47 protein-coding genes and 2 pseudogenes (1 of these 49 only partly in view) are annotated in these 42,908 nt (G+C 68.5%); 24 read left to right on the top strand and 25 right to left on the bottom strand.

Features of this window, described 5'->3' with window-relative positions; all coding sequences use genetic code 11:
- Positions 1–159: 159 nt before the first annotated feature.
- Both ABZ345_RS24885 and ABZ345_RS24880 read left to right on the top strand, forming a co-directional pair.
- Positions 160–3,294: a glycoside hydrolase family 3 C-terminal domain-containing protein gene (locus ABZ345_RS24885; RefSeq protein WP_359853141.1), complete on the top strand. Its 3,135-nt coding sequence runs from the start codon at positions 160–162 to the stop codon at positions 3,292–3,294.
- Positions 3,295–3,323: 29 nt separating this feature from the next.
- Positions 3,324–4,343: a S66 peptidase family protein gene (locus tag ABZ345_RS24880; RefSeq protein WP_359853138.1), complete on the top strand. Its 1,020-nt coding sequence runs from the start codon at positions 3,324–3,326 to the stop codon at positions 4,341–4,343.
- A gap of 125 nt (positions 4,344–4,468) precedes the next feature.
- Here ABZ345_RS24880 and ABZ345_RS24875 read toward each other — a convergent pair whose 3' ends face one another.
- The 3 genes from ABZ345_RS24875 to ABZ345_RS24865 form a co-directional block, all read right to left on the bottom strand.
- On the bottom strand, positions 4,469–6,754 hold the full coding sequence (locus tag ABZ345_RS24875; RefSeq protein WP_359853136.1) for a bifunctional (p)ppGpp synthetase/guanosine-3',5'-bis(diphosphate) 3'-pyrophosphohydrolase: 2,286 nt from the start codon (positions 6,752–6,754) through the stop codon (positions 4,469–4,471).
- A 122-nt stretch (positions 6,755–6,876) separates the two neighbouring features.
- Complete coding sequence (locus ABZ345_RS24870) at positions 6,877–7,053, bottom strand: DUF397 domain-containing protein (RefSeq protein WP_359853133.1); 177 nt, start codon at positions 7,051–7,053, stop codon at positions 6,877–6,879.
- Positions 7,028–7,882 (bottom strand): helix-turn-helix transcriptional regulator, encoded by an 855-nt coding sequence (locus tag ABZ345_RS24865; protein ID WP_359853131.1) that lies wholly within the window; start codon positions 7,880–7,882, stop codon positions 7,028–7,030. The genes ABZ345_RS24870 and ABZ345_RS24865 overlap by 26 nt, the downstream gene beginning before the upstream one ends.
- 56 nt (positions 7,883–7,938) lie before the next feature.
- On the opposite strand from ABZ345_RS24865, the gene ABZ345_RS24860 reads away from it, so the two are divergent.
- From ABZ345_RS24860 to ABZ345_RS24845, 4 genes are all read left to right on the top strand, one after another.
- Complete coding sequence (locus tag ABZ345_RS24860) at positions 7,939–8,214, top strand: hypothetical protein (protein ID WP_359853129.1); 276 nt, start codon at positions 7,939–7,941, stop codon at positions 8,212–8,214.
- 38 nt (positions 8,215–8,252) lie between these two features.
- Entirely contained in the window at positions 8,253–8,534 is a 282-nt protein-coding gene (locus ABZ345_RS24855; RefSeq protein ID WP_359853127.1) for a hypothetical protein, read from the top strand.
- Complete coding sequence (locus ABZ345_RS24850; RefSeq protein ID WP_359853124.1) at positions 8,534–9,199, top strand: hypothetical protein; 666 nt, start codon at positions 8,534–8,536, stop codon at positions 9,197–9,199. The genes ABZ345_RS24855 and ABZ345_RS24850 overlap by 1 nt, the downstream gene beginning before the upstream one ends.
- A gap of 77 nt (positions 9,200–9,276) precedes the next feature.
- Positions 9,277–11,517 carry a DUF6185 family protein gene (locus ABZ345_RS24845; protein ID WP_359853121.1) on the top strand — a complete coding sequence of 747 codons (2,241 nt, stop codon included), beginning with the start codon at positions 9,277–9,279 and terminating at the stop codon, positions 11,515–11,517.
- Positions 11,518–11,520: 3 nt separating this feature from the next.
- On the opposite strand, the gene ABZ345_RS24840 is transcribed toward ABZ345_RS24845, so the two are convergent.
- The 8 genes from ABZ345_RS24840 to ruvC all read right to left on the bottom strand — a co-directional run bounded on the left by ABZ345_RS24840 (position 11,521) and on the right by ruvC (position 18,128).
- A complete protein-coding gene (locus tag ABZ345_RS24840; protein WP_359853118.1) occupies positions 11,521–12,012 on the bottom strand; it encodes an adenine phosphoribosyltransferase in 492 nt (163 codons plus the stop codon).
- A 23-nt stretch (positions 12,013–12,035) separates the two neighbouring features.
- A complete protein-coding gene (secF, locus tag ABZ345_RS24835) occupies positions 12,036–13,190 on the bottom strand; it encodes a protein translocase subunit SecF (RefSeq protein ID WP_359853115.1) in 1,155 nt (384 codons plus the stop codon).
- A 1-nt stretch (position 13,191) separates the two neighbouring features.
- Complete coding sequence (gene secD / locus ABZ345_RS24830) at positions 13,192–14,976, bottom strand: protein translocase subunit SecD (RefSeq protein ID WP_359853112.1); 1,785 nt, start codon at positions 14,974–14,976, stop codon at positions 13,192–13,194.
- A gap of 129 nt (positions 14,977–15,105) precedes the next feature.
- Positions 15,106–15,453 (bottom strand): preprotein translocase subunit YajC, encoded by a 348-nt coding sequence (yajC, locus tag ABZ345_RS24825; protein WP_359853161.1) that lies wholly within the window; start codon positions 15,451–15,453, stop codon positions 15,106–15,108.
- 93 nt (positions 15,454–15,546) lie between these two features.
- The gene (gene ruvB, locus ABZ345_RS24820) at positions 15,547–16,560 is read right to left on the bottom strand and encodes a Holliday junction branch migration DNA helicase RuvB (protein WP_359853110.1); all 1,014 of its coding nucleotides are present in this window, start codon (positions 16,558–16,560) and stop codon (positions 15,547–15,549) included.
- Positions 16,557–17,138 (bottom strand): Holliday junction branch migration protein RuvA, encoded by a 582-nt coding sequence (ruvA, locus tag ABZ345_RS24815; RefSeq protein ID WP_359853107.1) that lies wholly within the window; start codon positions 17,136–17,138, stop codon positions 16,557–16,559. Before ruvA ends, ruvB begins: the two co-directional genes overlap by 4 nt.
- 115 nt (positions 17,139–17,253) lie before the next feature.
- A complete protein-coding gene (locus tag ABZ345_RS24810) occupies positions 17,254–17,562 on the bottom strand; it encodes a hypothetical protein (RefSeq protein WP_359853104.1) in 309 nt (102 codons plus the stop codon).
- Positions 17,559–18,128, bottom strand: coding sequence for a crossover junction endodeoxyribonuclease RuvC (ruvC, locus tag ABZ345_RS24805; protein ID WP_359853101.1), 570 nt, complete (start codon positions 18,126–18,128; stop codon positions 17,559–17,561). Before ruvC ends, ABZ345_RS24810 begins: the two co-directional genes overlap by 4 nt.
- Before the next feature lie 136 nt (positions 18,129–18,264).
- On the opposite strand from ruvC, the gene ABZ345_RS24800 reads away from it, so the two are divergent.
- The 3 genes from ABZ345_RS24800 to ABZ345_RS24790 all read left to right on the top strand — a co-directional run bounded on the left by ABZ345_RS24800 (position 18,265) and on the right by ABZ345_RS24790 (position 20,715).
- Positions 18,265–19,749 carry a GGDEF domain-containing protein gene (locus ABZ345_RS24800; RefSeq protein ID WP_359853098.1) on the top strand — a complete coding sequence of 495 codons (1,485 nt, stop codon included), beginning with the start codon at positions 18,265–18,267 and terminating at the stop codon, positions 19,747–19,749.
- On the top strand, positions 19,746–20,177 hold the full coding sequence (locus tag ABZ345_RS24795; RefSeq protein WP_359853096.1) for a cupin domain-containing protein: 432 nt from the start codon (positions 19,746–19,748) through the stop codon (positions 20,175–20,177). Before ABZ345_RS24800 ends, ABZ345_RS24795 begins: the two co-directional genes overlap by 4 nt.
- 91 nt (positions 20,178–20,268) lie before the next feature.
- A complete protein-coding gene (locus ABZ345_RS24790; RefSeq protein ID WP_359853093.1) occupies positions 20,269–20,715 on the top strand; it encodes a hypothetical protein in 447 nt (148 codons plus the stop codon).
- A gap of 25 nt (positions 20,716–20,740) precedes the next feature.
- Here the strand turns inward: ABZ345_RS24790 and ABZ345_RS24785 are convergent, their stop codons facing one another.
- Positions 20,741–21,541 carry an SDR family oxidoreductase gene (locus tag ABZ345_RS24785; RefSeq protein ID WP_359853090.1) on the bottom strand — a complete coding sequence of 267 codons (801 nt, stop codon included), beginning with the start codon at positions 21,539–21,541 and terminating at the stop codon, positions 20,741–20,743.
- Positions 21,542–21,611: 70 nt separating this feature from the next.
- On the opposite strand from ABZ345_RS24785, the gene ABZ345_RS24780 reads away from it, so the two are divergent.
- Positions 21,612–22,415, top strand: a complete 804-nt coding sequence (locus tag ABZ345_RS24780) for an alpha/beta fold hydrolase (RefSeq protein ID WP_359853087.1) — start codon at positions 21,612–21,614, stop codon at positions 22,413–22,415.
- On the opposite strand, the gene ABZ345_RS24775 is transcribed toward ABZ345_RS24780, so the two are convergent.
- Positions 22,399–23,271 carry a hypothetical protein gene (locus ABZ345_RS24775; protein ID WP_359853085.1) on the bottom strand — a complete coding sequence of 291 codons (873 nt, stop codon included), beginning with the start codon at positions 23,269–23,271 and terminating at the stop codon, positions 22,399–22,401. The two genes, ABZ345_RS24780 and ABZ345_RS24775, sit on opposite strands and share 17 nt — an antisense overlap.
- 83 nt (positions 23,272–23,354) lie before the next feature.
- Between ABZ345_RS24775 and ABZ345_RS24770 the strand changes: the two genes are divergently transcribed.
- The 3 genes and pseudogenes from ABZ345_RS24770 to ABZ345_RS24760 all read left to right on the top strand — a co-directional run.
- A complete protein-coding gene (locus ABZ345_RS24770) occupies positions 23,355–23,795 on the top strand; it encodes a MarR family transcriptional regulator (protein ID WP_359853083.1) in 441 nt (146 codons plus the stop codon).
- Between the two features lie 51 nt (positions 23,796–23,846).
- A complete protein-coding gene (locus tag ABZ345_RS24765; protein ID WP_359853080.1) occupies positions 23,847–25,217 on the top strand; it encodes an FAD-binding oxidoreductase in 1,371 nt (456 codons plus the stop codon).
- A 75-nt stretch (positions 25,218–25,292) separates the two neighbouring features.
- Positions 25,293–25,385: pseudogene (locus ABZ345_RS24760) on the top strand (BBE domain-containing protein); the annotation flags it as partial.
- Here the strand turns inward: ABZ345_RS24760 and ABZ345_RS24755 are convergent.
- Together ABZ345_RS24755 and ABZ345_RS24750 are read right to left on the bottom strand one after the other, a co-directional pair.
- On the bottom strand, positions 25,375–25,974 hold the full coding sequence (locus ABZ345_RS24755; protein ID WP_359853078.1) for a hypothetical protein: 600 nt from the start codon (positions 25,972–25,974) through the stop codon (positions 25,375–25,377). The pseudogene ABZ345_RS24760 and the gene ABZ345_RS24755 overlap by 11 nt on opposite strands.
- A gap of 12 nt (positions 25,975–25,986) precedes the next feature.
- Positions 25,987–26,667 carry an SDR family NAD(P)-dependent oxidoreductase gene (locus ABZ345_RS24750; protein ID WP_359853075.1) on the bottom strand — a complete coding sequence of 227 codons (681 nt, stop codon included), beginning with the start codon at positions 26,665–26,667 and terminating at the stop codon, positions 25,987–25,989.
- Between the two features lie 53 nt (positions 26,668–26,720).
- On the opposite strand from ABZ345_RS24750, the gene ABZ345_RS24745 reads away from it, so the two are divergent.
- Positions 26,721–27,755 carry a serine hydrolase gene (locus ABZ345_RS24745; RefSeq protein ID WP_359853072.1) on the top strand — a complete coding sequence of 345 codons (1,035 nt, stop codon included), beginning with the start codon at positions 26,721–26,723 and terminating at the stop codon, positions 27,753–27,755.
- Positions 27,756–27,866: 111 nt separating this feature from the next.
- Here the strand turns inward: ABZ345_RS24745 and ABZ345_RS24740 are convergent, their stop codons facing one another.
- The 3 genes from ABZ345_RS24740 to ABZ345_RS24730 are packed head-to-tail and all read right to left on the bottom strand — an operon-like array spanning position 27,867 to position 30,809.
- The gene (locus ABZ345_RS24740) at positions 27,867–28,682 is read right to left on the bottom strand and encodes a sugar phosphate isomerase/epimerase (protein ID WP_359853070.1); all 816 of its coding nucleotides are present in this window, start codon (positions 28,680–28,682) and stop codon (positions 27,867–27,869) included.
- Positions 28,655–29,674, bottom strand: a complete 1,020-nt coding sequence (locus ABZ345_RS24735) for a dihydrodipicolinate synthase family protein (RefSeq protein WP_359853067.1) — start codon at positions 29,672–29,674, stop codon at positions 28,655–28,657. The genes ABZ345_RS24740 and ABZ345_RS24735 overlap by 28 nt, the downstream gene beginning before the upstream one ends.
- Positions 29,667–30,809, bottom strand: coding sequence for a Gfo/Idh/MocA family oxidoreductase (locus ABZ345_RS24730; protein ID WP_359853064.1), 1,143 nt, complete (start codon positions 30,807–30,809; stop codon positions 29,667–29,669). Before ABZ345_RS24730 ends, ABZ345_RS24735 begins: the two co-directional genes overlap by 8 nt.
- A gap of 122 nt (positions 30,810–30,931) precedes the next feature.
- On the opposite strand from ABZ345_RS24730, the gene ABZ345_RS24725 reads away from it, so the two are divergent.
- The 3 genes from ABZ345_RS24725 to ABZ345_RS24715 all read left to right on the top strand — a co-directional run bounded on the left by ABZ345_RS24725 (position 30,932) and on the right by ABZ345_RS24715 (position 34,383).
- On the top strand, positions 30,932–31,948 hold the full coding sequence (locus ABZ345_RS24725) for a LacI family DNA-binding transcriptional regulator (protein WP_359853061.1): 1,017 nt from the start codon (positions 30,932–30,934) through the stop codon (positions 31,946–31,948).
- 105 nt (positions 31,949–32,053) lie between these two features.
- The gene (locus tag ABZ345_RS24720; protein ID WP_359853058.1) at positions 32,054–33,361 is read left to right on the top strand and encodes a hemolysin family protein; all 1,308 of its coding nucleotides are present in this window, start codon (positions 32,054–32,056) and stop codon (positions 33,359–33,361) included.
- Positions 33,358–34,383 (top strand): hemolysin family protein, encoded by a 1,026-nt coding sequence (locus ABZ345_RS24715; RefSeq protein ID WP_359853055.1) that lies wholly within the window; start codon positions 33,358–33,360, stop codon positions 34,381–34,383. The genes ABZ345_RS24720 and ABZ345_RS24715 overlap by 4 nt, the downstream gene beginning before the upstream one ends.
- On the opposite strand, the gene ABZ345_RS24710 is transcribed toward ABZ345_RS24715, so the two are convergent.
- Together ABZ345_RS24710 and ABZ345_RS24705 are read right to left on the bottom strand one after the other, a co-directional pair.
- Positions 34,380–34,709, bottom strand: a complete 330-nt coding sequence (locus ABZ345_RS24710) for a cupin domain-containing protein (protein WP_359853053.1) — start codon at positions 34,707–34,709, stop codon at positions 34,380–34,382. The genes ABZ345_RS24715 and ABZ345_RS24710 overlap by 4 nt on opposite strands.
- Entirely contained in the window at positions 34,710–35,486 is a 777-nt protein-coding gene (locus ABZ345_RS24705) for a carbon-nitrogen hydrolase family protein (RefSeq protein ID WP_359853050.1), read from the bottom strand.
- 55 nt (positions 35,487–35,541) lie between these two features.
- Here ABZ345_RS24705 and ABZ345_RS24700 point away from each other — a divergent pair, with 55 nt between their 5' ends.
- Positions 35,542–36,159, top strand: coding sequence for a GntR family transcriptional regulator (locus ABZ345_RS24700; protein ID WP_359853047.1), 618 nt, complete (start codon positions 35,542–35,544; stop codon positions 36,157–36,159).
- On the opposite strand, the pseudogene ABZ345_RS24695 reads toward ABZ345_RS24700, so the two are convergent.
- Positions 36,120–37,318, bottom strand: a pseudogene (locus ABZ345_RS24695) (MFS transporter). The gene ABZ345_RS24700 and the pseudogene ABZ345_RS24695 sit on opposite strands and share 40 nt — an antisense overlap.
- Positions 37,319–37,364: 46 nt before the next feature.
- Between ABZ345_RS24695 and ABZ345_RS24690 the strand changes: the two are divergent.
- From ABZ345_RS24690 to ABZ345_RS24680, 3 genes are all read left to right on the top strand, one after another.
- Complete coding sequence (locus tag ABZ345_RS24690; protein ID WP_359853044.1) at positions 37,365–38,057, top strand: DUF2848 domain-containing protein; 693 nt, start codon at positions 37,365–37,367, stop codon at positions 38,055–38,057.
- Positions 38,058–38,142: 85 nt separating this feature from the next.
- Positions 38,143–38,739 carry a dihydrofolate reductase family protein gene (locus ABZ345_RS24685; protein ID WP_359853042.1) on the top strand — a complete coding sequence of 199 codons (597 nt, stop codon included), beginning with the start codon at positions 38,143–38,145 and terminating at the stop codon, positions 38,737–38,739.
- The gene (locus tag ABZ345_RS24680) at positions 38,717–39,211 is read left to right on the top strand and encodes a GNAT family N-acetyltransferase (RefSeq protein WP_359853039.1); all 495 of its coding nucleotides are present in this window, start codon (positions 38,717–38,719) and stop codon (positions 39,209–39,211) included. The genes ABZ345_RS24685 and ABZ345_RS24680 overlap by 23 nt, the downstream gene beginning before the upstream one ends.
- A gap of 4 nt (positions 39,212–39,215) precedes the next feature.
- On the opposite strand, the gene ABZ345_RS24675 is transcribed toward ABZ345_RS24680, so the two are convergent.
- On the bottom strand, positions 39,216–40,679 hold the full coding sequence (locus ABZ345_RS24675; protein WP_359853036.1) for a multicopper oxidase family protein: 1,464 nt from the start codon (positions 40,677–40,679) through the stop codon (positions 39,216–39,218).
- Between the two features lie 140 nt (positions 40,680–40,819).
- On the bottom strand, positions 40,820–41,476 hold the full coding sequence (locus ABZ345_RS24670; RefSeq protein ID WP_359853034.1) for an SDR family oxidoreductase: 657 nt from the start codon (positions 41,474–41,476) through the stop codon (positions 40,820–40,822).
- 79 nt (positions 41,477–41,555) lie between these two features.
- Between ABZ345_RS24670 and ABZ345_RS24665 the strand changes: the two genes are divergently transcribed.
- Together ABZ345_RS24665 and ABZ345_RS24660 are read left to right on the top strand one after the other, a co-directional pair.
- Positions 41,556–41,987, top strand: a complete 432-nt coding sequence (locus tag ABZ345_RS24665) for a helix-turn-helix domain-containing protein (RefSeq protein WP_359853032.1) — start codon at positions 41,556–41,558, stop codon at positions 41,985–41,987.
- Positions 41,984–42,346, top strand: a complete 363-nt coding sequence (locus ABZ345_RS24660; protein ID WP_359853029.1) for an Imm63 family immunity protein — start codon at positions 41,984–41,986, stop codon at positions 42,344–42,346. Before ABZ345_RS24665 ends, ABZ345_RS24660 begins: the two co-directional genes overlap by 4 nt.
- Positions 42,347–42,355: 9 nt before the next feature.
- Here the strand turns inward: ABZ345_RS24660 and ABZ345_RS24655 are convergent, their stop codons facing one another.
- Positions 42,356–42,589 (bottom strand): hypothetical protein, encoded by a 234-nt coding sequence (locus ABZ345_RS24655; protein WP_359853026.1) that lies wholly within the window; start codon positions 42,587–42,589, stop codon positions 42,356–42,358.
- On the opposite strand from ABZ345_RS24655, the gene ABZ345_RS24650 reads away from it, so the two are divergent.
- Positions 42,588–42,833 (top strand): hypothetical protein, encoded by a 246-nt coding sequence (locus ABZ345_RS24650; protein ID WP_359853023.1) that lies wholly within the window; start codon positions 42,588–42,590, stop codon positions 42,831–42,833. The two genes, ABZ345_RS24655 and ABZ345_RS24650, sit on opposite strands and share 2 nt — an antisense overlap.
- On the opposite strand, the gene ABZ345_RS24645 is transcribed toward ABZ345_RS24650, so the two are convergent.
- A protein-coding gene (locus ABZ345_RS24645) for a DUF1801 domain-containing protein (protein WP_359853020.1) crosses the window boundary here: on the bottom strand, positions 42,808–42,908 show its end. Its footprint extends 358 nt past the window's final position; the window shows 101 of its 459 coding nt (coding positions 359–459); the start codon falls outside the window, past its right edge; its stop codon occupies positions 42,808–42,810. The two genes, ABZ345_RS24650 and ABZ345_RS24645, sit on opposite strands and share 26 nt — an antisense overlap.

Here is a 42,908-nt window from a genome sequence, read left to right as displayed (position 1 = left end):
GACCCGCTACGCCAAGCGCGTCGCCTACTACCAGGCCGAACTCACCATCGCCGCCATCGTGCTCTGGCTCCGATGACTTACAGGACACGCACTAGGCACTCACGAACAGGGCCCCCGGATACGCTCCGGGGGCCTTTTTCGTGCCTGGGGGAACTTCACATGCGAGGAACGACCCGGATCGCGGCCGCCGCGGTCCTGCTGGCGAGTGCGCTCGTCACGGCACCTCCCGCCGCACAAGCGGAGCCGTTGTGGCTGCAGCCGAACCAGCCGCTCGAGCAACGGGTCAACGCGCTCCTGGAGCAGCTGACCGTCGACGAGGAGGCCACGCTCCTGCACGGCATCCTCGAACCGCCCGGCGAACGCGTGGTCGGCTACGTGGCCGGCATCCCGCGCCTCGACATCCCGCCGCTGCGCCTCACCGACGGCCCGGCGGGCGTGCGGGACGGCGCCGAGGCCACCGCCTTCCCGGCACCGGTCGCCCTCGCGGCGAGCTTCGACCGCGGCCTCAACGCCGAGGCGGGCGCCGTGATGGGCAGGGAGACCAAGGCGCGCGGTTACCAGGTCCTGTACGCGCCGATGATCAACATCGTGCGGGTGCCGCAGGCGGGCCGGAACTTCGAGAGCTACGGCGAGGACCCGCACCTCGCGGGCGTGCTCGGCGCGAGCTTCGTCGAGGGCGTGCAGAGCCAGAAAGTCGCCGCCCAGGTGAAGCACTTCGCGGCCAACAACCAGGAGAAGGACCGCCAGACCGGTAGCTCCAACGTGGACGAACGCACGCTGCGAGAGATCTACCTGCCCGCGTTCGCCGCCGCGACGAAGAACGCGTGGTCGGCGATGTGCGCCTACAACAAGGTGAACGGGCAGTTCGCGTGCGAGAACTTCCCTCTGCTCAACGATGTTCTCAAGGACCAGTGGGGTTTCGACGGCGCGGTCGGCTCCGACTACCCCGCCACGAAGTCCGGTGTGCGGTCCGCGCTCGCGGGCTTGGACCAGGAGTTCGGCGGCACGAACCACTTCGCCGAACTGGCACCCGCCGTCCGCGACGGCAGGCTGGCCCGCGCGGTCCTCGACGACCACGCGCGGCGCGTGCTGCGGATGATGTTCCGCGCCGGCTCGTTCGACGGTGAGCAACTGCCCGCAGTCGACCCCGCCGCCCACGCCGCCGTGGTCCGCAGGCAGGCCGCGGCGGGAACGGTGCTGCTGAAGAACGACCGGAACCTGTTGCCGCTCAACGCACCCCGCTCGATCGCCGTCTCGGGCGGGTACGCCGACACCGTGCACCAGGGCGGCGGCGGTAGTTCGAAGGTGACGGCGTACGAGGCGCACAAGGTGAAGCCCGTCGACGCGTTGCGCGCCAAGTACCCCGGCGTGAATTACTCGGTTGGCTCGCCGATCCCGCCCACCGCGTTGCCCGGCACCGCGATCACCGGCCTGCGCGCGGACTTCTACTCCGGCACAACGTTGTCCGGCACTCCATTGAGGACGGTCAGCTACCCGAACGGCAGCGCCGTCGACTTCAAGTGGGGCACCAACGCACCGGAGAGCGGCGTTCCGGCGGACGGCTGGTCCGCACGCTGGTCCGGCACCTTCACCGCGCCCGGCACCGGCCTCTACGAGCTCGCGACGACCAGCGACGACGGCAGCCGCCTCTACGTCGACGGCCAGCTGGTCGTCGACAACTGGGGCGACCACAGGCCCCAGACCCGCCGCCACCGCCTCACGCTGCAGGCAGGCGTGCCGCACCAGTTCCAGGTCGAGTACTACGAGGCAGCCGACGAGGCGGAACTGCGGCTCGGCTGGTCCACGCCCGTCGCGCACGACCCGCTCGTCCAGGAGGCCGCCGCGGCCGCGCGCAACGCCGAGGTGGCCGTGGTGATCGTCGGCGACGAGTCGACGGAGGGCGAGGACCGCGCGTCCCTCGACTTGCCCGGCAGCCAGGACGAGCTGATCGCCGCAGTGACCGCCGCGAACCCGAACACGATCGTCGTGCTGGAGACCGGCGGCCCGGTGACGATGCCGTGGATCTCCTCCGCGCACACCCTCCTGGAGGCCTGGTACCCCGGCGAGCAGGGCGGGAACGCGCTGGTGGACGTGCTGTCCGGCGCCGTCGAGCCGTCAGGGCGGCTGCCGATGACGTTCCCGGTGAACCTCGCGTCCTCGCCGATGCGCACGCCCGCGCAGTACCCCGGCACCGGCGGCAACTACGACTACAGCGAGCGCCTGCAGGTCGGTTACCGCTGGTACGACGCTTCCGGCACGGCGCCGCTGTTCCCGTTCGGGCACGGCCTCGGCTACACGACGTTCTCCTACAGCGGCCTGACCGTGACGCCCGCGGCCGTGTCGTTCGACGTGCGCAACACGAGCTCGCGGACGGGTTCGGCCGTGCCGCAGGTCTACGTCGGCTACCCGGAGGCCGCGGGTGAGCCGCCACGGCAGCTGCGCGGGTTCTCGAAGGTGTCACTGGCTCCGGGCGAGTCGCGGCGCGTCTCGGTCGAGCTGGACCGCGAGGCGTTCGCGATCTGGGACACCGAGGACCGAGCGTTCCGCGTGCCCGGCGGCGAGTACACGATCTCGGTCGGATCGTCCTCGAGGGACGTTCGCCTCACCGGAACAGTTGCACAGCAGGCGTCACGGATCCCGAACGGCGCCACCGGCGAGATCGTCAGCGACTCCCAGTGCCTCGACGTCGCGGACGCCAATGACGCCCCCGGCACCCCGGTCCACCTCTGGACCTGCAACGGCACCGGTGCCCAGCGCTGGACGGCCGCTCCGGACGGCACGATCCGCGCGCTGGGCAGGTGCCTCACCCTCGACGGCGCCGGCGCATCTGTTCTGGGCGCCTGCACGACCCGCTGGGACACCTCGGACGGCACGCTGAAGATCGGCGCCCGGACGTTCACGATGCCGCGCCCGGCGGACCGGATCACCGGCCTCGGCGGCCAGTGCGCCGACGTCTTCGGCGCCGACCCGGCCAACGGCACGCCCGTCGCGCTGTTCGGCTGCAACGGCTCGGGCGCGCAGGACGTCAAGGTGGCCGCGGACGGCACGCTGCGGGCGCTGGGCAAGTGCCTCGAGGCCAAGGACGGGCTCGTCGAGCCCGGGACGCCGATCCAGCTGTGGCAGTGCAACGGCACGCCCGCGCAGAAGTGGCGCGTGCAGGGCTCGACGTTCATCAACGTGAAGTCCGGCCGGTGCCTCGAGCCGAAGGACGGGAAGGCCACCGACCTCACGCCGTTGCAGCTCTGGGACTGCAACGGCACGGCCGCGCAGAACTGGCGCATCCCGGTCCGCTAGTGCTCTGACCATCACCCGACACTGACGCCATGACCGGTTCCGCACTGCCTCAACTGCTTCGACCGCGTGCCCTCAGGCCAGGAGACCTCGTTGTCATCGCATCGCTGTCCGGTCCGCTGCCGGCCGCTGGCGAGCCCAACGTCGAGCGGACGGTGGTCGTGCTCGAGCGGATGGGATTCCGCGTGCGCCGGGCTCCGCTGCTCGAAGCAGGCCGGCGCCATTGGTGGAGCGCGGCCACGCCGGCGGAGATCGCCGGGGAGCTCAACGGTCTTCTGCGTGATCCTGAGGTGCGCGCGATCATCGCGAGTGACGGTGGCCAGACGGCGCTCGGCTACCTCGACCTGATCGACGTCGAGGCGATCAGGGCCGACCCCAAGCCGATCCTGGGCTACAGCGACATCTCGCTGCTGCATCTGGTGCTCTACGCGCGCACGGGTCTGGTCGGTTTCCACGCCGACATGGCGGTCCCTGGCTTCGGCGGGCACTGGCAGTCTGCGCCCGTGGCGCGCCAAGCGGAACTCGAGAAGCTCTACTCCAGGTTGCTGACCGGTACCGCGGCGATCGGTGCGCTGCCGGTGAGCCCGTCGTGGGAGTGCTGGCGTCCTGGTCGTGCCGAAGGCCGGCTGATCGGCGGGGTGATCAATCGCATCGTGCTGGCGCAGGCGACGCGTTTCGCGCTGCCGCTCGAACGGTTCGATGGTGCGGTGCTGTTCTGGGAGGAGATGGGCGGCCTGGCATCGCACGTGTGGAGCTATCTGCAGGTGATGCGACACGGCGGCATCCTCGATCGGATCTCCGGGATGGTCGTCGGCGTACCGCGCGAGATCAGCGGACTCGAGCCCGGCGCCTCCCCGACCCTGTCCGAGATCGTCCTCGACGTCCTCGGCGACCGTGACATCCCGGTCCTGGGCAACGTCGAGTTCGGGCATGCCGGCCCGAATCTGCCGATGCCGGTCGGCATCCGCGTCGGTCTCGATGCGGGGCAGCGGACGTTGTCCCTGCTCGAACCGGCGGTAGGGCCGCAGGCGATGACGGGACTGGTCAGCTGAGCTCGGCTCCTGACTGACGCCGAGGATCACCGGCCCGGTGACCGCATGCGGACACGGCACTGGGCACGCGGAAGCCCCCAGCCGCTGTCGGCCGGGGGCTCCTTCTGCGCTTGCGAATTCCGGGCTTACGAGGCTGACGTCACGCGGTAGACGTCGTAGACGCCCTCCACGCTCCGCACGGCCTTGAGGACGTGCCCGAGGTGCTTCGGGTCGCCCATCTCGAACGAGAACCGGCTCACGGCCACGCGGTCCCGCGACGTCGTCACCGACGCCGACAGGATGTTCACGCGCTCGTCGGCCAGCACCTTCGTGACGTCCGACAGCAGGCGGTGCCGGTCGAGCGCCTCCACCTGGATGGCCACCAGGAACACGCTGGAGGACGACGGCGCCCACTCGACGTCGAGCAGGCGTTCCGGCGACTTCAGCAGCTCGTCGGCGTTCGTGCAGTCGGTGCGGTGCACGGAGACACCACCACCGCGCGTCACGAACCCGAGGATGTCGTCGCCCGGCACCGGGGTGCAGCAGCGGGCGAGCTTCACCCACACGTCGCCCGCGTCCTTGACGATCACGCCCGCGTCGCCGGTGGGGCGGCGCCGGGTGACCGTGGACGGGGTGGCGCGGTCGGCCAGCTCCTCCTCGGCGTGGTCCACACCGCCGAGCTGGGCCACGAGACGTTGCACGACGTGACGGGCCGAGGTGTGACCCTCGCCGACCGCCGCGTACAGCGCGCTCATGTCCGGGTAGTGCAGTTCCTTGGCGAGAGCCTGCATCGAGTCGACCGAGACGAGGCGCTGGATCGGAAGTCCGACGCGGCGGACCTCCTTCGTGATCGCGTCCTTGCCCTGCTCGATCGCCTCTTCCTTGCGCTCCTTGGCGAACCACTGCTTGATCTTCGCCTTGGCGCGCGGGGAGGCGACGAACGACAGCCAGTCGCGCGACGGGCCCGCCCCCTCCGCCTTGGAGGTGAAGATCTCGACGACCTCGCCGTTCTCGAGCTTGCGTTCGAGAGCGACCAGGCGACCGTTCACGCGGGCGCCGATGCAGCGGTGACCGACCTCGGTGTGCACCGAGTAGGCGAAGTCGACGGGCGTGGAGCCCGTCGGCAGCGTCTCGACGTCACCCTTGGGCGTGAACACGAAGATCTCGCGCGCGGCGAGGTCCCAGCGCAGGCCCTCGAGGAACTCACCGGGGTCCGCGGCTTCCCGCTGCCAGTCGAGGAGCTGGCGCATCCACGCCATCTCGTCGATCTCGACGGACTTGCCGTTGTGCGTGCCCTTGGTCTCCTTGTACCGCCAGTGCGCCGCGATGCCGTACTCGGCCCGCTGGTGCATCTCCGACGTGCGGATCTGCACCTCGAGAGGCTTGCCGTCGGGACCGATGACGGTCGTGTGCAGCGACTGGTAGACGCCGAACCGCGGCTGCGCGATGTAGTCCTTGAACCGTCCGGGCATCGGCTGCCAGGCCGCGTGCACCACACCCATCGCGGCGTAGCAGTCGCGCACCTCGTCGACCAGGATCCGCACACCCACCAGGTCGTGGATGTCGTCGAAGTCCCGGCCGCGGACGATCATCTTCTGGTTGATCGAGTAGTAGTGCTTCGGCCTGCCCTCGACCTTCGCCACGATCCGCGCCGCGTCGAGCTGACCGTTGAGCTCCTCGACGACGGTCCGCAGGTACGTGTCACGACTGGGCGCGCGCTTGGCGACCAGCCGCACGATCTCGTCGTACTTCTTGGGCTGCAGGATCGCGAACGCGAGGTCCTCGAGCTCCCACTTGACGGTCGCCATGCCCAGGCGGTGGGCCAGCGGCGCGAGCACTTCGAGCGTCTCGCGGGCCTTGCGGGCCTGCTTCTCCGGCGGCAGGAACCGCATGGTGCGCATGTTGTGCAGCCGGTCGGCGAGCTTGATGACCAGGACCCGCGGGTCCTTCGCCATCGCGATCACCATCTTGCGGATGGTCTCCGCCTCGGCCGCTGCCCCCAGCTTGACCTTGTCGAGCTTCGTGACGCCGTCGACCAGCCGGGCGACTTCCTCACCGAAGTCTTCCTTGAGCTGGTTGAGCGAGTAGTCGGTGTCTTCCACGGTGTCGTGCAGCAGCGCGGCCACCAGCGTCGTGGTGTCCATGCCCAGCTCGGCGAGGATCGTCGCCACGGCGAGCGGGTGGGTGATGTACGGGTCGCCGGACTTGCGGCGCTGCGGGCGGTGCTTCTCCTCGGCAACGTCGTACGCGTGCTGCAGAAGCGCCAGATCGGCCTTGGGATGGAGGTCACGGTGCACGGCGGCGAGAGGTTCGAGGACCTGCTTCACCGGGGCCGCACGTTGGGCGGTGATGCGCCGCGCAAGGCGGGCGCGCACACGCCGGGTAGCCGACGGTTGAACAGCCGTCGCAGCGGGTTCGGTGTCTTGACTCAACCCCACGCTCCTCGGGTCTCGCGAGTACCGAGGATAACGCGTTTACGCTGACGAAACTTCCGATGGGGCGCTGAGCGGCGCAGCTCACACGGTGAACGTCGGCCGAACTTTTGCTGGGCCGATCAGGCGACGCTCACCACGAACGCCCGCCACGCCTGAATCGAGAAGACCAGGGCGTCACGCCCAGTGGCCTTCGAGTCACGCACGAGAGCGTCCTGAGCGAGAGACACCTCGACGCACGAACCGCTGCCCGTGTCCCCGCTGTACGTGCTCTTACGCCAGCTCCGCTCGGGGCTCATGGAAGTCCTCTCGCAGTCCGCTGACGTAGCTCGTCAGCAGGTTCCGCGATTGTCCCTCATCCAAAGCTTGCGTTTCCAACCACGTGAAGAACTCCCTGCTGCTCGCGATGGCCTTGCCGTCGTGCGCGAACACCTGAGCCACATCGGTCTCCGCATACGCCACGGGTACGTGCTTCTCGAAGTTGAACAGCATGCGGGCGGATCGCGTCGCGATGGCCGCACCCGCCGACATCGGCACGATGCGGAGGACGTGCGTGTGAAAAAGCAGGCGGAGGTACTGCTCCTCCATGATCCGCGCGTCGCCGACCCGGATCTGCAGGGCGAGCTCGTGCACGTAAAAGAGACATTCGGGGCGATTGTGACGCCTCATGATCGACTGCCGGTCCGTGCGGAACTTGACGTATTTCTCGACGTCCGTCAGGGCCGCGTGGCCGCCCTCCGTGAACAGCGCCCGCGCGTACTCCGGGGTCTGAAGGAGGCCCGGCATCGTCAGCGCGTCATAGGTGGTGATCTTCTTGGCCTGCACCTCCGCCATGGCGAGCGTTCTGAGATTGTCCGACACCAGCGCCACGTACGGGTCGAAGGCGTGGCGGTACCGGTCGCGGAAGCGTTCGAAGAAGGGGGTGTCGCGGCCGCACGTCATGAAGTACTGGATGAGGTCGATCTCGCTCGCACGTGCCTTGCCGTTCTCGATGTTGGACACTTTGCTGGGATCCCAGCCGAGCTGCTCGGCGAAGGCGGCCCCGGTCAACGACGTGAACTTCTCGCGCAGCCGTCGCAACTCGTCGCCCAGGTCGCGGCTGTAGGCGGTGGAGGTGATCACACTCATTTCCCCGACGTTAGAGATTGACCCGGCTCCACGAACCAGCTCATTAGGGTGAAAACGTGAGAACGCTGCTGTGGTGCGCGGCCATGAACGCCGTCTGGCTCGGCACCATGGCCTACCTGGCCCTCGACGACTCCGCGAACTTCGACGCGCGAGCCCTGGCCGGCACCGCCGTGGCCTGGCTCCTGGCCACCGCCGTGAGCTGGCTCCTGTTCAGAAGCGCGACGGCGGCCCAGTGGTGGCAGTTGGCCGTGTGGACGTTCCTCCTGTCGATGGTGGCGCTGGTGTTCGTCACGATCGGCGCCGGCTTCGTAGCGCCGCCGCCCCCGAGCTGAGAAGCTCGATGAACCGGCCTGGGGAGTCCTGAGAAAACATGCACGCACCCGCAAAACCACGCCCGTACTGGCAGTGCCTGGCCTTCGCCGGCATCTGGTACGCCGCGATCGTCGTGCTCAACCTCGTCGAGAACAACGCGGAACGGACGTTGTACCTCGGCGTGGTCCCGTGGCTGGGCGCCTCGATCGCGCTGTGGAAGGTCGCGCACGGCGGCATGAAGGCGTGGCGGCTGATCCTGCTAGGCCTGCCGATCTTCTACTTCCTGTGGGCGCTGACCGTCGTCGTCGCCTACCGCTTCGTCGTGCCGGTGACGAGCTGATGGCCACCGAACTGCTGCACGCCCTCGCACGCAAAGCCGCCAGCGCGCCAGAACCCGAGGGCACCGGCAGGTACCACTACATCCACACCAGGGGCGTGCATCTCCGCATCAACCACTACCTGCGACGATCCGGCGAAAACACGATCACCGGCAGCGTCGAGCCGTACGAGCGCCACGACTGGGTCGCCGCCGACGGTTCAGGCCGAATCCTGATGACGAAGGAAGGCCAGCCGGTTCAACCCAGCGGCGACTACGGTCCCGGCGAGCTCGCGGCACAGCTCTTCGTCACCGCCACCGACGAGGACACGCTCGCGGCCGAGCTGACCAGGTTCAGCTCGAAAACGACCACCAGCGCGGTGATGAAGGCGTTCGAGCAGGTCTGGCACCTGCAGGTCGTGACGCCCGCGCTGCAACACCTCCTGCTGCTGCACCTGGCGAAGTGCGAAGGCCTCTCGGCGGAGGGGACGACGGTGACGCACCTCGACGAGGAACGTCACCGGCGGAAGTTCCTCGAGTTCTCCCCCGACACCGGCATGTTGCTCACAGCGGAGGAGCACGCGCTGGAAGGAGCCTCGCTGCCGATCTCGGTGCCGGCCGTGGTCAGCACCACGGCCTGGCTGTACACCGGCTACCGCGAGACGACTACACCGCCGGCCGGACGCTGACCGCTCCACCGATCGGCCCGTTCGGGTGAAAACCAAGCCGGCAACTAACGGTTGCCGGACCAACCCGATACCCAGGCATGTTCCGCGCTCTGGTGCTGCTCATCCTGGCCGCGGTGGCCGTCACCGTGCCGCTGTGGTGGCATTCGAACGCGGGCCCGCCGCGACCGGCGCCCGACAAGTGCGATGTCAGCGCGTTCGAGCGCGTCAGCGTGGCCGCCGAAATCGAGGTCGGCACGAGCGGCCGCGTCCATCCCCGCATCACCAGCAGCCTGACCATCCGGATCCCGACCTCGAACGCCCGCATGGAAAACCTGCTGCACCACGATGCCGATCCAACGCGCAAGATGCTGATCTCGTGCCTTCTACACGCAGGCAAGAACCCGAACGAAGAGCGCGACGCCGATACCCGCATCGACTACGACAACGAGGTCATCGAGGTCGTCGACCAGGTTCACGTCGACGTCGACGACGTCGGGGTCTACTGGGCGGGCACCACTCAGGTGCAGGTGGAAGATGATCTCTGGCACCTCCGGGTGATACCGCCTCCTCCGCTGCACACCGCCTCGTGGGAAGTGACGATCTCCGCCCCGGCCGGGTGGCTGGCCTCGCCTGAACCCTGGCAGTCGGTCGACGCCGCGCCGACGAGGTTGCACTGGTCCGAGTTCGATCCCACGTTCGCCGACAACGTCGTGGTCACCGCCGACCTGCAGCCCGACGCGAAGAGCGCGATCGCTCAGGCGGGCAACACACCGGTGGGACACGCGGTGTCGTGGGGCGTCAGCGCACTCACCGCTCTCGGCGTCGCCTGGGCCTCGCTGTTCCTGTTGCGCCACAAGCAGTTCGGATCGCGCGCCGACCACGTCAAGTTCCGCACCGTGTGGACACTCGTCGTTGTCATGGCGATCATGGGCGTGAGGGACTTGTTCACCGGCGTGTTCTGGAACGCCGGCTTCGACTGGGTGGCCGTCTACCGGTTGATGAACCTGGGACTTGCGCTGCTGCTCGTGTCACTCGCCATCGCCTGGTGGTTGTCCCGCGGGTTCGCGGAGCTCGCCGGGCTCGGGATGCTGCTGCTGTGGGTCGCGACGTTCTACGCGTCCTGGGCTGAGCTCGGTTTCGCGTTCCTAATGACTTTCACTCTCCTCGCCGCGACGGGCAAGGCGTGGGAAATGACGCTGTGGAAGAAGGCGACGGCAGGCCAACTGCCGCTGTGGCTGCTCGTCACGAGCGCTGTGGGCGCCGCGGTTCTCGTGGTCGAGCGCTACGCGATCGCCGTCCTGAACGCCAACAACACCGAGTGGCTCGGCGGCCGGGCGGAGCTGAAACTGGTTGATGTCTACCGGTTCTACCCGTGGGAGTTGCTCGGCGAAGCGAAGTGGCTACTGCTCGGGCTCGCCGTGGCAGCGCTGTGGAAGTTCGCCAAAGGTCGCCAGTTCACGCCGATGGACAACGACGCGCTGTTGACGGCGCTCGTGTTGCTCGCGGTCGGTGTTGTGTTGTGGGAGATCTCCGTGCTCGGGTGGAGCGTGCCGGTCTGGCCCGTCACCCTCGGCCTGCTGTGGGTGGCCTGGATCGTGCTGAGCAAGGTGAAGGGCCTGGGCCGCAATCTGAATCTCGCCGACCTGCGGACCAAAGCCAGCGAGTGGTACGCGAGCCACGATCCGAATCCAGGTCCGACGCCCGTGGACGTGCTGCTGGCCGCCGGGCCCGCGGGAGAGCCGCTCGGAAACATGGCCAAGGCGGTGCGGCTGGGCGGGGCGGCGGCGGGCGTCTGCGGAGCCGGTCTGGTCGTGATGGGCTACGTGACGAACCCCGTCATCACGCTGAACCACGCGGACTCCGTGCTGCTGCGGATCGTCACCGACGTCGTGTGGGAGACGGCCAAGTGGCTGTTCGCACTCGCGGCGACGGGCCTGATCTGGCAGCACCTGCCCGGCAGCCGCGGCGTGCTGAAGGTTCTGCCGATCATCGCGGTGTACGCGATCGGTCCCGGTCTCATGATGGCGGTCAACCAGCTGTCGGGTGTCCGCGGATGGGAGTCGCCGGTCGCGATCGCCACCTTCGCGCTCGTGCTCGTCTTCGCAGGACTCCGCATGGACAAGGTCGCGCTCGACGGCGTCACGCTTCCCGACGGAAACCGGTTGCAGCGCTTCTTCGAGGCTTACGCGCTGAAGAACCTGTCCTCGAAGCTGACCGCGGTCCTCACACCGTCGCTCGCGGTGCTCGCGATCTGGAGCGCGATCACCGGCGGCGAGGTGTCGCCGCCCTCCGAACCACTCCCACCACAACCCGTCGAGCAGCAGGATGCGAAACGGTGAGGCTCAGACCGCCAGCAGCGCGCTGACCTCGCGGCCCGCGAGCCGCGTGCGGCCGCCCAGCGCCGCGATCTCCAGCACCACCGACACCCCCGTCACGATGCCGCCCGCCCGCTCCACGAGCTTGCAGGCGGCCTCGGCGGTGCCACCGGTCGCCAGCACGTCGTCCACGACGACAACGCGCTGCCCTGGCTGGATCGCGTCCGCCGGCAGCTCCAGCGAGGCCTTGCCGTACTCCAGGTCGTAGGACTCGGAGTCGGCGACCACCGGCAGCTTGCCCGGCTTGCGCAGCGGCACGACGCCGTAGCGCCAGCCGTAGCCCAGGGCAGCACCCAGGAGGAAGCCGCGCGACTCTATGGCGGCGATCACCTGGGTGCTGTCGTCGATCTTGTCCTGAAGGGCGTCGACCACGGCGCGCAGGGCGTCCGGGTCGGCGAGGACGGGCGTGAGGTCCCGGAAGACGACCCCTTTCAGGGGGAAGTCGGGGACCTCACGCATCAGTCCCAGAGCGCGGTCCAGCTTCAACGCTGACGCTTTCCGGTCGGGCGGCGGCGGGTGTCCGCGGCCTTGGCGGTGCGGTGAGGCACCGACGCGGCGGCGGCCATCGCCTCTTCCTGGCGCAGGTCGGAGGCGAGGGCGTCCTCGTCCACCGACTCGATGCCCTCGGCGACCTGAGGACCGGAGGCCTTGGCGCGGCGGGCGGCCACGCGCTTGGCCTGCGAGATGTACTTCGGGTCGCGCATCTTCAGATCCACCAGCACCGGGGTGGCGAGGAAGATCGAGGACAGGGCGCCGATGAACATGCCCACGAGCTGGACCAGGGCGAGGTCCTGCAGCGTGCCGACACCCAGGATGCCGACGCCGACGACCAGCAGGCCGATGACCGGCAGCAGTGCGATCAGCGACGTGTTGATCGAGCGCATCAGCGTCTGGTTCAGCGCGAGGTTCGCGGCCTCGGCGTAACTGCGGCGCGTCAGGCCCAGCAGGCCTCGGGTGTTCTCCTTGACCTTGTCGAACACGACGACCGTGTCGTACAGGGAGAAACCGAGGATGGTGAGCAGACCGATCACCGTCGCGGGCGTCACCTCGAAGCCGATGATCGAGTACACACCGGCGGTGATGATGACGTCGTGGAACACGGCGACGAGCGCGCCGACGGCCATCTGCCACTCGAAGTAGAGCACCAGGAAGACCGTCACCGCGATGAAGAACCAGACGAGGGCCCACAGGGCCTTGCCGCTGATCTCACCGCCCCACGAGGCCGAGACGGCGCTGTCGGAGATCGCGCCCTGCCCGCCCTTGGGGTTGGTGTCCTGCGCGAGAGCGGTCTTGAGGGTCGCGACCTCGCCGACGGTCAGCGCGGGCGACTTGATCTGGATCGTCGCGTTGTCACCGGTGCCGACGGCCTGCACGGCGTTCGGCTTCTTGCCGGGCAGGGCCTTGCCGAACACGTCCTCGACCGTGCCGGTCGAGATCGCCTGGCTCGTCGCCGACACCGACGGCATCGAGATCTTCGTGCCGCCCTTGAAGTCGATGCCCAGGTTGAAGCCGTTGAACACCATCGAGCCGATGCAGATCAGCAGGATGACGCCGGACGTGATGTACCAGCGGACGCGCTTGCCGACGATGTCGAAAGCGCCGTTGCCGACGTAGAGGCGCGTGAACACGTTGCTCATGTCAGGCCTCCTTCACGGCGGTCTTGCCGGTCGTGCCCGCGCGGTGTGCGGCACCTTCGCGCGCGGCACCGCCCAGGCCGGACAGGTTCGGGTTGGTCAGGAACTTGGACTTCGACGCCATCGCGACCAGCGGGTGCGTCACGAGGAACACGACCACGAGGTCGAGGACCGTCGACATGCCCAGGGTGAACGCGAAGCCCTTCACCTGGCCGACCGCGATGATGTACAGCACGGCGGCGGCGATGAAGCTGACCGCGTCGGCGGAAAGGATCGTGCGGCGCGAACGGATCCACGCGCGCGGCACGGCCGAGCGGAACGTACGGCCCTCACGCACTTCGTCTTTCAGACGTTCGAAGAAGACGATGAACGAGTCCGCGGTAATACCGATGGCGACGATGAAACCGGCGATGCCCGCGAGGTCGAGCGTGAACCCGATCCAGCGGCCCAGCAGCACCAGCACGCCGTAGACGATCACACCGGACAGGCCCAGCGACAGGATCGTCATGATGCCCAGGAGCCGGTAGTAGAACATGCAGTAGACGAACACCAGGGCGAGGCCGATGCCGCCGGCGATGAGACCCGCCTTGAGCGACTGCAGGCCGAGCGTCGGGGAGATCGTCTGCGCCTCGGAGGCGTCGAAGGACAGCGGCAGCGCGCCGTACTTCAGGGTGTTCGCGAGGTTCTGCGCCTCGGTCAGCGTGAACTTGCCGCTGATCTCGGTCGAGCCGCCGGTGATGGCCGACTGGATGGTCGGCGCGGACATGACCTCACCGTCGAGCACGACCGCGACGGCCTGCTGGACGTTCGCGGCGGTGAACTTGCCCCACTTGGAGCCGCCCTCGCTCTTGAAGTCGAGGTTGACGACGTAGCCGGTGCCGTTCGGGTTCTTGTTGGCCGCGGCGTTGTTGATGTCCTCACCCGTCAGGCGGGAGTAGGTCGAGTAGTCGTCCGGCTTGGACTGCGTGTCTTCCTTCGGCGGGTTGACCGGCGCGAGGATGTACTTGTACGTCCCCTTCTCGCCACAGGTGACGAGCGGCTTGTCCAGGTCGTCGTTGCCGCGCAGCGGGTCCGGCTTCGAGCAGTCGAGCAGGAGCGCGGCCTGCTGGAGGATCTGCTGGTCGGTGGCCTGGCGCAGCGCCTTGGCCTCCTGGATCTCCTTCGCCAGCTTCGGGTCGACGTTGGAGGGGGCCGACGGCGTGCTCGGCGGCGCGCTCGACGAGGGAGCGGAGCTGCTGGACGGCGGCGTGCTCGACGGCTGCGCGGCCAGGTTCGGCGCGGGGCGGCCCTGCGGGGCGCCGCTCGACGCCGGCGGCGCGACGGTCTGACCAGAAGACGGCGGAGTGCTCGCACCGCTCGACGGCGGGGTGCTCGACGACGGGGCCTCGGTGTTCGGTGCCGCGCCTGCCGGGATCGGCTGGCCGAGAACCTTGCGGAACGCGAGGCGGGCGGTCTGGCCGAGGCCCTTCGCGCCTTCGCTGTCCGCGCCCGGGACCGTGATCACCAGGTTGTTGCCGTCTCGCACGACCTCGGCACCGGAGACACCGAGACCGTTGACGCGGACCTCGATGAGGTCACGTGCGCGGTTCAGCGCCTCCTCGCTGGGCTGGGCTCCGTCTTCCTGACGCGCGGTCAGCGTGACGAGGGTGCCGCCCTGGAGGTCGATACCGAGCTTGGGTTTGGCCGAACCGTTCCCGGTGAAAAACACCAGGGCGTAAAGAGCGACCACGATGAGGACAAAACTCGCCAAGTACTTCGCAGGGCGAATTTGCCCGGCCGGAGGTGCCACGATCCGTCCGTCTCCTAGTAGCGATGGTTTCCGAGCGCGCAGCGTAACGCGCGCCGCGTGAGCTGCGCGTCACTACCTGGAGTTGGCGGATTTCACAGTTGCCAACTCCAGGAGTGCGAGCTTATGTGGTTACTTCTTGACGTTGTGGTCGAGGGGTTCGGCGACCTGTGCGGTGGTCACCTCGGCCTCGGCCTCGTCCGTCTCGTTGTCGACCACCACGGCCTCATCGGTCTCGATGACCTTCTCGCGGATGGCGGCACGCAGCCAGCGCGTGACAACACCTTCGGAGATCTCGATGTCGATGGTGGTGTCGTGGCTCGCGTCGGCGACGGTGCCGTACAGACCCGAAGTCGTCATGACCTTGTCGCCAGGAGCGAGGTCGTTCTGCAGCTTCTGCTGCTCGGCCATCGCACGCTTCTGCTTGCGCGCGCTGAGGAACAGCGGCACGGCCAGCAGAACCAGCAGCAACGGGAACATCAAAGACGAAAGGCTGCCCATCATTCTCCGATCAAGTGGACGTGGCTCGACGCACGTCCGATATGTCCAGGTGCTTTCACCGATTGTGCCAGGTCACCACAGTTGATCACCGGCGGGCGGTTCCAGCCCCAGGTGGTGCCACGCGGCCGGCGTCGCCACTCGGCCCCGCGGTGTCCGGGCCAGCATGCCAGCCCGCACCAAATACGGTTCGCACACCTCTTCCACCGTGGTCGGCTCCTCACCGACCGCGACGGCGAGCGTCGACACCCCGACCGGACCACCGTTGAAGCTCTTGACCAGGGCACTCAGCACCGCGCGGTCGAGCCGGTCGAGCCCCAGCTGGTCGACGTCGTAGACCTCGAGCGCCTGCTTGGCGATGTCCTCGGTCACCTTGCCGTCGGCCCTGACCTCGGCGAAGTCGCGCACCCGGCGCAACAGCCGGTTCGCGATGCGGGGCGTGCCCCTGCTCCGGCCGGCGATCTCGATCGCCCCTTCGTCGTCGAGGTCGACGCCGAGGATCTTGGCGCTGCGCTTCACGATCAGGTCGAGTTCGTCGGCGCTGTAGAACTCCATGTGCCCGGTGAAGCCGAACCGGTCTCGGAGGGGCCCGGTGAGCGCTCCGGAGCGGGTCGTGGCTCCTACCAGCGTGAACGGCGCGATATCGAGCGGGATACTGGTCGCTCCAGGCCCCTTGCCGACGACCACGTCGACGCGGAAGTCCTCCATCGCGAGATACAGCATCTCCTCCGCCGGCCGGGCCATGCGGTGGATCTCGTCGATGAACAGCACATCGCCCTCGACCAGGTTGGACAGCATCGCGGCGAGATCCCCCGCGCGCTCCAAAGCCGGCCCACTGGTGATGCGGATGGCGCTGTTGAGCTCCTTGGCGATGATCATGGCCAAGCTGGTCTTGCCGAGGCCGGGGGGCCCGCTGAGCAGGACGTGGTCCGGTGCGGTGCCCCGTCGCATGGCACCGTGAAGGACGAGTTCGAGCTGCTCGCGCACCCGCTGCTGGCCCACGAACTCGTGCAGGTCGCGGGGCCGGAGCGTGGTCTCGACGTCACGCTCGGCGGGCGCGGCGAAGGGACTGGTCTCGTCCTCGGTCACTTGCGCCCCAGGGTCGCGAGCGCACGGCGCAGGACGGCGGACGTGGACTGGTCGGGGTTGTCCTGCAGCACACCGTCAACTGTGGTTTCGGCGGCTTTCGCGGGGAAGCCGAGGCCGAGCAGCGCTTCGACGACGTGGTCACGCGTCTGGCTGTGCGCCGGCATCGTGGGCGTGGGCAGCGCACCGACCTTGTCGCGGAGCTCGATGATGAGCCGCTCCGCTCCCTTCTTGCCGATGCCCGGCACCTGCGTCAGCACCGTGATGTTGCCCTCGGCCAGCGCGTGCCGCAGCTTGTCCGGCTCCAGCACGGCCAGCGTCGCCAGCGCGATCCGCGGCCCGATGCCGCTGACCGTCTGCAGCAGGCTGAACAGCTCGCGCGCCTCTGCGTCGGCGAACCCGAACAGCGTGAGGCTGTCCTCGCGCACGATCAGCGTGGTGGCGAGACTCGCCTCCTCGCCGCGGCGCAGCGTGGCCAGCGTGGTCGGGGTCATCTGGACGGCGAACCCGACACCGCCCACCTCGACTACGGCGTGGTCGAGGCCGACGTGCTGCACCTGGCCGCGCAGTGACGAGATCACCTGGTTCCTCCGGACTTCACGCTCGCGCAGGCGTCCCCTCGCGAAGGGGACCCCTTGATTTCATTCTTCCAGCCGGCACCGACAATTTCGGTGGCCGCTGAAGCTACCGTGCTCGTCACGGCGCGGTCCGCCGCGCCGCCTCAGCCAGCCTCGTCTGGGGCAGGCGGGCCAACTCGACGGCCTTGGCCTGCGCTTTGTGCAAGCGGGCCGGCTCAGCGGCTTTGGTCTGCGCTTCCTGCGCGCGAACCAGCTCAGCCGCCCTCGCCTCATGCACGCGGTCGCGCATCGGTGCGCGCGAGTGGTGGCAGATCGCGAGCGCCAGCGCGTCCACCGGCTTCGGCGCCACCTTCAGCCCGAGCAGCTTGGTCACCATCCCGGTCACCCGCGCCTCGTCCAGCCGACCGGCGCGCACTGAAGCCGTCATGACCCGCTCCGCCGCGCCGCCTCAGCCAGCTTCGCCTTGTGCACGCGAGCGAGTTCGGCGGCGCGAGCCTGCGCCTCCTCCAGCCGCGACCGCATCGGCGCACGCCAGTGGTGACAGATCGCGAGCGCCAACGCATCCGCCGCGTCCGCCGGCTTCGGCGCCACCTTCAACCCGAGCAGTTTCGTCACCATCGCGGTCACCTGCGCCTTGTCCGCCCGCCCCGACCCGGTCACCGCGGCCTTCACCTCGGATGGCGTGTGGAACTCCACGGGCAGCCCCCGTTGCGCCGCCGCCAGCGCCACCACACCCGACGCCTGCGCGACCCCCATCGCGGTGCGGACGTTGTGCTGCGCGAAGACGCGTTCGATGGCGACGACCTGAGGTTCATAACGGTCCAGCCACTCACACACGCCGATGTACAGCTCGTGAAGTCGCACGGACAGCGGAGCGTCGACGGGCGTGCGCAGGACATCGACCGCCACGGCACGCACCACGCGCCCAGGCCCGCCGTCGACGACGCCGAAGCCGCACCTGGTCAGACCGGGGTCGACCCCGAACACGCGCACAACAGCTCCCCACGACCGGAACGAACAACAGTTCGAACCATATCCGGTGCACGGACGGGTGCCGAGCACCGACACGGTTCGACAAGTCCAGGCCGCCGTTACTACGGTGGTCGGGTTTCGATCACAGGAGAACACGGTGAAGAGGTTCTGGGTCGTCGCTGGGTGCGTCGGCACCTTCATGGCGGTCACCATCCTCACCGCCCTCACGGTGCCGCGGGACGTCGGCGTCGCGATCGACAAGGTCGTGCAGCTCCTCTTCGCCGTAGCAGCGCTGATCGCCTATGCGCGCCAACGCAACGCGTGGATGACGGCGGCGATGACGAGCCTGACGATCGGGCTGTCGGCGTGGATCTGGGGCCAGCAGATCCTGGGTGTGCAGCTGCCGACGTCGACGATCGCGCCGCTCGGGTTCACGATGGTGCCGGTGCTGTGCCTGGCCGCGGTCGTGGTCAAAGCCCAGCAACGCCGTGCGGACGACCTGCTGCCGAACTCCCGCAGCCGCGTGGTCGTGGTGCTCGACGGGCTGATCGTGATCGGGTCGCTGTTCGTGCTGACGTGGGTGTCGGCGCTGGAGTCGCTGACCCGCGCGTGGGCCACCGAAGGCCCCGGTTTCGCCACGGTGGTCGCGCATCCCGCCGCGTACCTCGTGCTGCTCGTGGCCATCGTCGTGATGTCGTGGACGCATCAGTCCGTGCGTCAGTGGCCGATGTTGTTCGTGGCACTGGCCGGTATCGCGCAGTCGTCGTCGGGCTGGGTGTTCGCGTTCTACATCTCCAAAGGCATCACGGCGATCCCGGCGACCGCGGACATCGGCTTTATGCTGTGCCCGGCCTTCTTCTTCCTCAGCGCGCTGGCTCCGACGCGGAACCTGGAGCCGACGTCGGGCCGCATGCGCATGGCCGACCTGCTGCACCTGCTCGTGCCGTACCTGCCGCTCGCGATCACCGGCCTGTTCATCATGTGGAACACGGCGACCGGCGGCCGCCTCAACCCGATCGAGATCTACGTCGGGCTTGCTGTCGTGTGCTTCGTGATCGTGCGTCAGTTGCTGACGATGATGGACAACGTCCGTCTGATGGACCAGCTCCGCATCTCTCGCGAACAGCTACGGCACGAGGCGACGCACGACCCGTTGACCAGCGTCGCGAACCGTTCGTTGTTCCGCGAACACCTGGAGCGCGCGCTAGCCGACAAAGACCGCGCACGGCCGTTGATCCTGCTGTTCATCGACGTCGACGGGTTCAAGGCGGTCAACGACAACCACGGGCACGCCGAGGGCGACGCCGTCCTGCGCAACGTCGCGGCGCGGCTGGAGCACAGCGTGCGGTCCGAGGACACGGTCGCACGGCTCGGCGGTGACGAGTTCGGCGTGCTGATCGACGGCGGCGACGCGGACGAGATCGGCGCGCGCCTGCTCGCCTCTCTCGCGCACCCGCACGAGGTGCACGGCCGGATCCATCACGTGCACGCCAGCATCGGTGTGGCGCAACGGTTTTCGTACGACCCCACGGTTACAGCCGACGACGTGCTCGGTGCCGCCGACGCCGCGATGTACACGGCGAAGCGGCTCGGCAAGGGCATGGTCGTCGTGCACGGTTCACCGCTTCCGGAGATGACGTGACCCCTGAGCAGTTGATCGCCGGCCTCGGCATGCAGGAACTTCCGGTCGAGGGCGGGTACTTCGCGCAGACGCACCGCTCCGACGAGGTGTCGGCCATCGCGTACCTGTTGCGCAGGCCCGACTTCTCGGGCATGCACGTGCTGAAGCACCTGGAGATCTACAACTTCCACGCCGGGTCGCCGTTGCAGATGCTGCTGCTCTTCCCGGACGGCAGCGTGGAAAAGCCTCTCTTGAGCGAGACCAACCCGCAGGTCGTCGTCCCCGCCGGTGTGTGGCAGGGCAGCGCACCCGCCGGTGACTGGTCGTTGGTCGGCACGGTGGTGGTGCCGCCGTACACCGACGACATCGTCTCCTTCGGGCACGCGGACGAACTCTGCGCTCAGTACCCGTCCGCGGCCGAGGAGATCCGGCCGTTGTGCCGCTTTTAGCTGACCGAGCCCGTCCGTCCGCGACGTACGATCGCGGCGAAGGCCAAGCGCCAGGCTGAGATTCCACCACCGGCGTGTGGGAGGGGGCAGGGTGTTCGGCTGGAAGAAGAAGCTCAACGATCTGAGCGATGTGATGGCGCAGCTCAGGCCCGACCTGAGTCCGGAATCGCTCGGCGTCGGGCCCGGCTTCCCGGGCGTCGCCCCGAACCCGCTCCTGAGCAGTGATGCGCGGAAGCGCAACGCGGAACTGCGTGCAGGGGCGCTTGCGCTCGGCGTTCTCGTCGACTGGCGGGAGGTCAACAGCAATCCACGCGTGGTCCTGATGTTCGACGTGGAGACCGCCGACGGCATCTCGTTCCGCGGTATCGCGGACGAAGACCTCACGATCACCGAGCTCACCCGGCTCGCCCCAGGACAGACGTTGCCCGTGCGCTACCGGCCGGGCGTCATGGACCACTACGTCGCCCTTGCCCGGGACGCGGACCCCGCCCGTGTGCAGCGGCTCTCTGACGAGATCGCGAGCCGCAGGCGGACCTGACCCGAAGCCATGTGTCGGACACGCCTCAGCTGACCCAGGTGCGCGTGAGGTTCTGCACCGCTGACCCGTCGAGGTCCGCGAGCTTGGTGCCGACGAAGGTGCGCGCCCAGTCCGTGGTCTGCACGCGGAACGGCGGTTCGTCCTGCTCCAGCAGGTCGACGATCACCCGCGCGCAGTCGGCGGCGGTCTGCGCGTTGCTGAACGAGCCCTGCGTCCGCTTGATGTAGGCGGACATCGCGGGCGCGTACGGGCCCGCTTCCGCGAGGAGCTTCGCGACGTCGAGCTGCTGGCTGGCGACGAACTCGCTGGCCACCGCGCCGGGTTCGACGACGCTCACCCGCACACCGGTCGTCGCGGCGACGGGCGCGAGCGACTCCATGTACCCCTCGACGGCGAACTTGGCCGCGCAGTAAGCCTCGTTGAACGGCTGGCCGACGATGCCGCCGACGCTGGTCACGGTGATCAACCTGCCCTGCGACGCCCGCAGGTGCGGCAGTGCGGCCTTGGTGACCTCGACGACGCCGAAGTAGTTGACCTCCATGGCGGTGCGGACCTGGTCCGCGGTCAGGAGTTCGGCCGTGCCGAGCACACCGACGCCGGCGTTGTTGATGACGGCGTGGAGCTCCCCGCGTTCGGCGATCACCTCGTCGACGCAGGCCTGCACCGACGCCGGGTCGGTGACGTCGAGGCGTTTGACGTCCTTGAGCCCCTGGGCCTTCGCGGGGTCGCGCATCGTCGCGACGACGTGCCAGCCCCCGGTCTCGGCGGCCAGCGCCGTCTCTTTGCCGATGCCGCTGGACGTTCCGGTGATCAGTACGGTGCGCACGGCTCAGATGATCGTCCGGTGTGCCCGAACACGCCACTGGACTTACGCCTACAACTTAGGATCACCGGACATGGCGATGGTCCCGCTCAACGGCATCGAGCTCAACGTCCAGACCGAGGGCTCCGGCGACCTGGTGGTGCTGGTCATGGGCACCGGCAGCCCGGGCCGCGTCTGGCGCACCTACCAGGTCCCGGCGCTGGTCAAGGCCGGCTACCGCGTCGCCTACTTCGACAACCGCGGCATCAGGCCGTCGTCCGAGTGCGCCGGCGGCTTCACGATCCACGACATGGTCGCCGACACCGCCGCGCTGATCTCGCACCTGGGCGCCCCGGCCCACGTGATCGGCACGTCCCTGGGCGCCCGCGTCACGCAGGAACTGGCGCTGGCGCATCCGTCGCTCGTCTCGTCCGCCGTGATGATGGCGACCGCCGGACGACCGGATCCGGTGCAGCAGGCGTGGTCGCACAGCCTGATGGACCTGTACGACAAGGGAGTCGAGGTGCCGCCGTCCTTCTACGCGGCGGCCGCGGTGGTCCGCAACCTCTCCCCCGCCACCCTGACCGACCCGATCGTCGCCCGCGACTGGCTGCAGATGTACGAGTTCACGGGCTCGTCCATCGGCCCCGGCGGACGCGCGCAGCTCGCGTTGGGCGACTACGAGCCCCGCCTGGACGCCTACCGCGCGATCTCCGTGCGCTCGCTGGTCATCGGGTTCGCCGACGACCTCGTCCTGCCACCCCGCCTGTCACGCGAGGTGGCGGACGCGATCCCCGGTGCCCGCTACGCCGAGGTCGCCGACTGCGGGCACATCGGCTACCTGGAGCGGCCGGACGAGGTCAACCGGCTGCTCGTCGAGTTCATCGGTCGAGGCTGAACTCGTCCGTCGTCCCGCCCGCCAGCAGGACGTCGAGGTTGCCGCTCACCACGTACGTGCCGTGCGGCGTGCGGGCCGCCGTGGTCGGCGACGTCGGCCAGGAGCGCTGGGACTTGACCTTCCACGTGCGGGTGTCGAGCAGCGTGACGGCGTTCTTTCCAGGCGCTCCCAGGCTGTTCGTGACCACCACGAGGCCCTGCGGCGTCAGGGTCAGACCGTCCGCACCGACGAGCTTCGGTGCGGGCAACTCCTCCACCTGCCCGTGCGCGACCTTGAACAGCGTGCCGTCGGTGTAGTTGCCGGTGACGAGGAATCCCCTGGGGTCCCAGATGATTCCGTTGTTGCCGATGGCCGCCGCGAGCCTGGCGTCCTTCGCGAACGCCGAAACCTCACCCGCCGGCGAGACCTTCCAGATGGTGTCGCCCGCCGGCCCGGTGACGTAGGCGTTGCCGAGCGGGTCGACCGCCACGTCGTTGGCGCCGTTCGGAACGTCGACGAACTTCAGCGCACGCCCGGTGCGCAGGTCGAAGATCCCGAGCCCGGACTGACCGGGCACCGACCGTTCGCCATGACCGATGTCGCCGTACGCGACGAGGACCCGGCCGCGGTCCACCTGGATGCCGAACGTGGACACCATCCGCGTGCCCGTGACCAACGGCCGGACGTGGCCTGACGGGCTGACCAGCGACACCGTGCCGTGGCGCACGGAACTGACCAGGAACTGCCCGCGGGTCGGATCCCACTGCACGCCCTCGGGGTGCAGCGACGGCGACGACCCGCCGATGTGCCGGGGCGTGGCCGAAGCCGTGCCCGTGACCAGCAACAACGCCGCCATGACAGCAAGCGCGATGCGCATGACTTCCCCTCCAGTTAGAGCCCTGATAGCTATCAGGGTACTGATAGCTATCCATACTCTTACCACACTTCTACGATGGACGGATGCGCAGCGGTGATCGGATCGGTGGTGACGTCAAGCGCGCCGAGCAGGACCTGATGGCCGCGAAGGCGGCCGCGGTGAAGCCGGCGGGCCTGACCGTGCCGCAGTACTCGGCGCTGCTGGCGTTGAGTGAGCACCCCGGCGCTCCCGCGGCGGAGCTCGCCCGGCTGTGCCTGGTCACGCCCCAGACGATGACGACGATCCTGCAGAACCTGGTCGCCCTGGATCTCGTCGCGCGCACACCGCACCAGTGGCAGCGCAACGTCCTGGAGAACCGGCTGACCGAGGCGGGCTACGCGAAGTTCCGCGAGGCGGACAAGGGAGCCGTCGCGGTGGAGCAGAAGCTCGCCGACGCGTTCACGGACGAGGAGCGCACCCAGTTGCGCACGCTCCTGCAGCGGTTCTCGGAGGTCTTAGGGAGTTCTTACCGGACGCGTGAGTAGCCGCCGGATGGCGCAGCCTGTGTGACACCAGTCACACAAGGAGGGTCATTCATGGACAGCCTGCGCGCCGCCTTCTCCGGAACCCTGCTCACCCCGCACGACCACGCGTACGAGGACGCGCGAGCCGTCTTCAACAGCGCCATCGACACGAGACCCGCGGTGATCGCCCAGTGCGACAACACCGCTGACGTGCGCGAAGCACTCGCCTACGCCCAGCGGGCCGGGATGCCGGTGGCGGTGCGCAGCGGCGGTCACAGCGTCGCGGGCGCGAGCCTCGTGCAGGACGGCCTCGTGCTGGACATGCGCCGGATGAACGCCGTCTCGATCTCGCCCGACGCCCGCAGCGCCGTGGTGGGCGGCGGAGCGACGTGGGCCGCGTTCGACCAGGCCGTCCAGCCCCTCGGCGTAGCCACGACCGGCGGCAGGGTCTCCACCACGGGCGTCGCCGGCCTGACGCTGGGCGGCGGCTCCGGCTGGCTCGAGCGCAAGTACGGGCTGGCGTGCGACGACCTGCTCGCCGTCGACCTGGTGCTCGCCGACGGCAGGACGGTGACCGCGAGCGAGACCGAGCACCCCGACCTGTTCTGGGCGCTGCACGGCGGTGGCGGCAACTTCGGCGTGGCCACGTCGTTCACGTTCCGTCTGCACCCGCTGCCCGAGTTCTCCTTCGCCCTCATGCTGTGGCCCGCCGGCGAGGGTGAAGCCCCGATCCGCGCCTACCGCGAGTTCGCGGAGAGCGCGCCGGAGGAGATCGGCGGCGGCGCGCTGTTCCTGACCGGCCCACCAGAGGAGTTCGTACCGGCCGAGCTGGTCGGCAAGCTCTGCTGCGGAATTCTCGTGACCTACATGGGCAAGGCCGACGACCTGCCCGCCCTCATCGCCCCGCTCACCGCGCTGAACCCACGCACAGCGGTGGTGACCGACATCCCCTACGCGGTCTTCCAGTCCATGTTGGACGCCCCGTCCGGCTTCCGGAACTACTGGTCCGGCGAGTACCTGCGATCGCTGCCCGACGAGGCCGTGCACGCGTTCTGCGCCGCCTCCGCCCGGATGATCACCCCGTCACCCTCCCAGCAGGGCATGATCCCGTGGGGAGGCGCGGTGGCCCGCAACGCCGCCGACTGGCCGATGGCCAACCGCGACACCCCCTGGGTCGCGCACCCGCTGGGCCTGTGGGCGGACCCAGCGGACGACCACCGGGCACGGGACTGGGCACGCCACGTCAAGGACGTGCTCGCGCCGTGGACCACAGGCGCGGTCTACCTCAACTTCATCGGCGACGAGGGCGCGGACCGCGTCATCGCCGGCTACGGCAGGCAGAACTACGACCGGCTTGCGGGGATCAAGGCCGAGTACGACCCCGGCAACGTCTTCAACCTCTGGCACAACATCGTGCCCCGCAAGCCCGCAGTCAACGCCTGACGAACTCCAGCGCGATCGAACGCCGGATTCTCCGCCACGCCAGGCACCACCCGCAGGTCCGGCTACGGCAAGCAGAACTACAACCGGCTCGCCGCGATCAAAGCCGAATACGACTCCGACAACGTCTTCAACCTCTGGCACAACATCGTGCCCGCGGTCAGCGCCTGACGAACTCCAGCGTTTCCTCGACCATCCCGGCGAGGAACCGCTCGCGGTCGAACCCCGGCTCCTCCGCCACACCAGGCGGCAACGTGTGCAAGAAGCTGAAATGCCCAGCCCCCGGCACCACCCGCAAGTCGACGGGGCCAGGCGCCCCAAGCAGCAACTCAGCCTGCGAAACCGGCGTCACGGTGTCGCCCGTCCCCGCGAAAACGAGCATCGGCACATCAACCGCATCCAGCGCACCGGGCGCCGCGAACCACCCGGCGGCCGGCGCGAACAACACCAGCCGGGAGATTCGAGGCTCGCGCGGCACCTCGATCGGCTGACGATCACGCCCCCACGGCACCGCACCCGCGAGACACAGCGCAGCCCAGGCACCGATGGAGTGGCCGATCACGACGACCTCCCCGTCGGTGCCGTCCAACGCCTCGACCAGCCCACGTGGCCGCACCAGCAACTCCTCGGTGGCCGCCTGCGGCATCAAGCGGTCGAACCGAGGCGCGATGACCCGCAGTCCCCGGTCCGCCAAGGCATCCAGCAGCGGCCGGTGACGCTCCGGATCGCCGCCACCACCGACCGCGAACAGCACAACCACGCGAAAACCCCCTCAGCGATGCGCAGCCTGTCCGGTCGGCCTGATCAGGATCTCGTTCACGTCCACCGTGGACGGCTGCGAAACGGCATAAAGCACAGCCCTGCCAACATCTTCCGGCTGCAGCTTAGGATCATCCACACGCGACGCCGGAATCGCGTCGGTATCGACAAGTCCAGGTTGGACAACGGTCACCCGCACCCCCGTCCCCACCGCCTCAGCCCGAATCGCCTGAGCCAGCCCGGTGATCGCCCACTTCGTCGCCGAATACAGGTTCCCGGGCCGCACCCCACGCCCAGCCGCCGACCCGGTCAGCACCAGATGCCCACCGGATCGCATCAACGCGGGCATCGCCGCCCGCGCCGTGAACGCGGGCCCGCACACGTTGGTGACCACCATGTCGGTCCATTCGGGCGGTTTCGCACCGGAGTCCGATACGAACGAAGTGTCCACAGAGACGCCCGCGTTCGCGAAGACCACGTCGATCCGGCCCCACCGCGACTCCACGCGCGACATGAGGTCCTGCACGGATTCCCACGAGGAAACGTCACATTTCGCGTCCCAGCCCCGGTCTCCGACGGATTCCGAGGCCGAACGCGAGGCCCTGACCACGCGATAGCCTGCGTCGGCAGCCAGAGCAGCGGTAGCTGCACCGATGCCGCGGGAAGCGCCGGTCACGACGAAGACGTTTTCCATGTGACAGAACCCTAGTCAGAGAAGTGTCAGTGCCGCCTGTTTTGATGTTGGGCATGACTTTGAACCGCAGGTCCGTGTTCGGGCTGGGTACCGTCGCGGCCGCGACGGCCGTGCTCGGCTCCAACGGTGCAGCGCAGGCACAGGATGACGCGGAGGTCGAGATCGAACGCTTCCCGACCACCGCGGACCGGTCACGCAAACGCGTGGCGCAGATCTACCGGCGACAGGCCCGCAAAGCGCGGGGCACCTGGTCGTCGCTGATCACGATCGCCGACCTCGACGGCACCACGAAGTCCGCCGTCGACGAGGCCGCGGACAAGGTCGTCGAGGCCTACAGCGTCAACAAGATCGCGGTCGCGGTCGCGGTGCTCGACAAGGTCGACCGCGGGCTGATCAGGCTCGACCAGACGGTCACGGTGTCCGAGAGCATCGTCATCCAGGACACCGACGGGATCTTCGCGCTCGACGGCGCGTACCCGAGCGAGGTCACCGTTGGTCACGCTCTCGCGAACCTGCTCACCGTCTCGGACAACACCGCGGTCCGCCTGTGCGGCCTGGTCGTGCCGGCGCTCGAGCTGAACCAGATCCTGCGGGACAAGGGTTTCGTGCACACGCAGGTCGTTCCGGTCGCGAACCCGAACCGGTTCTACCTCGGCACCACGACCGCGCGCGAGATGCACTCGTTGCTGCAGAAGCTGGTCGACGGCCAGTTGCTGTCCGCGGCGTCCACGGCGTACCTGCTCAACATCCTGCGCGCGACGGCGAGCTTCACCGACGGCGTGCGGCTGAACCTCACGACCAACGAGCGGCTGCGCGTCGCGACGAAGGCCGGCTGGTTCGAGGACGGCCGAAACGAGGCCGGGATCATGTTCAGCGAGGACAATCGGGCAATCTTGATCTACTCGATGTTCGCGTCCGGCACCTTCGCCGGTGACAAGGCGCAGAACGACCAGGACTTCAGCACCACGCACCCCGCCGTCGCAGCTCGCGCCGAGCTCGGACGGTCCATGTTCGACGCGGTCATCAAGATCACGACCACGAAGCCGAAACACCGTGCAAAGGTTTACAGGTTCTTCAACGGCGGCTGATTCCTGAGATTTATCTGAAAACTGGACCAAAGACCTCTGGTTTTCGGATATATACATACCAACGCCGGGGTCGGTCGTCGCCGCCGTCGACGACCGGCTTCCCCGCGTTGTCTAGAGCGCCGGTTCCACAATGGAGTGGTACCGCCGCGAAACCTCCTCGATCACCTCGTCGAAGTCCGCCGCCCAGATGTCGGCGTTGAAGATCTCCACCTCGACGTCGCCGGCATACCCCGTCGCGGCGACGTGCCTGGTCAGACGGTCGAGGTCGATGTCGCCATCCCCCGGATACCCGCGGCCCAGCAGCACGTCCGCCGGCACCGGCGTGAGCCAGTCGCACACCTGGTACGACGCGATGCGCTCCCCCGCGCGCACGATCTGCGCGTCGAGGTCCGGGTCCCACCACACGTGAAGCGCGTCCACGACGACGCCGACCGACTCGTGTTTCTCGGCGATGTCGAGCGCCTGCGACAACGTCGACAGCACGCCGCGGTCCGCGCAGAACACCGGGTGCATCGGCTCCAGCGCCAGCACGACACCGGCTGCCTTCGCCTCGACGGACAGCTCCGCGATCGCATCGGCAACGCGCTGACGTGCGCCGATGAGGTCCTTGTCGCCCGCCACGCCGCCGACGACCATCACGAGCGTGTCGGTGCGCAACGTGGCGGCTTCTTCGATCGCGCGCCGGTTGTCGTCCATCGCGGCGCGGTTGTCGACGGCCGTCAGGAACCCGCCGCGGCACAACGACGACACCCGCAGGCCCGCGTCCGCGACGAGCTTCGCGGTGCGCTCCAGGCCGTGGTCCGCGACCGGTTCCCGCCACAGCCCGATCGAGGAGATCCCGTGCCGCGCACAGCCCTCGACGGCTTCGACCACGGAAGCGCGCTTGATCGTCGCCTGGTTCAGCGAGAGGCGAGCCACTGCTGCCACCGCCGTTCCGCGAACTCGGGTTCGATCACGCCGGCGATCTCCGCGAGCCGTTTCGCCTCGGCCAGGTGCTCGACGCTGCGGGCGGTCTCCAGGCCGTCGAGCAGCAGGAACCGTTCCTGGTGCCCGGCCAGCCACGCCAGGAACACCACGCCGGTCTTGTAGTAGTAGGTCGGCACGCTGAACAGGTGGCGCGACAACGGAACCGTCGGCGCCATGATCCGGTGGAACTCCTCGCTGTCACCGTCAGCCAGCTTGCGCAGAGCTCGAGCGGCCACCGGGGCGATCGGGTCGAAGATGCCGAGCAGCGCGTCGCTGTAGCCCTGCGAGTCGCCCGCGATCAGGTCCGGGTAGTTGAAGTCGTCGCCGGTGTAGCAGCGGACTCCGGCCGGAAGCCTGCGGCGCAGACCGATCTCGTGATCGGCGTCGAGCAGCGAGACCTTCACGCCGTCGACTTTGTCCGGGCGTTCCGCGATGATCGCCAGGAAGTTCTCGGTGGCCTGGTCGACCTCTGCGGCACCCCAATAGCCCTCCAGCGCCGGGTCGAACGCCGTGCCCAGCCAGTGCAGGACCACCGGTTCGCTGACGTTGTCGAGCAGCGTGCCGTAGACCTTCTGGTAGTCCTCGGGTCCACGAGCACACGCCGCGAGCTGCCGCGAACACATCAGCACGGGCTGTGCGCCCGCCTCCTGCACGACGTCGAGCTGTTCGAGATAGGCCTTCAGCACGTCATCGAGGCCGACCTCACCGGTGAGGTGATCGGTCGCAACACCCGCGCAGATCCGCCCGGTCTTTTCGGCGGCGCTGCGGCGGATCAGCTCGGCGGCGGTCGGCCAGTCCAGGCCCATCCCGCGTTGGGCGGTGTCCATCGCCTCCGCGACGCCCAGGCCGTGCGACCAGAGGTGGTGCCGGAACGCCAAAGTCGCGTCCCAGTCCACCGTGCGTTCGTCCTTCGCCACAACGTGTGCCGCGGCGAACACGATCCGTTCAGACACTGTCGATCTCCACTCGGCGTCCCTCCGAAGAGGACTTGAGACCGGCAGCGGCGAGTGCGACACCTCGTGCGCCCGCGCGGAAGTCGTGCGGGAACGGCATGCCCTGGTAGACGTGCCGCAGGAACTCCGCCCACTGCACCTTGAAGCCGTTGTCGAAGTCCTCGTTGTCCGGCACCTGCTGCCACTGGTCGCGGAACGGGTGCGTGACCGGGAGATCCGGATTCCAGACCGGCTTCGGCGTGACGGCGCGGGGCTGCACGAAACATTCGCGCAGCCCCGCGACCGCACTCCCCTCGGTGCCGTCCACTTGGAACTCGACGAGCTCGTCGCGGCGCACGCGCACGCACCAGGACGAGTTGATCTGGGCGATGACACCGTTTTCAATCTCGAAGATCCCGTACGCGGCGTCGTCCGCCGTGGCCGCGTACTCGTTGTTCTGCTCGTCCCAGCGCGTTGGAATGTGCGTGACGGCCTTGGCGGTCACGGCTTCGACTCGGCCGAAGAGGTCGTGCAGCAGGTAGCTCCAGTGGCAGAACATGTCCGAGACGATGCCGCCGCCGTCCTCCGCGCGGTAGTTCCAGCTCGGGCGCTGCGCGGGCTGCCAGTCGCCCTCGAAGACCCAGTAGCCGAACTCCCCGCGCACGCTGAGGATCCGGCCGAAGAAGCCGCCGTCGATCAGCCGCTTGAGCTTGCGGATGCCGGGCAGGTAGAGCTTGTCGGCGACGACGCCGTGCTTCACGCCCTTCGCGTCGGCCAGGCGCGCGAGCTCCAGCGCTTCCTCGACCGTCTCGCTGACCGGCTTCTCCGTGTAGATGTGCTTGCCGGCCTCGATGGCCTTGGTGATCGACTCGACGTGCCGCGACGTGACCTGGGAGTCGAAGTAGATCTCCACGTCCGGGTCCGCGAGCGCCCCGTCGAGGTCGGTGGTCCAGCGCGCGAGGTCGTGCCGTTCCGCGATCTCCTTGAGCTTGTCGGCGTTGCGGCCCACGAGCACCGGTTCGACCTTGATCACGGTCCCGTCCGGCAACCGCACGCCCTCGTCGCGCAGCGGGAGGAGGGACCGGACCAGGTGCTGGCGATATCCCATCCGCCCGGTGACGCCGTTGACCGCCACGCCAATGGTCCGAACCGCCATCGCACCTCCCTGGTAGCAGCGCTGGAAAGCGCTTTCCCGCCACGCTAATCGCGGCACTTGACGGCCGTCAACCTCCGCGCGAGTTAGTCTCAGCGCTCACATGCACGTTGACGGAGGTGGTCGTGTCCGCACGACAGGTGACGCTCGCCGAAGTGGCCAAGCAGGCGGGTGTGTCGCTGGCGACCGCTTCACGCGTGCTCAACGGCAGCACGCGGCAGGTGAGCGAGGAGCTGAGCGACCGCGTCCTGCGCACAGCGGAGCAGCTCGGTTACGTGCCGAACGCCTCCGCGCAGGCGCTGGCCCGCAACTCCAGCTCGCTGGTCGGCCTGGTGGTGCACGACATCACCGACCCGTACTTCTCCTGCATCGCGGCGGGCGTGACGCGCGTGGCGGAGGAGGCCGGGCTCGTCGTCGTCCTCGGCACGACCGGTCGCCGTCCCGAGCGTGAGGTGGAGCTGCTCTCCACGTTGCGCGCGCATCGGGCGCGTGCGGTCGTGCTGGCCGGTTCGCGGACGACGGACCGTGCGTCGCAGTCCCGCCTGGCCGCCGAGATCGACGCGTTCACCGAGCAGGGCGGGCGTGTCGCGTGCGTGTCGCAGGCGAAGCTCGGTACCGACACGGTCGTGCCCGGTAACCGCGCGGGAGGCCGTGCTCTGGCGCGTGAACTGGCCGCGCTCGGGCACAAGAAGTTCGCCGTATTGGGTGGACCTTCGGAACTCGTGGTGGCCCGCGACCGGCTCGCCGGGTTCAAGGCTGGCCTCGCCGACGCCGGTGTCGCGCCGCCTCTGGTGGTCAACGGGGCGTTCACCCGCGATGGCGGATACGAGGCCGCGCTGGAGATGCTGGCGTCGAAGTCGCGCGCCACGTGCGTGTTCGCCGTGACCGACGTGATGGCGATGGGCGCCATGGCTGCGCTGCGCGAACGGGGCGTGCGGGTGCCCGAGGACATGTCGATCGCCGGGTTCGACGACATCCCGACGCTGCGCGACACGGTGCCGGCTCTCTCGACCGTGCGGCTGCCGTTGGAGGAGATGGGCGAGATCGCCGCCGGGCTCGTGCTGGACGCTGGTGGTGACGAGGCACGCACCGTCCGTGTGGCGGGCGAGGTGGTGCTCAGGGCCTCGACTGCCCACAATTAGACTCATCTGGCTGTACACGTACTTAGTCATGAGGAGTTGAGCCGTCCCCATGGGGTCTGGCCCTGGCTGGCATACCAACCCGGTCCCTTGCCTTGGAGCGCATAGGTGACCGGAATCCTTCTGAGCGTGCTCGGTCTGCTCGCCGTCGTGGCGCTGACCGCCGGCACCTTCATCGCGGTGGCGGCGGAGTTCTCGCTGACCGCGCTGGAACGCAGCACCGTCGAGCGGCACGTCGCCGAGGTCGGTGACGCGAAGGCGCGGACCATCGACCGCGCGCACCGCACGTTGTCCTTCCAGCTCTCCGGCGCCCAGCTCGCCATCACGCTGACCACGCTGATCACCGGGTACATCGCGGAACCCGCGATCGCCTCGCTGATCGAGCCGGGGCTGTCCGCTCTGGGCGTGCCGCACGGCGTGGCCGGCGGGTTGTCGCTGTTCCTGGCTCTGGCGATCGCCACGGCGCTGTCGATGGTGTTCGGCGAGCTGGTCCCGAAGAACCTGGCGATCGCGAAGCCGCTGGAGACCGCGCGGCTGGTCGTCGGCATCCAGGCGGGGTTCTCCGCGGTCTTCCGGTGGCTGATCAACTGGATGAACAACTCGGCGAACTGGCTGGTCAGGCGCCTGGGCGTCGAACCGGTCGAGGAGCTGGCCTCCGCCCGCTCGCCCGAGGAGCTGGGCGCGCTGGTGCGGACGTCCGCCGAGCACGGGACTCTCGACGAGGGCACGGCCGTGCTGCTGGGCCGGTCGCTGCGGTTCGGCGACCGCACGGCGGGCGAGCTGATGACGCCGCGCGTGCGGGTGGAGGCTCTGCGTGCCGACGCGACGGTCGCTGATCTTGTGCTGAAGGCTCGCGAGACGGGCTTCTCGCGGTTCCCGGTGCACGACGGGTCGTTGGACGAGGTGCGCGGCATTGTGCACGTGAAGCAGGCTTTCGCCGTGCCTTCCGCTCTGCGCGGGACGACTCCTCTCTCCGCTCTGACCCGGCCGGTGTACTCCGTGCCGGAGACGCTGGAGGGCGACGCCCTGCTGGACCGGCTGCGCGCGTCCGGCCTGCAGACCGCTCTGGTCGTGGACGAGTACGGCGGCACCGCCGGTCTCGTGACGCTCGAGGACGTCGTCGAGGAGATCGTCGGCGACGTGCGCGACGAGCACGACCGCGGCGAGGCGCCGCCGGTGCGGTCGCTCGGCAAGGGCAGCTGGCTCGTGTCCGGGCTGCTGCGCGACGACGAGGTCGCCGAGGCGACCGGGTTCCGCATGCCCGAGGGCGACTACGAGACGCTGGCCGGGCTGGTCCTGGCCCGGCTGGGGCGAATTCCCGACGTCGGCGACGAGATCCGCGTCGACGGCTGGAGGGTGACCGTGATGAGGATGGACCGCCACCGCGTGGCCGAGCTGCGGGTGGTGTCGTCGTGAACTTCCTCATCGTCGTGTTGCTGCTGGCGGGCAACGCCTTCTTCGTCGGCGCCGAGTTCGCCGTGATCACCGCCCGTCGCGACCGCCTGGAAGCATTGGCGGACAAGGGTTCTGCCCGCGCCCGCACCGCGATCAAGGCGTCGCAGCAGTTGCCGTTGCTCATCGCCGGCGCGCAGCTGGGCATCACGCTCTGCTCGCTCGGCCTGGGTGCGATCGCCGAGCCCGCGCTGGCGTCGGTGCTGGAGGGGCCCCTCGGCGCCGTTGGCCTGCCGCTGGCCGTGGTGCACGGTGTGGCGTTCGCGGCGGCGCTGGTCATCGTCGTCGCGCTGCACACGATCCTCGGCGAGATGGTGCCGAAGAACCTCGCGATCGCCGGTCCCGAGCGGGCCGCGGTGTGGCTGGTTCCCGTGCACTACGCCTTCTCGCGGATGATCGCGCCCGCTCTGGCGTTGTTCACCATCGCGGGCCGCTGGGTGCTGCGGCGGTTCGGCGTCGAGCCCGTGGACGAGCTGGAGTCGGCCTACACGCCTGATGAGCTGGCGTTGCTGATCGGCCAGTCCCGGTCCGAGGGGCTGCTGGAGGACTCGGAGCATCGCCGCCTGGCGCAGACGTTGTCCTCGGCCGAGCGCACGGTGGCGGACGTTTTGGTGCCGCTGGATCGGCTGACGACCGTGTCCGCTTCGCCGACCGTGGGCGAGATCGAGGCGGCCGTGGCGGCCACCGGGTTCTCGCGCTTCCCCGTGTTGTCGGAGGCTGGGCTGATCGGGTATCTGCACGTCAAGGACGTGCTGGACCTCGAGGGCGCCGCCACCCCGGTGCCGCGGGCTCGGGTGCGCGGGTTGCCCGAGGTGCCCGTGGACGCCCGTCTGGACGAGGCTCTGGCCGCTCTGCGCCGGGCGCAGTCGCACCTCGCGCGCGCGGTGTCGGCTGACGGGTCCGAGTTCGGCGTGGTGGCGCTCGAGGACCTGGTCGAGGAGTACGTCGGCACCGTGCGCGACGGTACCCACGTCCGCTGGGTCTAGGTCGCCGCGGTGCGGATCTCCAGCATGACGCAGCCCTGGTCCGTCCGATAAGGACCGTGCGGCATTCCAGGGCGGCGGCTGGCGAAGTGGCCTGGGCCGAAGGTTCGGCCCAGGCTCAGGTCGGTGAGGTCGCCTTCCAGGAGGTAGACCTCCTCGTGGTAGTCGTGGCGGATCACCCCTGAGGTTTCGAGACCCGGTTGCCAGCGGGCGATTCGGGTCAGGGTCGAGGTGTCCGGGTCGCGGCTCAGGACGCGTTCGGTGACGCCGGGGTCGGACGGGTGCCAGTCGAGGGCGTCCACCGGGAAGAACTCGTGTTGCTCGCGCACCTAGAGCCTCCGGTTGGCCAGGACGGGCAGCATCGCGCGGGCCTCGTCCACGAGCGGAACGTCCACATCGGACAGGATTGTGCCGGGAGGGCCGTCCAGCTGCTCGCGGACGGTGCCGAGCGGGTCGATCACGGCGCTGCGGCCGATTCCCGTCGGGGCGGAACCGTGGTCGGTGTCCGGGTCGGCCTGGCCGCAGGCGAGGACCCAGGAGGTGGCGTCCAGGGCGCGGGCTCGGGTCAGCAGGTCCCATTGGCCCGCCTTGCCGGGGCCCGCGCCCCAGGAGGCGCCGAGCAGGATCACGGGCGCGGTGTCGGCCAGGGCGCGGAAGAGTTCGGGGAAGCGGACGTCGTAGCAGGTGGCGAGGCCGAACGTGATGCCGTCGACGTCGAAGGTCACGGGCTTGTCGCCTGGGGTGACGGTGTCGGACTCGCGGAAGCCGAACGCGTCGAACAGGTGGATCTTGTTGTAGCCGAGGTGCAGGCCGGCGCCGGTCACGAGTGTCGTGTTGGAGACACGGCCGTTGATGCCCGGCGTGAACATGCCGGCGACTACGACGACGTTGTGTTCGTCGGCGATTTCGCGGACGGCGGTGGCCCAGGGGCCGTCGAGCGGTTCGGCGACCGGGGCGAGAGGGACGCCGAAACGGCACTGCGTGGCTTCCGGGAAGTGCACGATGCGGGCGCCCTGCCGAGCAGCTTCGGCCACCTGCGTGCGGACGGTGGCCAGGTTTTCGGCCGGATCAGCGGTGGAGCTGATCTGGTTCAGTGCGATGCGCATGATCCTCCTCTGGTATACATGCTGTATGCAGGGTGTGGCCAAAGAGAGTGACAGCTTGTCCGGCAGGGAAAAGGCCTACGAGTTCCTGAAGGACACGATTCTCGCCGACCCCGAGATGCAGGGGCGGTTCATCAGCGAGCAGGACGTCGCCAACCAGATCGGCGTGTCCCGCACGCCGATTCGTGAGGCCCTGCTGCTGCTCGCGGCCGAGGACCTCGTGCAGCTCGTGCCGAAGAAGGGTGCGTACGTCGCGCCGTTGTCGTCGCGGCAGATCAGCGAGCTGATGGAGTTGCGCGGGGTCGTTGAGCGGTACGCGGCCGAACGCACGATGGGCGAAGGCACGGTGCCGCTGCGGAAGATGCAGGAGCTCATCGAGCAGCAGCGGTGGCTCGTGGAGGACGCGCGGCAGTTCATCGACGTCGACCGGCAGTTCCACGCGCTTTTGGTCGCGGCGACGGGCAACGAGCTGTTGACGAAGACCTACGAGGGGCTGCGCGCACGGCAGGTGCGCGCGGGTGTGGTCGCGTTGTACCGGGCCCAGAACCGGCAGCTGGCCGTGATCGACGAGCACAACGCGATCGTGGCCGCTCTCGAGTCCGGAGACGTCGGCGCGGCCACCGCGGCGATCACCGCTCACTTGGACACCACGCTGAAGTTGCTGCTCAACGGCTGAGGATCTGCCTCGGGCTGCGGGTCGCGACCGAGCCACAGGCCGATGAGCGTCACCACGCACGCCACGCTGACGTAGAGGCCGACGACGACCCACGTGTTGAAGCCGGCCAACAGCGCGGTGAACAGCAACGGCGCCACGTGTCGATCAGCGGGAACAGCACGAACGGCCACACCGCGCCGCACACCGCGGCCGCCGCGTAGAAGCCGCGCCGGTTGATCCGGTCCGACAACCAGCCGGCCAGCGGCATCAGGAACAGCTGGAAGCCCGACGCGATCAGCACGGCGATGAGGCCGTAGTTGCGCGGGAGCTTCAGCTGGGTCGTGAGGTAGGTCAGCACGAAGACGGTGTGCAGCGCATAGAGGACGTCCGGACCGACGCGGCACAGCACGGCGGTGACCAGCGGGCGGGTCTGCGTGCGGAACACCTCGCTGACCGGCGCGGACGGCCGTTCGCCGCGTTCCTGGATCGCCCTGAAGACCGGGGTCTCCTCCAGCTTCACCCGGATCCACAGGCCGAAGATCACCAGCACCGCGGACAGCAGGAACGCCATGCGCCAGCCCCACGACATGAACGCCGCGTCCGACAGCGCCACGCCGAGGAGCGCCAGTACGCCGTTCGCCATCAGGTTGCCGGCGGGCGGGCCGATCTGGGCCGCTGACGCCCAGAAGCCGCGCTGCTCGGGGTTGCCGTATTCGCTGGACAACAGCACGGCGCCGCCCCACTCACCGCCGAGCCCGACGCCTTGCGCGAACCGCAGCAGCACGAGCAGCACACCGGCCGCGGGACCGATCGCGGCGTGCGTCGGCAACACACCGATGAGCAACGTTGCGATGCCGGTGATCAGCAACGTCGTGACGAGCACGCGTTTGCGGCCGATCTTGTCGCCGAGCCTGCCGAAGAAGAACCCGCCGAGCGGCCGCGACAGGTAGCCGACCGCATACGTCGAGAACGCGAGCAGTGTCGCGGTGAGCGGTTCGGAGCTCGGGAAGAACAACGGGCCGAGCACGACGGCGGCGGCGACGTTGTAGATCGCGAAGTCGTACCACTCCAGAGCGGTACCGGAGAGCGAGGCGACGAACGCCCGCACCAGGGCCGAACGTGGCACCGGCGGTGATGTGGCCGTCGTTGCTGAGCCTGTCCTTGATGCATCAGTCGGCATGCGGTAATACTGCCTGTATACAACTCGTATGCGCAAGGAGTACCGCATGTCTACCGCTCGTACACAGCTCACCGCACTGCAGTTCGATCTTCCTGACGGCACCGTCGAAGAGGTCGCTGTGACGACCTTGCTGAACGGCGGATACGCAGGTCGGAGCCAGGACGACGTGGCCGCTCACGTGCGCGAACTAGCCGAACTAGGCGTGCCCGCGCCGTCCGTCACGCCAAGCCTCTACCCCGTCTCGCCGTACCTCGCGCAGCAGACGTCAGCGGTTCCCGCACAGCACAAGAAGACCTCCGGCGAGGCCGAGTGGGCTTTGGTCGTGACCGAAGACGACGTGCTGCTGACCGTCGCGTGCGACCACACAGACCGTGCGTTGGAGGTGCACGGCGTCGCGTGGAGCAAGAACGCGAGCCCCGACGTGCTCGGCCGCAAGGCGTGGCGGCTGTCCGACGTCGCGGACCGCGTCGACGAGATCGAACTGACCGCATGGGCGGACGGCGTGGAGATCCAGCGCGGCACGCTCGCCGAGCTGCTGACCCCGCAGTACTGGGTGGACCGGCTGCGTGCTCTGGGCCTGCTCAAGCCCGGCACAGTGCTGCTGTCCGGCACCATCCCGATGCATCACGGCGTCGAGCAGTTCGCGTCGAAGTGGCGCGTTGAGCTGCGCGATCCGGCCACCGGTGATGTCATCGACTGCGACTACGAGGTGACCCTGCTGCCGGATCCGATCGGCTGAGCTCGGTATGTGATCCCCAGGCTCCTGTCGAAATCCGTGCCGCCTGGTTCGACCTATGGGCGACGGACACACACAGGAGGCAGCAATGGGCATCGTGTTCACCGGCGCCAGCACGTCGATCGACGGCTACATCTCAGGCCCAGGCGAAACCGGCTTCGACCAGCTCTTCCGCTGGCACACCACCGGCGACGTCGAACTGGCCGCGCCGACCGGCGTGTTCTCGTTCAAGCTGACCCCCGGCAGCGCCGCCTACTTCGGCGCCCAGATCGAGGCCACCGGCGCGCTCGTCGTGGGCCGCAAGCTCTACGACCTGACGAACGGCTGGAACGGCCAGCACCCGCTGGGCGTGCACACCATCGTGCTCACCCACAGGCCGTTGGAGGACAACGAGCACTTCTCGTTCGTCAGCGGCGGCATCGAGGAAGCCGTAGCGGTGGCCCAAAAACACGCGGGCGACAAGGCCGTGGGGCTCAACGGCGGCGAGATCGCGCGGCAGGCCATCGACGCCGGCCTGGTCGACGAGATCTGGCTCGACCTGGTACCGGTGCTGCTCGGCGGCGGCACACCGTTCTTCGCGCCGGGCAAGGGCTTCGAGCTTGAAGGCCCGCTCTCGGTGATCAAGAGCGTAAGCGTCACGCACCTGCGCTACAAAGTGAAGTATGGAGCTCCGAAAGCTCAGTGACGCCGACGCGGCGGAGCTGCTGCAGGTGATCACGGAATCGCTCGAGCATCTGCGGCCGTGGATGCCGTGGGCGCACGTCGACTACGACGCGTCCACCGCCGCCGGGTTCCTCGCCATGGCGGTGAGCACCTGGGAGCGCGGCACGATGTTCCACCACGCGATCACCGTCGACGGCGCGATCGTCGGCGTGATCACCGCGGACCGCACCCAGGAAAGCGATCTCGTGGAGATCGGCTACTGGCTCCATCCCGCCTTCACCGGACGCGGCCTCGCCACGAAAGCGGCCGCCGAGTTGGTCGAGTTCGCGTTCGCGCTCGACGGGGTGCGCAGGCTCCAGATCTGGCACGACGCGGCCAACATCGCGAGCAGCGGTGTGCCGCGGCGCCTCGGGTTCACCGAGATCGACCGCGCACACCGCCGCGCGAACCCGCGATCGGCAACCGCGTCGGGGTGGACGTGGTGTGGGAGTTGAGGCGTTAGGGGACGATTTCGAGCTGCGCCATCATGCCGATCCACGAGTGTTCGAGGAAGTGGCAGTGGTAGACGTAGCGGCCGGTGTAGCCGGTGAACGTCGCCTGGACCTTGACGGTGTCGCCCGCGACGATCGGGATCGTGTCCTTGAGGCCCGCGTCGCCGGGCAGGGGCGGGCCGCCGTTGCGCTCCAGGACGCGGAACTGGACCAGGTGCAGGTGGAAGTTGTGCTTGACGCCGGTCGGGTCGGAGCTCTTGATGAGCCAGGTCTCGGTGGCGCCGCGCTTGATCGTGAAGTCGACGCGGTCCATGTCGAAGACCTTGCCGTTGATCACGCCGTCCGGGCGGTCGTTGGGCTTGAAGACGAACGACAGGTCGACGACGCGGTCCACTGTGGAGTACGGCATGGCGGGCAGCGGGCGCAGGGCGGCGGGGACGCGGCTCGAGTCCGAGGCGCGGCGCACCACGTCGAAGCGGAGGATCTCGCCCGCCACGGCGTCGGTCAGGACGACGTGCGAACCCACCGGGTACTTCGAGAAGTCGATGACGATGTCGGAGCGCTCGGCAGAGGAGAGGATGAGCTCGTCCTGCTCGAGGGTGGTGGCCAGCAGGCCGCCGTCGGAGCCGATGCGGGTGAACTTGTCGCCGGTGAGCTTGAGCTTGAAGACGCGCTGGTTGGCGGAGTTGACCAGGCGGAAGCGGTACTTGCGGGCGGCGACCTCGAAGTAGGGCTGTGGGACGCCGTTGGCCAGCACGACCGTGCGCTTGCTGGGGTCGTCGAAGACCACGATGTTGCCGCTGTCGTCGAACTGGATGTCGCGCAACAGGATCGGGATGTCGTAGGCACCGGACGGCAGGTTCAGCGCGCGTTCGGAGTCGTCCTCGATGACGTAGGCGCCATGCAGTCCTAAGTAGACGTGCGCGGCTTCGGAACCGTGGCTGTGGTCGTGGTACCAGAGGGTGGTGCCCTGCTGGGTGTTCGGGTAGAGGTACAGGCGGGTGCGGCCGGGTTCGATGAGGTCCTTCGGGTGGCCGTCGTGCTCGGGCGGCGTGTGACCGCCGTGCAGGTGGACGTTGGCGGCCTCGTCCATCTTGTTGTGGAACATGATGAGGGTCTTGCGGCCCGTCTTCGCCTTGATCGTCGGGCCGACGAACTGCCCGCCGAAGCCCATGACCGGCGACTGCAGGCCGGGCAGGATCTCCGCTGTCGTTCTTTCGATCGAGAGCTGATAGACCTCCTGTTTCGCCGTGGACACCACCGGTTTGAGCACGGGCGGCACGGGCATCGGGCGTGTCCACGGCACGATCTCCGGTTTCGCGCCGGTGAAGATCTTCGACTCCTGGAACGTGGTGACGTGCTTGCCGTGCTCCGAGTCCTCGTGACCCTGGGCAGGCGCGAGCAGTCGCGGCACACCGAAAACACCGGCCGCGACCCCGCCCGCGGCGAGCACACCTCGTCTGTTGAGCATCGCTGTTCCCCTAAGCGCCCCAGGCGGATGCGAGCGTGAGAACGCTTCCGCGGCGGTTGGATGCGGCGGAAACCTACGCCGGACGCTCAGGGGGAACACCTAGTTCCTTCGACGGCCGTTGATGTGCGTGCACGACCGTCTCAAGAGGCCAGTGCGGCTTTCACCGAACGAGTGCGCTCGTCCGCGAGCACCTCGTCATCACCGTTCTGAATCGCCTGCAGCACTTGGGAAACGACGTCCTCGGGCGAGATCTTGGGCGCGTCGACGATCGAGGCCATGTCCGTGTCGATGAAGCCCGCGTGCACGGCGATGACCTGAGTTCCCTGTCCCTGCAACGCTTCCCGCGTCGAGTTCGTCAGCGACCAGCCGGCCGCCTTGGACGCCGCGTAGCCGCGGAAGGCCGGGCGGCCGATGAACGAGAGGACGCTCAGCACGTTGACGATCGCGCCGCCGCCATTGGCTTTCAGAATGGGTGCGAACGCGTCGGTCGTGCGGACGATCCCGAAGAAGTTGACCTCGAATTCTGCCCGGATGCTGTCAACGTCCTCGCCCGCGAGGAGCACGCCGGCGTTGTTGATGACGATCGAGACGTCTCCGAGCTCCTTCGCCGCCGCCTCCACGGACGCGTCGTCGCTCACGTCCAGCTGGACCGGAATGACCCCGTCGTCCACCACGGACGCGGGGTTGCGCGCCCCTGCGTAGACCTTCGCTCCCCTCTTCGCGAACTCCTGGGCGAACACCCGGCCGAGCCCTCGGTTGGCCCCGGTGACGAGCACGGTTGCAGTGTTGAAGTCCATCACTACCTCCTAAGTTGGCTTTCCAAACCCACCGTAGCGAGGTAAGTTGGATTTGCCAACTCACTGATAGGATGCTCACATGACCCCTCGAAGCTGCTCCGTGGCGAACGCGCTGGAGATCGTCGGCGAGCGCTGGTCGTTGCTGGCGCTGCGCGAGGTCTTCTTCGGCAACACCCGGTTCGACCAGATCGCCGCGAACACCGGTGTCTCCCGCGATGTGCTCGCCGCGCGCCTGAAGAAGCTGGTCACCGCCGGCGTGCTGGAGAAGGTGCAGTACTCCACGCACCCGCCGCGGCACGAGTACCACCTGACCGAGTCGGGCCGCGCACTGCACAACGTGCTGCTGATGCTCAAGGAGTGGGGCGATCAGTACGTGACCGAGGAGCCCCTCCCACTCGTGTACGAGCACTCCTGCGGCAACGTGCTCGAGCCGCGCGTCGTGTGCGCTTCGTGCGGCGAGGAGGCTTCGCTGGAGTCGCTGACCCGCGCGCCGGCTTCGGCGGCGTCGTGACCGCGGATCTCGGCGCGCGGCTGGAGGCGTTGCGGGAGCAGGTCGGCGCTTCGTGGATGGTCGGGTTCGAGAACGTCGACGGCGGTCACCCGTTCATCGAGGTCTCAGAGGGCCCTGTCTACCGGCTCACCGCCTACGAACGCGGGCGGCGGCTGTTCGCGAAGGAGACGACGAAGCTCGACGAGATCTTGTACTGGGCGATGTACGAGGTCACGTGGACGATGGCCTACTCGTGGGCGGTGCAGCACCCGATTGCGAGCGAGGAGCAGCGGTTCACGGCGTTCCGGCGCCAGGAGGAGTTGCTGGGGTCGCTGGACCCGAGGTGGGCCGGCCGCGCGCAGGCTTCACGGCCTCGGTGACGAACAACTTCATTCACTCTGCGTCTTGGCGCGCGCCGTCACGCGATGCTCCGGCAGAGTGCCGAGAGCGCGTTCCGGCAACGCGACGCCTTGTCGCGGACGGCCGGTGTCGCGCAGGCACTGGCCGATGTCGGACATCAGGTCGGACTCGCCGTAGAAGCCCAGCCAGTCGGGTTCGGTTCCGTCGCGTGCAGGCAGGCGCCGAGGGCCGGGGTGGCGTTGCCGTTGTAGGTTGATCGGCATGAGTGAGGACGACGAGGACGAGTTCGCCGAGGACGACGACTTCGAGGACGAGGAAGACCCCGACGACCTCTTCGCCGTCACGCCCGAGCCGCGCACGGTCTGTCACCTGTGCGGGGGCGCGAGCTACATCGCGGCACCGACGCTCGCGATCATCGGTGGCGCGCCGCGGACGGTCGACAACGGGCGGGAGTGCCCGCATTGCAGTGGCGCGCGGACGTTCAACGGGCTCGTGCCGCCGCTTTAGCGCGGTTCTGGGCGTGCCAGTCGAGGAACTCGGGCACCGACAGGCTCGCCACCTGGGTGCCGATGATGTCCAGGG

The sequence above is a fragment of the Lentzea sp. NPDC005914 genome, assembly GCF_040629405.1.
In the GTDB taxonomy this organism is placed as follows: domain Bacteria; phylum Actinomycetota; class Actinomycetes; order Mycobacteriales; family Pseudonocardiaceae; genus Lentzea.
Note: the sequence above shows the minus strand (reverse complement) of the source record. Positions and strands in the feature narration are given on the sequence as shown.

What these genes read in the sequence shown, in the direction of transcription:
- ABZ345_RS24655 (WP_359853026.1), bottom strand. Translation starts at nt 42,589, where the DNA reads ATGCCGATCAACCTACAACGGCAACGCCACCCCGGCCCTCGGCGCCTG.
- ABZ345_RS24840 (WP_359853118.1), bottom strand. Translation starts at nt 12,012, where the DNA reads ATGCGTGAGGTCCCCGACTTCCCCCTGAAAGGGGTCGTCTTCCGGGAC.
- ABZ345_RS24765 (WP_359853080.1), top strand. Translation starts at nt 23,847, where the DNA reads ATGGACAGCCTGCGCGCCGCCTTCTCCGGAACCCTGCTCACCCCGCAC.
- ABZ345_RS24775 (WP_359853085.1), bottom strand. Translation starts at nt 23,271, where the DNA reads ATGCGCATCGCGCTTGCTGTCATGGCGGCGTTGTTGCTGGTCACGGGC.
- ABZ345_RS24855 (WP_359853127.1), top strand. Translation starts at nt 8,253, where the DNA reads ATGCACGCACCCGCAAAACCACGCCCGTACTGGCAGTGCCTGGCCTTC.
- ABZ345_RS24845 (WP_359853121.1), top strand. Translation starts at nt 9,277, where the DNA reads ATGTTCCGCGCTCTGGTGCTGCTCATCCTGGCCGCGGTGGCCGTCACC.
- ABZ345_RS24750 (WP_359853075.1), bottom strand. Translation starts at nt 26,667, where the DNA reads ATGGAAAACGTCTTCGTCGTGACCGGCGCTTCCCGCGGCATCGGTGCA.
- ABZ345_RS24685 (WP_359853042.1), top strand. Translation starts at nt 38,143, where the DNA reads ATGGGCATCGTGTTCACCGGCGCCAGCACGTCGATCGACGGCTACATC.
- ABZ345_RS24885 (WP_359853141.1), top strand. Translation starts at nt 160, where the DNA reads ATGCGAGGAACGACCCGGATCGCGGCCGCCGCGGTCCTGCTGGCGAGT.
- ABZ345_RS24705 (WP_359853050.1), bottom strand. Translation starts at nt 35,486, where the DNA reads ATGCGCATCGCACTGAACCAGATCAGCTCCACCGCTGATCCGGCCGAA.
- ABZ345_RS24810 (WP_359853104.1), bottom strand. Translation starts at nt 17,562, where the DNA reads ATGACGGCTTCAGTGCGCGCCGGTCGGCTGGACGAGGCGCGGGTGACC.
- ABZ345_RS24770 (WP_359853083.1), top strand. Translation starts at nt 23,355, where the DNA reads ATGCGCAGCGGTGATCGGATCGGTGGTGACGTCAAGCGCGCCGAGCAG.
- ABZ345_RS24870 (WP_359853133.1), bottom strand. Translation starts at nt 7,053, where the DNA reads ATGAGCCCCGAGCGGAGCTGGCGTAAGAGCACGTACAGCGGGGACACG.
- ABZ345_RS24675 (WP_359853036.1), bottom strand. Translation starts at nt 40,679, where the DNA reads ATGCTCAACAGACGAGGTGTGCTCGCCGCGGGCGGGGTCGCGGCCGGT.
- ABZ345_RS24650 (WP_359853023.1), top strand. Translation starts at nt 42,588, where the DNA reads ATGAGTGAGGACGACGAGGACGAGTTCGCCGAGGACGACGACTTCGAG.
- ABZ345_RS24730 (WP_359853064.1), bottom strand. Translation starts at nt 30,809, where the DNA reads ATGGCGGTTCGGACCATTGGCGTGGCGGTCAACGGCGTCACCGGGCGG.
- yajC (WP_359853161.1), bottom strand. Translation starts at nt 15,453, where the DNA reads ATGTTCCCGTTGCTGCTGGTTCTGCTGGCCGTGCCGCTGTTCCTCAGC.
- secF (WP_359853115.1), bottom strand. Translation starts at nt 13,190, where the DNA reads ATGAGCAACGTGTTCACGCGCCTCTACGTCGGCAACGGCGCTTTCGAC.
- ABZ345_RS24850 (WP_359853124.1), top strand. Translation starts at nt 8,534, where the DNA reads ATGGCCACCGAACTGCTGCACGCCCTCGCACGCAAAGCCGCCAGCGCG.
- ABZ345_RS24665 (WP_359853032.1), top strand. Translation starts at nt 41,556, where the DNA reads ATGACCCCTCGAAGCTGCTCCGTGGCGAACGCGCTGGAGATCGTCGGC.
- ABZ345_RS24745 (WP_359853072.1), top strand. Translation starts at nt 26,721, where the DNA reads ATGACTTTGAACCGCAGGTCCGTGTTCGGGCTGGGTACCGTCGCGGCC.
- ABZ345_RS24670 (WP_359853034.1), bottom strand. Translation starts at nt 41,476, where the DNA reads ATGGACTTCAACACTGCAACCGTGCTCGTCACCGGGGCCAACCGAGGG.
- ABZ345_RS24690 (WP_359853044.1), top strand. Translation starts at nt 37,365, where the DNA reads ATGTCTACCGCTCGTACACAGCTCACCGCACTGCAGTTCGATCTTCCT.
- ABZ345_RS24680 (WP_359853039.1), top strand. Translation starts at nt 38,717, where the DNA reads ATGGAGCTCCGAAAGCTCAGTGACGCCGACGCGGCGGAGCTGCTGCAG.
- ABZ345_RS24780 (WP_359853087.1), top strand. Translation starts at nt 21,612, where the DNA reads ATGGCGATGGTCCCGCTCAACGGCATCGAGCTCAACGTCCAGACCGAG.
- ABZ345_RS24865 (WP_359853131.1), bottom strand. Translation starts at nt 7,882, where the DNA reads ATGAGTGTGATCACCTCCACCGCCTACAGCCGCGACCTGGGCGACGAG.
- ABZ345_RS24880 (WP_359853138.1), top strand. Translation starts at nt 3,324, where the DNA reads ATGACCGGTTCCGCACTGCCTCAACTGCTTCGACCGCGTGCCCTCAGG.